We start from the raw sequence: 57,671 nt of genomic DNA, 5'->3' as shown, positions 1-57,671 counted from the left end.
CAATCGCAGAAATCAACCCATTAGTGGTAACGGGCGACGGCGATGTAATGGCGCTTGATGCTAAATTGAATTTCGATGATAATGCGATTTACCGCCATAAGGACATCGCGGAGTACCGTGATTTGGATGAAGAGGATGCGAAAGAAATTGAAGCATCAAAACATGGCCTAAGTTACATATCGCTTGACGGAAATATCGGATGCATGGTTAATGGTGCCGGGCTTGCTATGGCGACGATGGACATCATTAAACATTATATGGGAGATCCGGCTAACTTCCTTGATGTTGGTGGCGGCGCCACTGAGGAAAAAGTAAAAGAGGCTTTCAAAATCATCCTTTCCGATCAAAATGTTAAAGGCATCTTCGTTAATATCTTCGGAGGAATCATGAAATGTGACATCATCGCTACAGGCGTCGTGGCTGCTGCCAAAGAGCTTGGACTGGATGTCCCTCTTGTTGTTCGTCTTGAAGGAACGAATGTGGACCTTGGCAAAAAGATTCTAAAAGAGTCAGGTTTAAATATTACGGCTGCTGAATCAATGGCAGATGGAGCACAAAAAATAGTATCACTTGTAGGATAATAGGCAGGGGGGAACATAATGAGCGTTTATATTAATAAAGATACGAAAGTGATCGTTCAGGGAATCACTGGTTCAACAGCATTATTTCATACAAAACAAATGTTGGAATACGGCACGAAAATCGTAGGGGGAGTCACTCCGGGTAAAGGTGGAACAGAAGTGGAAGGGGTACCTGTATACAATACAGTTTCCGAAGCTGTCACTGAAACCGGCGCGAGTGCATCTGTTATCTATGTACCGGCACCATTTGCTGCCGATGCAATTCTTGAAGCCGTAGACGCGGAACTTGATCTTGCCATTTGTATCACGGAACATATTCCTGTACTGGATATGGTCAAGGTGAAGCGCTACATGGAAGGCAAAAAAACTCGCTTGATCGGACCGAACTGCCCGGGTGTCATTACTCCTGAAGAGTGTAAGATTGGTATCATGCCAGGGTATATCCACAAAAAAGGCCATGTAGGCGTAGTTTCCCGTTCTGGAACTTTGACATATGAAGCTGTTCACCAATTATCGCAAGCAGGCATCGGGCAATCTTCGGCTGTCGGTATCGGTGGAGATCCCGTTAACGGAACGGATTTCATTGATGTTTTAAAAGCGTTCAATGAAGATCCGGAAACACATGCGGTGATCATGATCGGGGAAATCGGCGGAACGGCAGAAGAAGAAGCGGCAATCTGGGTGAAGGAAAACATGACTAAGCCAGTTGTTGGTTTTATTGGTGGCCGTACGGCTCCTGCCGGTAAACGCATGGGACATGCTGGTGCCATTATCTCGGGAGGAAAAGGGACGGCTGACGAGAAAATCCGCGTCATGAACGAATGTGGAATTAAAGTTGCCGAAACTCCATCCGTAATGGGAGAAACATTGATTTCCGTTTTAAAAGAAAAAGATATTTACGAACCTTGTAAAACACATTGATTTAAGCTGGGCCGACCTTTTTGTGGGTCGGTCTTTATTTCCTCGAATTTCCTCGGGAGAGACCAAGTACATCACTATCAACCTACCTTTAAAAATATCCGATTAGGGGCGTTTCCGATTGAATAAAAAAGAAAAGTTAATCCATCTCCATCATTGCCGCGGAGCAGGATGGAAAACAATCCAAGCAATCATGTCCAAAGACCCATCATTATCTTCCCTGTTCACGACGAATTACGTTGAATGGGCAAAAATGCTCCCTATCCCTTCAAATAAGCTTAACCTCTTTCTCAAAGATTTACATTCACTCCATTCCATTGAAAAACTTAAAAAATACGAAGATAGCCAAATCCATTGTTTGACGATCTTCGATGATGAGTATCCTTTTTTGCTAAAGCAAATATTCGATCCTCCGTGGGTTCTTTATTTTAAAGGTGATAAGAAGCTTTTAACAAAGAAGAATACCCTAGGTGTTGTTGGAACACGCAAGCCAACCTCGTATGGGCTGGAGGCCTTAAAAACGATTCTATTACCGCTTGTACAGAAAAAGTTCGTGATCATAAGCGGAATGGCTGCTGGAATCGATGCAGAGTCACATAAGATCACATTAAGGGAAGGCGGAGATACGATCGGGGTTTTAGGCGGAGGGCTTAAGCAAATATATCCGAAATCCAATTTTACCCTTGCTGAAGAAATCATGAATAAAGGCCTGCTTATATCTGAGACTCCGCCGGAAGTGAAGGCGGAACCATGGATGTTTCCACTTAGGAATCGAATCATCAGCGGATTATCACAGGGCGTATTCGTGGTGGAAGCAAAAGAAAGAAGCGGTTCCCTTATTACGGCACAAGCTGCTTTGGAACACGGCAGGGAAGTATTTGCGCTTCCTGGTAATGTTACGAGCCCTGAATCACTGGGTACCAATCAATTAATTTATGATGGTGCCAAACTTGTTTTTAGCTCCAGGCAGATCGAGGAAGAGTTTTGAACAATATAATATAGAAGATAGACGGAGAATCAAACGGGAAAATTGAAAAAATAGGTGCTTTTTTTGAAGGGTGGGTTGAATTATTAGACAAAAAGGTTGAAAATATTGTAAAACTGTTATAAGTTTTGCAAATGGCACCTCTTGTCAAAAAACTAGAAATAAATGAATCAGCATGCTTTGAAAAATAAAGAGGTGTTGACAAATGATTTTTGAATGATTAATAATAGTGAAGATTTATATTACCTCTTTGAGGAGGATTTATTGGATGTCAGAATACTTAGTGATTGTGGAATCGCCCGCAAAGGCGAAAACAATAGAACGTTACTTGGGAAAAAAATATAAAGTAAAGGCTTCCATGGGGCATGTACGCGATTTGCCTAAAAGTCAAATGGGTGTCGATGTTGAACATGAATATGAACCTAAATATATAACTATCCGCGGCAAAGGCCCGGTTTTAAAAGAATTGAAAACCGCTGCAAAAAAAGCGAAAAAAATCTATCTCGCGGCTGACCCCGACAGGGAAGGGGAAGCGATTGCCTGGCATTTGGCTCACAGTCTTGATGTTGACGTTAACTCGGATTGCCGCGTGGTATTCAACGAGATCACGAAAGAGGCTATCAAGGAATCATTTAAATCGCCTAGGCCAATAAATATGAAATTGGTTGATGCTCAGCAGGCAAGAAGGGTCTTGGACCGTTTGGTCGGATACAATATAAGCCCGTTATTGTGGAAAAAGGTGAAAAAAGGCTTAAGCGCGGGACGGGTCCAATCGGTTGCTGTACGGATGATCATTGACCGGGAGAAGGAGATCAAAGATTTTATTCCGGAAGAATATTGGACAATCAAGGCTGATTTTGTAAAAGGGAAAGAACAGTTTGAAGGTTCTTTCTTCAGCCTTGGCGGCGAGAAGAAGGAATTAAATACCGAAGAGGACGTCAAAAAAGTGCTCGCTTCTTTAAATGGCGGCGATTTTACGATAGGAGCCGTGGCTAAAAAGGAAAGAAGGCGCAATCCAGCAGCACCTTTTACAACTTCTTCCCTGCAACAGGAAGCGGCACGTAAATTGAATTTCCGTGCGAAGAAAACCATGATGCTTGCTCAGCAGCTTTATGAAGGAATCGAGCTTGGCAAGGAAGGTACAGTCGGGTTAATCACTTATATGAGAACCGATTCGACCCGTATTTCAGATAGTGCCAAAGAGGAAGTCCATACGTTCATTCAAAATAATTATGGTAAAGAATATGTTCAGGTCGAGCAGCGCAAGGAGAAAAAACAAACTAATGCCCAGGACGCGCATGAAGCGGTCAGGCCAACAAGCACATTACGTGAACCGGGTGTAGTCAAGGAGTTCTTATCCAGAGATCAATTCCGTCTTTATAAATTGATTTGGGAACGATTCGTTTCCAGTCAAATGTCTTCGGCGGTCATGGATACGATGAGCATCGACCTGCATAACGGGGATGTCATCTTCAGGGCAAATGGTTCAAAAATTAAATTTCCGGGTTTCATGAAGGTATATGTTGAAGGATCCGATGACTCGGTGGAAGAAAAGGAAAATGCACTTCCGGATGTGAAAAAAGGAGATCAATTCTTTTCAAAAGATATCGAGCCGAAGCAGCATTTTACACAGCCTCCGCCCCGATATACTGAAGCCCGTCTGGTCAAGACCCTAGAGGAACTGGGAATAGGCCGTCCTTCTACATATGCGCCTACCTTGGATACGATCCAAAAACGGGGCTATGTTACCTTGGATAATAAACGGTTCATCCCGACAGAGCTTGGTGAGATCGTTCTCGAATTGATACGCGAATTCTTCCCGGATATTCTCGATGCAGAGTTCACTGCCAAGATGGAACAGGAATTTGACAGCGTTGAGGAAGGCAATATTGAATGGATTAAGGTCATCGATGAATTTTATAAAGAATTTGCCATTCATTTGGCCAAGGCCGAAGTCGAGATGGAGAAAATTGAAATCAAAGATGAACCTGCAGGTGAAGATTGCGTGGAGTGCGGACATGGGATGGTCTTTAAGATGGGACGTTATGGAAAGTTCATGGCATGCAGTAATTTCCCGGATTGCCGTAACACCAAACCAATCGTCAAGGAAATCGGGGTCAAATGCCCAAAATGTAAAGAAGGAAATATCATTGAAAGGAAGAGTAAAAAACGACGCATATTTTACGGGTGTGATACCTACCCTGGATGTGACTTCATATCTTGGGATAAACCGCTGCCGCGGAGTTGTCCAAAATGTGAAGGTACACTTGTTGAGAAAAAACTCAAAAAAGGAGTCCAGGTCCAGTGCATGGATTGTGATTTTAAAGAAATGCCCCAAGCATAGAAAAGGCCGTGAAATCGTTTACTTTCCTTGTGAACTATCGATAAACCCTAAATATAAATGGACTCGGCATTTGCCGGGTTTCTTTATGTTCAGGGAAGTATGATATCATGGTGATATGTGGATTTACTTCCAAGAAGAAAATGGATAACACTTGAAACTTTTTTATTTAGGCCATGTGATGTAAAATTCAGTGGACAAGTACATTCTTTTAAAGATATAATTCCTATTTGCGTCCGTTACCCTTTTAGTGAATAAGGATGGCATATCTTTAAAATAATCGTTAGCAGGAATGAGTATTTCGGGTATAAATACATAGATATCGTTAAAAATGAAACTTCTGGAAAGCAGTTTTAATGATAAATGATCCTGTCTTATCATATCTATACATGGAGGTTCGAAAAATGAAAGAAACAAAAGTAAGTGTAATCGGTGCTGGGCTTGCTGGAAGTGAAGCGGCGTGGCAGTTAGCTAAAAGAGGAATTAAAGTCGATCTATACGAAATGCGCCCTGTAAAACAAACGCCAGCCCATCATACCGATAAATTCGCTGAACTTGTTTGTTCCAATTCACTTCGGGCAAATACGTTAACAAATGCAGTTGGTGTATTAAAAGAAGAAATGCGTATACTGGATTCGGTCATCATGTCCGCAGCGGATGCTTGTGCTGTACCGGCTGGCGGTGCATTAGCTGTTGATCGTCATGAATTTGCCGGTCTTGTTACGGAAAGGGTCAAAAATCATCCAAATGTGACGGTCATTAATGAAGAAGTGACGGAAATTCCGGAAGGTCCTACCGTCATTGCAACCGGTCCGCTTACAAGTCAGTCACTATCTGATAGCTTAAAGCAAATCATGGATGAAGAATACTTGTACTTTTATGATGCTGCCGCACCAATTCTTGAAAAAGACAGCATCAATATGGATAAAGTATATTTGAAATCCCGTTATGATAAAGGGGAAGCGGCTTATTTGAACTGTCCGATGACGGAAGAAGAGTTTGACCGCTTTTATGATGCATTGATTGCTGCTGAAACAGTCCCGCTTAAAGAATTCGAAAAAGAAATCTTTTTTGAAGGCTGCATGCCGATTGAAGTGATGGCATCACGTGGGAAGAAAACGATGTTATTTGGTCCATTGAAGCCTGTTGGCCTAGAAGATCCAAAAACGGGAAAACGCCCTTTTGCTGTAGTTCAATTGCGTCAGGATGATGCGGCAGGAACACTTTACAATATTGTTGGTTTTCAGACACATTTGAAATGGGGGCCGCAAAAAGAAGTATTGCAGCTCATACCTGGATTGGAAAATGCGGAAATTGTACGTTATGGGGTCATGCATAGAAACACTTTCATAAACTCACCTAATGTTTTGAAGCCAACGTACCAATTCAAGAATCGCGATGATTTATTCTTTGCCGGTCAGATGACTGGAGTTGAAGGGTATGTTGAATCGGCTGCGTCGGGACTTGTAGCGGGTATCAATGCTGCAAGGATCGTCGAAGGTTTGGAGCCTATCATTTTCCCTGCGGAGACGACGATGGGCAGCATGGCAAGGTACATAACGTCGACTAATGGTAAGAGCTTCCAGCCGATGAATGCCAACTTTGGATTGCTTCCAGACCTTGAAGTGAGAATCAAATCCAAAAAAGAGCGGAACGAAACACATGCTAAACGCGCTTTGGACACAATTCAGAACTTTGTGAAAAATTTGTAAAATATTTGCCTGCTGTTTTAAAGTATGATACTATTTATTAGCCTTTGCGAGGTGTTTCCATGATTAATCAAAAAAAGGCATTATCATCCTTCATCGAATATTTACAAATTGAAAAGAACAGTTCACATTACACCATTGAAAATTACAAACGTGATATTCACGAATTTTTTCTGTTCCTTAATGAACAGGGGATTGAGGACATCACGTCCGTTGAATATCTTGATGTCCGGTTATATTTAACGAATTTATATGAGAAAAAACTTTCTAAGCGTACTGTTGCAAGAAAAACTTCTTGCTTGCGGAGCCTTTATAAATTTTTACTGCGTGAAGGTGATGTGAAAGATAACCCTTTTTCCCTTGCTTCTTTACCTAAAAAGGATCAAAGACTGCCACGGTTTCTTTATGAGAAGGAAATGGATCAGTTGTTTTCTTCTTTAAAGAAAGATTCACCGATAGGAATAAGGAACAATGCCTTACTGGAATTATTGTATGCTACAGGCATTCGCGTAAGTGAATGTTGTGATATTAAACTGCAGGATATCGATCTTTCCTTGGGGACGGTACTGATCCATGGAAAAGGAAAAAAGGATCGCTACGTTCCGGTTGGTAGATATGCACAGGAAGCGATAGATTTATACATACGTACAGCCAGGATGGAATTGACTTCGTCTGACGCCAAGGCGCATGTTTATTTATTTGTTAATTTTCGTGGAGACCCTCTGACACCTAGGGGAGTTCGCTATATATTGAATGAATTGATTAAAAAGTCAGCCGCAGAAGGAAGTCTTCATCCCCACATGCTAAGGCATTCGTTTGCTACACACCTATTGAATAATGGGGCGGACATTCGCACGGTTCAGGAATTGCTTGGTCATTCTAAAATTTCATCAACGCAAGTGTATACGCATGTTACAAAAGACCAATTGAAAAAAGTCTACAATGCATCACATCCGCGGCCTTAAATGTTGAAAGGGGACACTTTATGACAACGATATTTGCAGTGCATCATAAAGGTGAATGTGCCATGTCCGGTGATGGGCAGGTTACTTTAGGAAATTCAGTAGTGATGAAGCATACAGCGAGGAAAGTGAGAAAAATCTTTAATGGTAATGTTCTTGCAGGTTTTGCTGGTTCCGTTGCAGATGCATTCACTTTATTTGAGATGTTCGAAGCCAAACTTGAAGAGTATAATGGCAATCTTCAGCGTGCTGCCGTCGAAATGGCAAAGCAATGGAGAAGTGACAATGTTTTGAGAAAGCTGGAAGCAATGCTAGTCGTGATGGATAAGAACCATTTGCTGCTCGTTTCTGGTACCGGGGAAGTAATTGAACCGGATGACGGGATTCTCGCCATAGGATCGGGAGGGAATTATGCACTGGCTGCCGGCAGGGCGTTGATGCGGTTTTCCAGCGACCAATTATCGGCAAAGGAAATCGCTCAATCATCTTTACAAATTGCAGCGGAAATTTGTGTATTTACGAATACGAATATAATCGTGGAAGAGTTGTAAGGAGGAGCGCAAATGTCAAAAAAAGCTAATTTAACACCGAGGCAAATCGTTGAAAAACTGGATCAGTATATCGTTGGGCAGCGTGAGGCAAAACGGGCAGTGGCAGTGGCTCTTCGGAATCGCTACCGACGTTCCCTTCTCTCGGATCAACTTCGTGATGAAGTCGTTCCGAAGAATATATTAATGATTGGACCGACAGGTGTTGGGAAAACAGAAATAGCTCGGAGAATGGCTAAATTGGTAGGTGCTCCTTTTGTAAAAGTTGAAGCAACAAAATTTACGGAAGTCGGGTATGTCGGCCGTGATGTAGAGTCCATGGTTCGTGATTTGGTTGAGACTTCCGTCCGCCTCGTGAAGGAAGAAAAGATGGCCAGCGTAAAGGAACGGGCAGAAGAAAATGCAAATCGCCGCCTAATAGAGTTATTAGTGCCATCAACAAAAAAACAGAGTAATTTCAAGAATCCTCTTGAAGTCTTTTTTGGAGGCAATAACAATCAAGACGAACAGGACCCGGAAGAAAATTCCGAAGATTTAAGTTTGCAGGAAAAAAGAAAAATCGTCGCTGAAAAGCTGGCTAATGGTGAGCTGGAAAGTGAAATGATAACGGTCGAAGTGGAAGAACAGGCTGCTTCGATGTTTGATATGCTCCAAGGTTCGGGAATGGAACAAATGGGGATGAACATGCAGGACGCTTTAGGAAGCTTGATGCCGAAAAAAAGCAAGAAGCGCAAATTGAAAGTAAGTGAAGCGAGAACCGTATTAACAAATGAAGAAGCGGCAAAATTGATTGATATGGATGAAGTCACTTCAGATGCAGTATACGGGGCTGAGCAAAATGGGATCATCTTCATAGATGAAATAGACAAAATTGCGAGTAAGCAATCTGGAAGTTCATCAGCGGATGTATCAAGAGAGGGTGTCCAAAGGGATATCCTGCCAATAGTTGAAGGTTCAACAGTAGTGACTAAATATGGTTCCGTTAAAACGGATCATGTCCTATTCATTGCTGCAGGGGCCTTTCATATGGCTAAGCCATCCGACCTAATCCCGGAATTACAAGGTAGATTCCCAATTCGTGTAGAATTGAACAAACTGACTGTAGACGACTTTGTACGGATTCTGCATGAACCGGATAATGCCTTGTTAAAACAATATGTTGCTTTATTGGAAACTGAAGGTATAGAAATTGAATTTTCTGACGATGCTGTTCGTAAGATAGCAGAAGTGGCCTTCGAAGTAAATCAAAACACAGACAATATTGGTGCAAGAAGACTTCATACCATTTTGGAACGGTTGCTTGAAGACTTATCGTTTGAAGCTCCGGAAATAACGATGGAGAAGATTACAATTACACCCCAATATGTCGAAGGTAAGCTTGGTTCTATCGCCCGGAACAAAGATTTAAGCCAGTTTATCCTTTAATTAGAAACAATTTTGGCAATGATTTGCCTACGCAATGAACATAAAATTACGGAAATACAACTTCATAGTTATTGTGAACCATGGTATTTTTAGGAGGAACAAATCAAATGAATTTATTAGCAAAAACAAGAAAAATCAATGCAATGCTCCAAAAAGCAGCAGGTAAAGCAGTTAACTTCAAGGAAATGGCTGAGAGTTTAAGTGAAGTTATCGAAGCAAATGTATTCGTCGTCAGCCGCCGCGGGAAATTACTTGGCATCGCGGTAAGTCAGCAAATTGAAAACGAACGCATGTACAAAATGTTGGAAGATAAACAATTCCCTGAAGAGTACACAAAAAACCTGTTCAATATTCCTGAAACCTCTTCGAACCTTGATATCGAAAGCGAATATACTGCTTTCCCAGTCGAAAACAAGGAACTTTTCGCAACTGGATTAACAACGATCGTACCGATTATGGGTGGTGGAGAACGTTTAGGAACATTGGTTCTTGCCCGTTTACAAGAAAAATTTCACGATGATGATTTAATTTTAGCTGAATATGGTGCGACTGTAGTCGGCATGGAAATCCTTCGTGAAAAATCAGAAGAGATAGAAGAGGAAGCTCGTAGTAAAGCTGTCGTTCAAATGGCGATTTCCTCGTTATCTTACAGTGAATTGGAAGCAATAGAGCACATCTTTGAGGAACTTAAAGGTAATGAAGGTCTGCTTGTAGCATCAAAAATTGCGGACCGTGTCGGCATCACCCGTTCCGTTATCGTAAATGCCCTAAGGAAACTGGAAAGTGCAGGGGTCATTGAATCACGCTCTCTTGGAATGAAAGGTACTTATATCAAGGTATTGAACGATAAATTCCTTCTTGAATTAGAGAAGCTTAAAAATAATTAACATATAGAAAGGCAGTCCTTGAAAAAGGGCTGCCTTTTTTTTGATGGCTGTTTTCGTATAGATTGTTGCTTTCTTGAAAACGAGTGGAGCAAATGCTTATTCTTATTTCAGCTGTCAAAATATTTAACGACGTTGAAATGACAAAATGAACAAAAAAAGACCTCAAATAAAAGAGGTCATTTCATATTTTGTCTTATATTTTCAGGAATCATAACTACTTCCGTTTTTAAATCAATAGGTTTGAATGTTTCATCCATGCACTCTTTCCAATACTCTAAATGCTTTTTATCTATCCAGTGGTCTGATTCCTGTACCTCTTGTCCGCCTTGACCTTGAACAGAGTACCAATATAGATACTCATCACCATTTAGATGTTCTCTAAATATAGTTTCAACATACATTTTTTCGCCTTCAAGGGTTATCAGCACATCATTCATATTTTCGTTTAGAAACTTTAACCATTCGTCTACTCGTTCCGATTTACCTTCCTTAACCCTGAATCTTGTTAGTTCTACATTCATATTTCTCCCCCCAATTAATTAGTTATTCTTTTTATATTACATATTTTAGCAGATTTTTGTAAACAGGAAAAAGTATGATAAATAACAACAAACCTTACGAAAACAGCCTTTTTGATATTTGGATGTGTTACTTGTCCCGGACAAGCAGGCAAATGCGGTGAAGGGCAGTGGGAGAAAGGGAAAAGAGGTAATTCAGGTAAAATGGAAATGTGAATATGGGCATGTTTTCTATTAAAAGCAAAATATAGTTAAGTATTTCTTATAAAGGGTAATTATATTATTATAACTGTCGAAATGGTGTAAATGAACGATAGGATAACTTTTTGATTCTTAAAAGACTATCGATAACGGTTTTCAGTCATTAGGGAAATTTGTCGAATGGTTCAACACTTTGATAAAAAGAATTTTTTTCAAAAAAGAAAAAATGCTGTAATCTGTTTCTTTCTTATAAATCATTTATTTAAAAGGGTGAAATCAACTAAAATAAAATAATTATTTGCAAGTAAATATGAAAATTAGTTCTAAAGTATCAGGTATATGGGTTGGTTTTTCGATATGATATAAAAGTTAACAGAAGTAAAATTTGGTTAAAATGTAGAATATCATATTATAATGTAAGATTACGTAATATAATCCTATAATAATACTAAGAAAAAAAGACAAATTAGAGCAATTTGTGACAATTTTCGACGATAATAGGTCTAAAGTCTATGCATTGTTTATGGACATAGTTATAATGTTTCTTTAAAATTAAAACGTAAATCCGCTGGGTTAATTTATTGGTAAAGTGATTATCTGTTAATTATAGAAAGAGGTGATCGATGTGGAATTATTTTCGAATACTTTTCAATCACTAGAAAATGCCCTTGATTATTCTAATGCAAAACAAAAAGTCATTTCACAGAACATAGCCAATTCCGACACGCCTAATTATAAAGCTAAAGATGTCGACAAAACAAAGTCCTTTAAGGCAGAGCTGGAATCCTCCCTCGAGTCATATCGTACCGATGAAAGACATTTTACCTTCAAATCAGAGGGGAGTCATGTTTCTAACATCGTGGTGCAGAAAAATGTCCGATATAACAACAATGGAAATAGCGTGGACATTGATAAGGAAATGACGGATCTTGCTGCCAATCAAATTTACTATAATGCAGTAACCGACAGGCTTTCGGGTAAGTTTCAATCATTGCAGAATGTAATTAGAGGAGGTAAGTGATGGGGATCTTCCAAAGTATAAACATGACCGGATCTAGCCTGACGAGTCAAAGGGTTAGGATGGATGTAATCTCTGCTAATATGGCTAATGCCGATACGACCAGGGCGGAATATGACGCTGAATCGAAAACATGGAAGCCATACACAAGAAAATCGGTTGTGTTGCAAAGTAAGGAAAACGGTTTTTCGAGTTTCTTAAACGCAGCATCCGGAAAAGCGAGCGAAGTAGGGAATGGAGTGAAGGTGACTGGAATAGTAGAGGATAAAACACCTTTTGAACTGGATTACAATCCCGACCATCCTGATGCCAATGAAGATGGTTATGTCGAAATGCCAAATGTCGACCCGCTAAGGGAAATGGTTGATTTAATGAGTGTCACACGTTCATACGAAGCGAATGTGACAGTTCTAAATGCATCAAAGGGAATGATGATGAAAGCTTTGGAAATCGGAAAATAAAATTTTGAAAGGAGAAGTTGTCATGGAGAGGATTTCTCTTTCGGCAGTGAACCATGCAAATCATGTACTGAAAAAAGAGCAAAGCAATACTAATACACCATACGAAGCACAGAGGGATTTTGCGTCGGTATTAAAAGAATCAATGAATAAAGTCAACGAAACACAAGTGACATCTGATGACCTTACAACCAAATTGGTTAATGGAGAGGATGTTGAGCTTCATTCGGTGATGATAGCTTCACAAAAAGCAAGTGTTACCATGCAGGCTACATTAGAGGTTCGGAATAAGGTTGTGGAAGCCTACCAGGAAATGATGAGAATGAGTATATAGCATTCATTTTTTAACCTCATAATATAGAGAAAAATGACCAGGGGGAAAAGAAATCCCCCAATCATAAATTCATAGACTGACCGGGGGATTTAAATGAATGAAGTACTAGTGAATTTTAAAAACAAAATAACTGCTTACTGGACGAGCCGCAGTAAGAACCAAAAAATCATGATGGTTGGTTCAGCGACATTAATTATCATCATCATCACGGCGGTTTCAATTTTAACCACGCGTACGACGCTGGTGCCCTTATACTCCAACTTAACTCCATCGGAAACGGGGAGCATTAAAGAAAATCTAGACAGTCAAGGGATTATGAATGAAGTTTCTGAAAATGGAACGACCATAAAAGTTCCTGAAGAAAGACTGGATTCACTTAAAGTGGAACTGGCAGCAGAAGGAATTCCGGAATCGGGCAGCATCGACTATTCCTTTTTTAGTCAGAGTGCCGGTATCGGCATGACTGAAAATGAATTCAATGTCATTAAATTGGACTCGATGCAAACGGAATTGGCCAATTTAATAAAAAAGATTGATGGAGTGGAAGATGCCAGTGTCATGATCACTCTTCCTGATGAAGGAGTTTTTGTCAGTGATTCAGCTGGGGAAGCGTCAGCATCCATTGTATTGAATACGAAACCCGGTTATAAATTTGAGGAAAGTCAAATCAATTCCCTTTACCATCTTGTCTCAAAAAGTGTTCCGAAACTCCCTACAGATAATATCGTCATTATGAACCAAGAGTTTGAGTACTTCGATCTTGAAAAACAAAACCCTTCTTTTGCGTCCGCATTTGCTTCCCAAAACGAAATAAAAAAAGAGATAGAACGCGATATTCAAAGACAGGTACAAAATATGCTTGGAACGATAATGGGAAGAGACAAAGTCGTAGTTTCAGTCACGACAGACATCGATTTCACCCAAGAGAATCGGGAAGAGAATTTAGTTGAACCGGTCGATGATGAAAATATGGCCGGGATTGAGATTTCTGCGCAAAGAATCAATGAATCGTATAGTGGGGACGCGGCAAGTGCAGGAGGCGTTCCGCAAAGTGAGGATTCCTCAGATTCATTGGGAACCCAATATACTGAAGGCACAAAAGGTTCCGGTGATTATGAAAAAGTGGATGAAACGATAAATAGTGAAGTGAACCGAATCAAGAAAGAAATAGTCGAAAGCCCATATAAAGTTAAAGATTTAGGTATTCAAGTTATGGTCGAACCGCCTACAGCTGACGATCCGAATTCTTTATCTCAACAGAGTGTGGATGATATTACACAAATCCTAGGTACGATAATACGCACGACAATCGAGAAAAAGGCTGAAGGGGAAGAACTGACGGACGAGGAGCTTAATAATAAAATTGCGATTTCCGTTCAGCCGTTTAACGGAAAAATGAAGGTGCAAAAAGATGAAACGAATCCTTCGTTACCAATATGGGCGTACATCGTCGGCGGAGTGCTAATACTTGCCATTATCATTCTATTAATCTTATTCCTCCGTTCCCGAAAACAAGCTGAAATGGAAGAGGAGTACGTAGTTGATGAGGAAGAGGTCGTATTCGAAGTTCCGGATTTGAACAAAGAGAAGGAAACGGAAGCATCCTTAAAAAGAAAACAATTGGAGAAACTTGCAAAAGAAAAGCCGGATGAATTTGCAAAATTATTAAGAAGCTGGATAGCGGAAGACTAGGAGGCTTGGAAAGTGACAGAAAGAAAAAAAAAGGCCGGATTGACTGGCAAACAGAAAGCTGCCATCCTCCTTATTTCTTTAGGACCGGATGTTTCTGCATCCGTATATAAGCATCTTACTGAAGAGGAAATTGAGAGATTGACCCTTGAAATCTCTGGAGTGAGGAAAGTGGACTCCCGTGATAAAGAAGAAATCCTGGAAGAATTCCATAATATTGCTTTGGCACAGGATTACATCTCACAGGGCGGGATAGGATATGCGAAGCAGGTACTGGAAAAGGCATTAGGCACTGATCAGGCGACCGCCATCATTAACCGTTTAACATCATCCTTACAGGTTCGTCCATTCGACTTTGCACGAAAGGCAGATCCTGGACAAATCTTGAATTTCATCCAGAACGAGCATCCGCAGACCATTGCATTAATCCTTTCTTACCTTGATCCCACACAGGCTGGACAAATATTGTCTGAACTTCCGCAAGAGGTGCAGGCCGATATTGCAAGAAGGATTGCATTAATGGATAGCACTTCTCCGGAAATCATCAATGAAGTGGAGCAAATACTCGAAAGGAAACTTTCTGCGACCGTTACCCAAGATTATACACAGACTGGTGGAGTTGAAGCTGTTGTAGATGTGTTGAATGGTGTTGACCGCTCAACGGAAAGAACGATCTTGGATGCACTTGAAATCCAAGATCCGGAGCTTGCTGAGGAAATCAAGAAACGAATGTTTGTTTTTGAAGATATCGTGACCCTTGATGGCAGGGCGATTCAGCGAGTAGTCAGGGAATCTGATAACGAAGACCTTAAACTTTCTCTTAAAGTGGCTAGTGATGAAGTGAAGGAAATCGTCTTCCGTAACATGTCAAAACGCATGGTTGAAACGTTCCAGGAAGAGATGGAATTTATGGGACCGGTACGTTTGCGTGATGTGGAAGAAGCACAATCAAGAATTGTTTCCGTCATTCGGAAACTGGAAGAAACTGGTGATATTGTGATAGCCCGCGGCGGAGGGGATGATATCATTGTCTAGGATTATCAAATACCAGCAGGCTAATCAGGATAAAAACAAAAAGATTGCAATAAAAGTTCGACCTTTCGATTTTCTTCAAAATGATGATGCAGATGAGCGGAAAAACTTTCATTATCTTCAATCTGATGAATTTCTCAATGATGCTAAACAGGAAGCGGAAACTTTATTGCTCGAAGCTAAACAAAAAGCCCAAGCGATTGCTGCTGAAATCCAGCAAGACCGAGAACAATGGGAGAATCAAGAGAAAGCAATGTTTATCGAACAAGCTCAAAAAGAAGGGTATCGGCAGGGAGTAGAAGATGGTATTCAAAACGGGTATAACGAGATTGCAGCGGAAATTGCCTTCGCTAAGGAAGTGGTAGAGTCTTCTAAAAAAGATTATCGGCACCACATTGAATCATCTGAAACGGTTATTTTGAATCTTGCCCTGAAAGTGGCAGAGAAAATTATCGGGCAACAGCTTGAAAAAGATGAAGTGTCTTTTTTATCGATAGTCAAAAGAGCCATCAAAGAGGTGAGGGATAACCGTGAAGTGCAATTGCATATCCATCCGATCCAATATCAATCGATTCTTTCTCATAAAGATGAATTGATGGCAATCTTTCCGAAAGATACCGAGTTGTACATCTTTCCGGATGATGAGCTTGAAGAAAGCAGCTGTATCATCGAATCCGAAAACGGAAGGATGGATGCCAGTGTCGACAGTCAGCTGCAGGAAATTAAAGTGAAACTAACTGAATTGCTGGAAGGGGAGTAGTGATGAAAACTAGAGACCTATTGGCCTTAGTTGATGAGGTTGATCCTTTCAAACATTATGGACGGGTCAAACGTGTCGTGGGGTTAATGATAGAATCTCAAGGCCCTGAAAGCACTGTAGGCGATGTTTGTTATATCTATACAGGTATACAAAAAAAGAAAAATCGAATCTTGGCCGAAGTTGTCGGCTTCCGTGATGAAATGGTTATTTTAATGCCGTTTACAGGAGTTAATGATATTGCACCGGGTTGTATAGTGGAAGGGAGCGGACGGAGCCTTGAGATAAAGGTGGGAAGTGGGCTAATTGGCAAAGTAGTCGACCCATTGGGACATCCTATAGATGACTCCAAGCTTCCAAAAGGTCTCGCGACAATTTCTGTGGATCAAGATCCGCCGAATCCGATGAAACGACCTCCCATTAATGAGCCGATAGATGTAGGAGTTCGAGTGATTGATAGTTTATTAACAGTTGGAAAAGGACAGCGAGTTGGTATCTTTGCAGGGAGCGGTGTCGGGAAAAGCACGTTGCTTGGAATGGTGGCAAGGAATACGACGGCGGACTTAAATATAATCGGTCTTATTGGAGAACGAGGCCGTGAAGTTCGGGAGTTCATTGAGAAAGATCTTGGACCAGAAGGGCTGGCACGATCAATCGTTGTAGTGGCGACATCTGACCAGCCGGCGTTGATGAGGATAAAGGGTGCTTTGACGGCAACTGCCATCGCTGAATATTTTCGTGATAAGGGATTGAATGTGATGCTGATGATGGATTCGGTCACAAGGGTTGCGATGGCCCAAAGGGAAATTGGGCTTGCCATTGGTGAACCGCCGACGACCAAGGGGTATACGCCATCCGTTTTTGCCATCCTTCCAAGGTTACTCGAAAGAACGGGAACAAATCAGCTGGGTACCATTACAGCTTTTTATACAGTTCTCGTCGACGGTGATGATATGAATGAACCGATTGCTGATGCTGTCAGGGGGATTTTGGATGGTCACTTCATACTGGACCGTAACTTGGCCAATAAAGGACAGTTTCCAGCGCTTAATGTATTAAAGAGCATTAGTCGTGTCATGAACAATATTGTTGGTGAAAAGCATAAAAACGCTGCAGAAAAATTGCGGACAAGTTTATCAACCTATATGGAGTCGGAAGATTTGATAAATATAGGAGCTTATAAGAAGGGTTCTTCCAAACAAATTGATCATTCTATTTCACGCTATCCGGACATCATTTCATTTTTAAAGCAAGGAACCCATGAAAAAGCTTCTAAAGATAATAGTATCAACGCCCTTGTCGAATTGATGGAGAAAGGTGATTAATGATGATTTATCAATATAAATTCGAGAAGATCCTGTCCATCAAAGAAAAAGAAAAAACCGATGCACTAGCTAAATATAATGCTGCTTTAAAAAAATTTGAAGAAGTGGCAGAAAAATTATATACGCTTTTAAAGAAAAAAGAAGAGTTGCTTGAGTTTCAACAGGAGAAGCTGCGAAATGGATTATCCGTTCAGGATATTCGTCATCATCAGTTATTTATGGGCAATTTGGAAAAACTCTTAAGCCTCTGTCAACAGGAAGTCATTGAAGCGCGATACAAGATGAATACTCAACGGGATATATTAATGGAAAGAAATATCGAGGTTAAAAAGTACGAGAAAATGAAAGAGCATGATTTTCTTGAATTTCTCGATGTCATGAAGGAAGCTGAGAACAAAGAAATGGATGAAATATCTATCCGGCAATACTTAAGCAAAGGCGTAAGGTGATGGAATGCGTAAAAAAAGTGAATCTAATGAATTGGAAGAAAACAAGATAAGCAAGTTTCAATGGTTTCTTGTCATCTTCATTCCATTAATCTTTACGGTAACTGTAGCGTTGATCGTTTATACAGTTGCAGGGGGAAATGTAGTGGAAAAGGCAAAGGAAATGTCGGCGCAAATACCCTTCATTGAATCGGATCAAAAGGCTGAAGAGAATGATAAACGAGCGAAGAATGATGAGAAAGTTTCCATGAAGCTCGAAAAATTAGTAACCGAGATTGAAAATAAGGAAAAAGAGATAGAAAAGCTTGAGGGCATCATTGATACACGTGACAAGGCCATTGCGAAGGCAGAAGCGGAAAAACAGCAGCTTCAAACAGAAATGAATCAACTTAAGGATAGTCAGAATAATAGTAAACAAGCGTTCAAAGATATAATCCGTACTTATGGATGGCTCCCAAGAGAGCTGCACCTATCATTACAGAAATGAATGATGAAGATGCAGTGGAAATTCTCTCAAGTATGAAAGCAGCCACTTTAGCTAAGGTTTTGGAGCAAATGACAACAGCTGATGCTGCAAGATTAACGAAGAAACTAACGGAACAAAGTTCTTAAGGGGAAAGAGTGAGGAGGTGAATAGATGAATTCAGCTATTAATTCTTTACTTCCTTTGGCATCATTGAATCAAAAGGTACCAATTAAGGCAAATCAGCAAACTAATTCGGGGTTTGGTTCCGTCCTTCAATCAGCCATGGGGACAGAACCCCCCATTCCATCGGATATGGCAGGCATCACTGAAGGACGAATATCTGTAATAAAGGAATTGCTTGTTTTTTTGAAACTTGAAAGGTTGAGTGATACAGGGGAAGAGAGTGCAGCGGTTGCCCCTGCAGTAAACCAACTAGACAACAACCATATTTTCCAGCTCCTAACAAATGTAGCGGGAAATGATGAGGATGCCCTTGCTGATTTCTTAGCGAGCATCGAGGAACTGGATATAGAACAAGAAGTGGATGACTTCAGCCTGAATTCACAAAGTTTGTTATCTGCCAATGGCATGGACCTGTATACAATCCTGAATAAAGTTACTGCATTGAGCGAAGAAGAATGGCAAGAACTTCCCTTATCTGGTGTAGTGAATCTTTTGAAACTGGTGAAAATTCAAGCACTTCTCTCGGAGAATAAGGATATGACACAAGATGAAGCAGCCATCCAGAAACAAATGAAACGCCTGCTTGAAGGGATAACGGGAAAGCATGAGAAATGGCTGTCCAATCAGTCTAAATCAGAAATTCACCGATCTTTTAACACGTTGGAGAAAGGGCAAACTAAAGCCATAGAAACATTGAAAAGCGCATTCTCGCAATTATCCGGGAGTGACAAGGTAAATAAGGACGGGACAATGGGCAGCGGTGTGACTTTGCAAAGTACGGATAGCGGTAAACATCAAGGGCCTGGTATGCCTTTTCTCATGACAAAGCTGGAACAATTCGTCTTGGCAGCTCCAAAAGGTGAGCAAACCGTCAGTCAAGAAGAGTTTGTTAAGCAATTTGAAAATATTTTAAGTAAGGCTAACTTTAGCGGAACTAACGGTGTAAATAAACTGTTGATCAGATTGAATCCTGAACATTTAGGGTCCCTAAGAATCGAGTTGATTCAAAAGGATGGTATGCTGTCAGCCAAGATTCTGGCTACTACTGCCCAGGTCAAAGATATGCTGGAGAATCAGATTCATGGTTTAAAACAAGCCTTTAGCGGACAAAACATTCAAATTGAAATATCACAGGCCTTCAATGCTTTTAACTCTGAGAAATTCAGCCAGAAAGATGCGGAAGAACATAATGAACAACAGGAGAGTAAGGAAGAAAACAATGATGAGACGGAAAGCGAGTTTATGGGATCCCTTGCCGATGCTCTGTTGAATCTGGAAGTGTAGGTGAAAAAATGACGACCATCGATACGTCGCTATTATTACCAAAATCTCAAACTGAAAACAGAAAAGCCGGGGATGCATTGGGAAAAGATGATTTCTTGAAATTGTTGCTTACCCAGCTTCAAAACCAAGATCCTTCAAGTCCGATGGATAATACGGAATTCATTGCCCAAATGGCAACTTTTTCTTCTCTGGAACAGATGATGAATATGGGAGCCCAATTGGAAGAAATAATTGGGATCAATCAACAAAATAGTTTAATGAACTATAACTCTTTTGTAGGAAAGGAAGTAACTTGGCACAAATTGGATGAAGGCGATGAAGACCTTGCGATAGAAGAAGGGACAGGCATCGTTAAATCCATCCAATATAAGGGGGATGGTGTTTATTTTCTTTTAGAAGATGGCACAAAGCTTGAACCCGCAAATATTTCGGCAATGAAACAAACAAGTTCCACGGCAAATAGCCTGACGGCGGCAAGTGAATTAATAGGCAAGCGCGTTTCCTGGATGGACGAAAAAAGTGGAGAGTCGTCCGCTGTCGTAATCTCGGTATCCATGAGTAATGGCAAGCTGCAAATTGAAGTGGATGATGAAAACAAAACCAAGTTATCATCAGAGCAATTGATAAAAATCGCTGAAGCTTAAGGGGCAGGGATATGAATAAACTTGGTTTTCAAGCAGATTCCGCTCAAGCGATGTCACAAACCAAATTACAGTTTAGGCAAAGGGCAAATGATCCCACAAGGCTTTCGACAGCATTTTCAAGCTGCTGTCTCCACAAATGAAAATTAGACCGTTAGTAAACATGCTCAATTACGGATGAGTCAAAGGAATATAAATATAGCACCGCAAACTTGGGACAAAATAGCCCATAAAGCCAATTGGGCCAAAAAGATGGGTGTAACCGAAGCTCTTTTCATTACAGCTAATGCGGCACTCATAGTAAGCACGGAAAACAACAAGGCCTTCACGGTCATGGACAGAGATGAAGCAACATCACAAATTTTCACGAAAATCAATGGAACCATAATTATAGATAAATAGGCTGGACCTGGAAAAGGAAGCCTGGACTGCGGAATGACGGAAGCAGTCGTTATATGAAAGGGGAGCTTTTACATGCTTCGTTCAATGTATTCGGGAATAAGCGGATTGAAAAACTTACAGACAAAATTGGATGTTATCGGTAATAACGTTGCAAATGTCAATACATATGGCTTCAAAAAAAGCCGTGTGACATTCAGTGATGCGATGAACCAAACGGTATCTGGTGCAAGCGCAGCAACAGCCAATAAAGGCGGAACCAATTCCAAACAAATTGGATTGGGCTCCACGATTGCTACAATCGATACGATCCATACACAGTCAAGCCTGCAAACCACCGGCCGCGATCTTGATTTAGGGATATCCGGTGATGGCTATTTTGTCGTCAAGCAAGGTGATTCTCTTTCATATACACGTGCAGGTAACTTTTATCTGGATGATAATGGTACGCTTGTAAACGCGAATGGTTTGAAAGTACAGGCATACAAGATTGATGAAAACGGGAAACGATCAAAAACGATTGGCGACGTTGCTGTTAACGTCAATGCGATTTTACCTGCCATCACCACTACTAAAATATCAGTAAGTGGAAATCTAGCTTCTGAGGCAATTGATGGTACCGTATTTAGCCAGCAGATGAAAGTTGTGGATGAAAAGGGAAAAGAACAAACGGCAACTATCTATTTCCAAAAAAACGGTGATGATAAATGGGAGCTTTTTGATGAAGAACCTGCTGCTTTGGGGGATACCTCAGCAACTAAACCAAAGCCGTTCACTTCAGTGAATTTCGATGCTAATGGTCAGATTGTGACAGCGGATAAAACCCAGGCAGGTCAAACCATTAACATTTCAAGCGGCAATGAGGATGACTCGGATACAGCAGTTGATGAAAGCGTTCAAAAAGTTAATTTGGATTTTGATTTCTCGAACCTCACTCAAGTTAAAGGTTCCACTACTGCTCTTGTCAATCCGGATGGTAATAAAGAAGGTAAACTGGAAAGTTTTAATATTGGTTCATCAGGGGAAATAAATGGCGTTTATTCCAATGGACTTATCACAACCTTAGGCCAACTGGCCGTTGCCAAGTTTTCCAATGCATCAGGCTTGACGAAAACGGGTGGTAATACTTTTCAGGAATCAATCAATTCAGGTACTGCAAACATCAATATCGCAGGTGAGGGGCGCGGTGTGATTGCATCAGGTTCATTGGAAATGTCCAATGTGGATTTATCTGAAGAATTTACTGAAATGATCGTTGCTCAACGTGGTTTCCAGTCGAATTCCAGGATCATTACGACGTCGGATGAAATTTTACAGGAATTAGTTAATTTAAAACGATAGGTTAAGGGAGGGAGGAGCCAGGTCTTTTGCTCTGGCTCCTAAATATCATTATCAAAGTCAGAAGGCTCAATGGAAAATGCGTTCATATAAATGCATTGTACATAGATACAGTAGAGTCATTGCCAGATACGACGATTACTTTTACAAATGGTAAGAAAATCGTTGTGCTAGAGAAGGAAGAGGAACTGGTTGAAGCTATCATACAATTTTATCGGACCGTTAATGTTCTCGGTTTTCGTAAGGATGTGGAGGTAAGTTCATGAAAAAAAACTTATTGACTATTATGTTGATTATACTCGTGGCTATAACGCTTGTTGGTGTCATAGCGGTCGTGGTCGTTACAAAGTTATCTGATCCCACATCTGCCAAAGATAAACCTAGCATTGACGAAATTGTGCAATCATCAGTGGAGGTTCCTGAAATTACTACGAATCTTGCCGGCAATGATTATATTAAAATCTCATTTATGGTCCAAACAGAAAATAAAAAAGCAAAAGAAGAGTTGGAAAAAAGAAATTTTCAAGTGAAGAATATCATCATTACCGAACTATCCGAAATGAAAGCGGAAGATTTAACCGGTAAAAAAGGCAAGGAAGAGCTTCAGGAAGCTTTAAAGACTAGAATGAATGAATTAATGGAAGAAGGAAAGGTTGAAAAGGTTTATATAACTTCCTCGATTCTGCAATGAGAACATCCTTGCTTCATTAAATAAGAAGGGGAAGCTTTGGAGGTGAGTGTTAATGTCCGGGGAAATATTATCGCAAAATGAAATCGATGCTTTGTTATCGGCCATTTCCACAGGGGAAATGGATGCAGATGATTTAAAAAAAGAAGAAGTAGAAAAAAGAGTGAAAGTATACGACTTTAAAAGGGCGCTTCGGTTTTCAAAGGATCAAATCCGGAGTTTGACTAGGATACACGAGAACTTTGCCAGGCTGCTGACCACATACTTTTCTGCTCAGCTCAGAACATATGTCCAAATATCCGTTGCTTCTGCAGATCAAATACCATACGAAGAATTTATCCGATCGATTCCGAAAATGACCATCATGAATGTTTTTGAGGTACCGCCCTTGGATGGCCGAATCATTCTTGAGGTCAACCCGAATATCGCCTATTCCATGATGGATCGCGTTTTGGGCGGGCGGGGCATAAGCGTGAATAAGGTGGATAGTTTAACGGAAATAGAAACGAAAATCATGTCGAATTTATTCGAGAAGGCTTTTGGAAATTTACAGGAGGCTTGGGGAACGATTGTTGAAATCGAACCGGTGATGACTGAGTTCGAGGTGAATCCACAATTCCTGCAACTGGTTTCGCCTAACGATACAGTTGTGGTCATTTCCTTGAATACACAAATCGGCGAAACGAGCGGAATGATTAATGTTTGCATTCCTCACGTCGTATTGGAACCAATCATACCAAAGTTGTCCGCTCATTATTGGATGGAAAATTCCCAAAAGGAAAAAATCCCGGAGGAAATCATGATTTTGGAAAAGCGTATCCGAAACGCAGATCTTCCCATTATATCTGAACTTGGTTCCACTGACATCACCATCGAGGACTTTTTGCTGCTTGATGTTGGCGATGTCATCGATTTAAATAAGTCGATCAATGAACCTTTGACGATTACCATTGGAGGAATCCCAAAATACAGCGGGCAGCCAGGAAAAGTAGGAAAAAAACATGCTATCCAGATTCTTGATATTTTGAAAGGGGGAGACGAAGATGGTAAGTGATGGAATGCTTTCACAAGACGAGATAGATGCCCTTTTAAAAGGTACAGGTGATATAGAGGATGAGGTGTTCCCTCTTTCGATTGACGATTATTTATCAATGATGGAACTCGACACCCTCGGTGAAATTGGTAATATCTCCTTCGGAAGTTCGGCCACTGCCCTATCCACGTTGTTGAATCAGAAAGTGGATATCACCACCCCGATGGTTACTTTAATTGAAAGGGGACAGATTGCGGAAGAATTCCCGCATCCATACGTAGCGATTCAAGTGCAATATACAGAAGGTTTTTCAGGTATAAATATGCTGGTAATCAAGCAGAGCGATGCAGCTATCATTGCAGATTTGATGCTTGGCGGAGATGGGGGGAATCCTTCTGACCTGCTTGGGGAAATTCAATTGAGTGCTGTCCAGGAAGCCATGAACCAAATGATGGGTTCTGCTGCGACATCCATGTCGACCATTTTCAGTAAAAAAGTGGATATTTCACCACCTAGCGTAGATTTACTTAACTTTTTAAATGGTGTTGGTGAAAATGCGATACCTGACGAGGATTTATTTGCAAAAATCTCGTTCCGCCTCCGTGTCGGTAACTTAATTGACTCCAGCATTATGCAATTGTTGCCGTTAGAGTTTGCTAAAGGGTTGGTTTCTGAATTATTAAATGGGACGGGCGAAAGCCAACCTGCCGATATGAATACGCAAAAAGCACAGAGTGATCCAGAAATGAACATTCCGACTCAGGAGCCTGCACCATTCCAGGATAACCGGACTGATCGATCGGTAAATGAAACTTATGGACAAGGCGGTCATCAAACTCAACCCATGAACCAAATACCGAATGTACCACAACATTTTGGAGTTTCATCCGTACCAACAGGACAGCCGGTGAATGTTCAGCCTGCCAGTTTCACTAGTTTCCAGCCTTATCAGCTTCAGGAGCCAGAAACGAAAAATCTCAGCATGCTGATGGATATCCCCTTGCAAGTGACTGTGGAACTTGGAAGAACGAAACGCTCCGTAAAGGATATTTTGGAGCTTTCCTCCGGATCGATCATCGAATTGGATAAATTAGCAGGAGAGCCAGTGGATATCCTGGTAAACAGCCGCTTGATAGCAAAGGGTGAGGTAGTGGTGATCGATGAAAACTTTGGAGTGCGTGTTACCGATATCATGAGCCAAAGTGAACGATTAAATAAAATAAAATAATTTGGGGGACGAAAATAATGGCTAATAAAATTTTAATTGTGGACGATGCAGCATTTATGAGAATGATGATAAAGGATATCCTTTCTAAAAATGGTTTTGAAATAGTCGGGGAAGCAGCAGATGGCGCCCAAGCAGTGGATAAATATAAAGAAACCGATCCGGATCTTGTAACGATGGATATTACCATGCCCGAAATGGATGGTATTACAGCGTTAAAGGAAATTAAAAAGATAAATCCTCAAGCTAAGGTCATCATGTGTTCAGCGATGGGGCAGCAAGCCATGGTCATCGATGCGATCCAGGCGGGTGCAAAAGACTTTATCGTGAAGCCATTCCAGGCAGACCGTGTTTTGGAAGCCATAAATAAAGCATTAAGTTAAGAAGGTGTCTACATATTGGTATTAATTAAAAAATGGCTTCGGTTCTCACTGATGATAGCAGTAGTCTTCTCTGGGGCCATACAGGCCCATGCGGAAGATCTTGAAAAAACAGTGAAGGATGTTTATGAACAGCCAGGTGATTTAAAGGTGGATAAAGGTGAATCAATAGACTCGAAATCTACCAAACAGGCAACGAATCCTGAGAAAGTGGGGATAACCGTTTGGGAGTTTCTGAGGATGATATTTGCTACTATTTTTGTAGTGGCCCTTCTATATAGCCTATTAAAGTTCATTAATAAAAAAAGTAAATCGTATCAAAAGGCAAATTCAGTGGAGAATTTAGGCGGTACGGGTCTTGGTGCAAACCGTTCTGTTCAGCTTGTTAAGGTCGGCGGTCGAATATTGGTGATCGGGGTCGGCGAAAATATTCAGCTTTTGAAAGAAATAGATGATCCCGAGGAATATGAACAGCTTTTGAAAGATCACAACGATAAGATCGATCAAATGATCCAACCTGGGGAACTTGCAATGAAGTTGAAAAATAAGTGGTTGAAGAAAAGCGGTTCCGAAACCGCTAGTTTCTCTGCAGAGTTCAAAAATCAACTTGATCAAATGTCTGATAGCAGGAAAAAGCTAATAAAGGAGCTTGATAGGAAAGGAAGAGACAATGAATGAATGAGTTCATGGAGTTTTTTAATAACAGTGATCCCACTAATGTCTCTACTTCCGTCAAACTTGTTCTTCTGATGACTGTCTTATCGCTGACTCCAAGCATATTGATCTTGATGACCTGTTTTACAAGAATCATCATTGTCCTGAGCTTTGTGAGAACATCGCTAGCTACACAGCAGATGCCGCCGAATCAGGTGTTGGTCGGCTTGGCACTTTTCATGACATTTTTCATAATGGCACCGACTTTTCAGGAAGTGAATGAAAAGGCATTAACCCCATTATTTAATGAAGAGATAGATTTAGAAGAGGCATATGTACATGCCTCGATACCATTCAAGGAATTCATGAGTGCCCATACAAGGCAAAAGGATCTGGCGTTATTTTTGGATTATGCCAAGGTGGATAAGCCTGAAACGATACAGGACATTCCCTTGACTGCCTTTGTACCTGCTTTTGCAATCAGTGAAATCAAAACAGCTTTTCAAATTGGCTTCATGATTTTCATTCCCTTTTTGGTTATTGATATGGTCGTTGCAAGTGTTCTGATGTCGATGGGGATGATGATGTTGCCGCCAGTCATGATTTCCCTGCCATTTAAAATCCTCCTTTTCATTCTTGTTGATGGATGGTATTTAGTGGTGAAGTCTTTATTACAGAGTTTTTAAGCAGGTGAGAAAAAATGAGTGCAGATTTTGTTATTAATATAGCAGAAAAAGGAATTTATATGGTATTGATAATTGCTGGCCCATTGATGGTAATCGCTCTTATTGTAGGACTAGTAGTAAGCATCTTTCAGGCGACTACACAGATTCAGGAACAAACCTTGGCATTTGTTCCGAAAATCGTCGCAGTCTTATTGGGACTCATTTTATTGGCTCCATGGATGCTGAGCCACCTATTATCATATGCAAATGAAATTTTCGGCAATCTGAATCGATTTGTAGGGTAGGGCATGGAGGAATTATTTCCGCACTTTCCCGCCTTTTTATTAATTGTAGTCCGGGTCACTACGTTTTTCGTGGCCATGCCGATTTTTTCGTACCGTTCAATACCGGTGCAACATCGGGTCGGGCTTGGAATCTTCCTTGCCTGGATCATGTATTACACCATCGATGCTCCGGTTCTGGAATTGGATGTGACGTTTTATTTATTGATCATGAAGGAAGCGCTTGTTGGCCTTTTCATTGGGTTTGCAGCGTATTTGATTTTGTCGGCCGTTCAAGTCGCTGGCGGATTGATTGATTTCCAAATGGGTTTTTCAATAGCGAATGTCATCGACCCCCAAACGGGGGTACAAAGCCCGTTGATGGGACAATACCTTTATACGGTCGCTTTATTATTCCTATTGAGCACTAACGGTCATCATTTGCTTTTGGATGGAATTTTTTATAGTTATCAGTTCATCCCGATTGACCAATTATTTGTACCATTCGGAGATCATGCACTGATAGAATATTTGGCCAAAGCTTTCAGCAAAGCTTTCATGATTGCTTTTCAAATGTCCATACCTGTAGTGGGAAGTATTTTCCTAGTGGATGTCACGCTGGGGATCCTTGCCAGGACAGTCCCTCAATTAAATGTGTTCGTTGTCGGAATTCCAGTGAAAATCATTGCCGGCTTAGCGGTTATCATACTGGTAATGGGGATGATGCTGACAGTTGTCACCCGACTCTTCAATTTCTTGCTTTTGGCCATGCGTCATCTAATGCAGTTGATTGGAGGCGTTTGATGTGGGGATGTTTCAGTTGGATTTGCAGTTTTTCGCAGGTGAGAAGACCGAAAAGGCGACTCCCAAAAAACGTCAGGATTCGAAGAAAAAAGGTCAGGTGGCAAAGAGTCAGGATGTAAATACCTCTGTGAATTTACTTGCAGTGTTTTCAGTATTATTGCTTATGGGACCGTACATGTATAATCATCTGCTCGGTCTCATGAAAGAATATCTGCAACATTTTACCTTGAATGGATTCAACGAGGAAAATATGCAAATTATCATGATCGAGGTTTTAAAGGAGATGGGCCTTATCCTGGGACCCGTTTTCGCAGCAGCGTTAGTGGCTGGGATATTGGCTAATGTCATGCAAGTCGGATTTTTGTTTTCGACTGAATCCATTCAGTTCAAACTTGAAAAATTGGATCCCATTAAAGGATTCAAGCGTATTTTTTCAATGAGGGCCATTGTTGAATTATTGAAATCCATTCTTAAAATAGCATTTGTTGGTTTTGTTGCCTTTTATGTACTATGGCAGCGCATGGATGAGATTATGATCTTATCACAGATTTCTGTGGAAGAAGCAATGGCAACATTGGCGGATATTACGATAAAGGTAGGATTTTATGCCGCCGTGGCTTTATTGTTCATTGCTCTATTAGACTATTTGTATCAAAAATATGACTTTGAAAAAAACATCCGGATGTCCAAACAGGATATTAAGGATGAGTATAAAAATTCCGAAGGGGACCCGCTCATCAAATCCAAGATAAAGCAAAAGCAGAGGCAGATGGCCGCTCAAAGAATGATGCAGGAAATTCCCAATGCGGATGTCGTCATCACCAACCCGACGCATTTTGCCATTGCTTTAAAATATGATGAAGAAAAAGCTGAGGCTCCGTATGTAGTGGCAAAGGGCGTTGATTTTGTTGCGCAGAAAATTAAATTCATTGCTAAAGAAAATGATGTGATCATGGTGGAAAATCGGCCTTTGGCCAGGTCTTTATATGATCAAGCTGAATTAGGTCAGGCGATACCCGAAGAGTTCTTTAAGGCGGTCGCTGAAATACTGGCCTTTGTATATAAAACCAAAGGTAAACTGTAAAGAAGTAATAGGGTAACCCGCTAGTTAGGAGAGAAAAAAACATGCGAGCAAGAGATTTAGTTGTTATATCGAGCGTCATCATGATCGTTGCCATGTTGGTCATTCCATTGCCAACGTGGTTGTTAAGTATTTTACTCCTATTAAATATCTCTCTTGCGTTGCTGGTTCTATTGACTACGATGAATATGAAAGAACCTCTCGAATTTTCAATCTTTCCTTCCCTGCTCCTTTTACTGACGTTGTTCAGGCTAGGGTTGAATGTTTCCACGACTCGTGCCATTTTGACCTATGGTGATGCTGGGGGAGTTGTAGAAACCTTTGGGTCATTTGTAGTCGGCGGTAACGTGCTTGTAGGATTAGTTGTATTCATCATTTTGGTCATCATCAATTTCATCGTCATCACAAAAGGTTCCGAACGGGTCTCGGAGGTGGCGGCAAGGTTTACGCTGGATGCGATGCCAGGGAAACAGATGGCCATCGATGCAGATTTAAATGCGGGGATGATTTCCGAAAACGAAGCACGTGCCAGAAGGGAAAAAATCAGTAACGAAGCGGACTTTTATGGATCCATGGATGGAGCGAGTAAGTTTGTAAAAGGGGACGCCATAGCGGGCATCATCATTGTCATCATTAACTTGATTTTCGGTATGATCATTGGCGTCATGCAATTGGACATGAGCTTTGGAGAGGCAGCCGTCCATTTTTCCATGTTATCGGTTGGTGACGGTATCGTGAGTCAGGTCCCTGCTTTATTGATTTCTACAGCTACGGGAATAGTTGTAACCCGGGCTGCCTCGAATGGAAACCTCGGAGCGGATATTGTTGAACAGTTATTTCAATTTCCCAAAATGCTTTACCTAACAGCAGCAACCATATTCCTTTTAGGGTTATTCACTCCCATTTCTGACTTATTCACCATTCCGATTGCTGCTTTATTAGTCGTTGGAGGGTATACGATTTCAAGGATTCCAAAGCAGGACGAAAGTGAAATACTAGAAATGGAAGAAGTGTTGGAAACCGATGAAATGAAAAGTCCAGAAAGCGTCGTTAACCTTTTAAGTGTAGACCCGATCGAATTTGAGTTTGGATATGGATTGATTCCGCTTGCGGATGCCAATCAAGGGGGAGACCTGCTGGAACGGGTCGTCATGATCCGCAGGCAGCTTGCGATTGAATTGGGGCTCGTGATCCCAGTTGTCAGAATACGTGATAACATTCAGTTGAATCCCAATGAGTATCGGCTGAAGATTAAAGGAAGCGTCATGGCAAAGGGGGAATTGCTCCTTAATCATTTCTTGGCCATGAGTCCAGGGATGGAGGATGATTCAATAGAAGGAATCGATACGATAGAACCGTCTTTCGGTTTACCGGCCAAGTGGATCACGGATGACATGAAAGAACACGCCGAGTTATTGGGTTATACAGTTGTGGACCCGCCAAGCGTTGTATCCACTCATTTGACGGAAGTCATAAAGGCCAATGCGCAGGAATTATTGGGCAGGCAGGAAACGAAACAATTGATCGATCATCTTCACGAATCGGCACCTATACTGGTGGGGGAAGTCACTCCGAATCCTTTGTCTATAGGAGATGTACAAAAGGTATTGGCAAAATTATTGAAGGAAAAAGTTTCAATAAGGAACTTACCGATCATTTTCGAAACACTTGCTGATTATGGCAAGTTATCGACTGACACAGATTTGCTTACTGAGTATGTAAGGCAGAATTTAGCCAGACAAATAACGAATTCTTTTATTACGGAAGAAAATAGAATTAAAGTCATAACATTATCGGGGAAAGTGGAGAAGACCATCGCGGATGCTGTACAGCAAACCGAACATGGTAATTTTTTATCATTGGATCCAACTCTATCGCAATCCATATTGGAGGCCATTGCAGCCAAATTGGACGAGCTGACCCTAATGGATCATCAACCGATCTTACTCTGCTCTCCGGCAGTAAGGATGTATGCCCGGCAATTAACTGAACGTTATTTTCCTAATGTACCGATTCTTTCATACAATGAACTCGAATCGAATGTAGAAGTACAAAGTGTAGGGGTGGTGAATTTCGATTGAAGGTAAAGAAATATTTGGCACCTACAATGAACGAGGCAATGAAGCGAATAAGGGAGGAACTAGGCAGTGATGCGGTAATCTTAAGTTCAAAGGCTGTATATACTGGTGGCTTCTTAGGGTTATTCAAGAAGAGGAATATTGAAGTCATTGCAGCCGTGGACCCCATGCCCCAGTCTATCCAAACCATAACCAAACAAAAATCGAAGAAGTTGCCATCAAAGCTGGAAATGGCAAGTCATGATCTTGAACCTAATGAAGGCAATAGGGAAAGTGCTGACTTATTAAAAGAAATCGAAGGTTTGAAAGATATGATAAAGAGCTTGCAAGTCCATTCACCTGATCGAAAATATCCGGGGAAACTGCAGAAAATGCATGAATACCTAACCGAGCAGGAAGTGGATCGTTCACTTCGGTCCAAAATCATGGATGAACTTCTTGAAAAATGGTTCGTTTTTAAACAGCTATCCACTGATGAAGAGGTTCAAGTTTGGTTGGAAGAAGCCATGTTCGGGATTTTGGAAAAGGTCGATAATGGAAAAACCGGCCTGCAAAAAAAGTATATTAATTTTGTTGGCCCGACAGGTGTGGGAAAGACGACGACCCTGGCAAAAGTGGCTGCAGAAACCATGTTGAAGCATGATAAAAAGGTGGCTTTCATTACGATGGATACGTACAGGATTGCTGCAATAGATCAACTTAAGACATATGCCAAGATCTTAAACGTTCCCATAGAAGTGGCTTATAATCTGGAAGACTTCAAAAGGGCGGCTGAACGCTTCTCCCATTATGATTTTGTTTTTATTGATACGGCCGGAAGGAATTTCCGTAACGCGCAATATGTTAAGGATCTTAATGAAATCATCCATTTTACAGATGAGATGGAAACCTATTTAGTGCTGTCATTGACTTCTAAACAGAAGGATATGGAAGATATTTATCGACAGTTTGCTTCCATACCGCTTAAACAGGTCATTTTTACAAAAGCGGACGAAACTTCCACTTTCGGGCCTGTATTCAATTTTATACACACTCATAAATTAGGTGCTGCCTATATAACAGATGGACAGAATGTACCGGACGATATTGAAATAGCTACATCATCACAGCTAATGAAAATGGTTTTTGGGGCTAAAAAATATGAAAGATCAAGCTGAGAATTTACGAAGAAGATTGGAAGCCCGCCAAAATCAATCAATGGCCAAAACAATCGCCGTTTTAAGCGGTAAAGGTGGAGTGGGAAAATCAAACTTTTCTTTGAATTTTTCGATTGCTTTATCCCAAAGAGGGAAAAAGGTACTGTTGTTCGACATGGATATCGGTATGGGGAATATTGATATTTTGATCGGGGAACACTCGCCCTGCAGTATTATTGATTTTTTTGAAAAAGAATGTAGGTTGAAGGATATCATCATGTCAGGACCGGGAAATATTTCAATCATTACAGGCGGAACAGGGATGACGAATCTCTTTTCACTTGATGAAGATAAGTATACCCGCTTTAATGCAGAATTCAGTTTATTGCTGGCAAATTACGATTTTATCTTATTTGATATGGGTGCAGGCATCACCGAGGATTCCGTGAAATTCCTGTTATGTGTGGATGAAATGGTCGTTATCACGACGCCTGAACCTACTTCCATCATGGATGCATATTCCGCAATGAAATATATTCATTCAGTAAACAAAGAAATTCCATTCTTACTAGTTTGCAATCGTGTTTTCTCGAGTAAGGACGGCAAAGAAACGATTAACCGGCTACAAAATGCGCTAGTGAAATTTTTAGGTTCTGAAGCTGTAGCACTAGGTTACTTGCCAGATGATAGAATCGTACCCAAATCTGTTGCCAAACAAATGCCCTTTCTCCTTTTCGATTCTGAAGCTGATGTATCCAAAGCGATCATGGACATTGCTTCGAGATATGCAAATCATTCATTTGGGGAAGAATTGACTTTGCAAAAAAGCCGTTTCCTCCAAAATATGAAGAGATATTTTTTGGGAAAGTAGGTCTCCTTCTATGGATAGAGTAAAAGTGCTGATAGTGGACGATTCTGCATTTATGAGAAAGTTAATCTCAGAGTTTTTGGCAGAAGATAGCAGGATGGAAATCATCGGGACTGCCAGGAATGGAATAGATGCCATAGAAAAAATAAAGACTTTAAAACCCGATGTCGTTACTTTGGATGTGGAAATGCCGATTATGGACGGGTTGGAAGCATTAAACCGGATCATGAATGAATGTCCAACCGCTGTAGTCATGTTATCAAGCACAACAAAAAAAGGAACGGAAAATACATTTGCCGCCATGAACAGCGGAGCCTTTGATTTTGTGGCTAAACCTTCGGGAGCCATTTCATTGGACTTACATAAAATCAAGAAAGAACTCCATGAAAAAGTTATGGCTGCCAGCCGGGCAAATGTTCACAAACTAGAAAAAAATGCGAGAAATATTGAAAGATGCCTTTCCGTTTGGGGAGAATATAGTAATATAGATTCAATAGTTTCGTCAATAAACGAAAAAAACCGAAGAAAATGGTTCTATGGATATAAAAAAATAATAGTCATCGGTACATCAACAGGAGGCCCGAGAGCTCTGCAGACTGTCTTGACAGGACTCCCAGAAGACATTGATGCTCCTATACTCATTGTCCAGCATATGCCCCCCGGTTTCACAAAATCCTTGGCAACACGCCTGAATTCGTTATGCAAGATTAAAGTGAAGGAAGCTGAAGAGGGAGAACTGATTCAAAAAGGTGTCGCCTACATCGCACCTGGAGGTTATCACTTGAAAGTGAGGAAAGTCGGAATGAGCTGGGCAATCCTTTTGGATCAATCCGAATTGCGTAATGGACATCGCCCGTCGGTTGATGTGCTAATGGAATCGGTGAGTGAAATGAATGGTTATGCGAAAATAGCCGTTATCATGACCGGGATGGGGATGGATGGGTCAAAGGGGCTTACCAAGCTTAAACATAAGGGTCCTTTAAAAGCGATAGCCGAATCACAGGAGACTTCAATCGTTTTTGGTATGCCTAAGGCGGCAATCAATACCAAGTTAATAGATAGCATAGAGGATGTAGAAAAAATAGCTAGAGCGGTAATAAGCTATTGTTAACACGTGGAGGTGTGAGATTGTATGGATATGAATCAGTATTTAGAGGTATTTATTGAAGAAAGTAAAGAACATCTTCAAACATGCAGCGAACAGTTGCTGGTACTCGAAAAGCACCCGGAAGACCTCTCGGTAGTAAACGAAATCTTTCGTTCCGCCCATACCTTAAAAGGGATGTCGGCAACTATGGGTTATGAGGACCTAGCCAATTTAACTCATAAAATGGAGAATGTTTTGGATGCGATCCGAAACAGTCAAATCGTTCTTTCGCCTGAATTGTTTGACGTGATATTTTTAGCGGTAGATGATTTAGAAGCGATGGTCATGTCCATTGCTGAAGGTGGAGATGGGAAACGAAATGTGATGGGGGTTGTCCATCAGCTGGAAATGATTGAAAAAGGGGAGTCGCCCGTTTCTTCAGCCATTGCAGAAGTGGCAGCGGCTTCTGCCGTCCTTGACAAGGAGGAAATGACTGTTGGAGAGTACGATGAATTTGAATGGACAGTACTACAGCAGTCAAAGGATCAGGGATTCAACAGCTTCGAAATTTCGATAGGGTTGCGTGAGGAATGTCTTTTAAAAGCTGCCAGGGTGTTTATGGTTTTTGAGGTGCTAGAAAAGTCCGGTGAAGTAATCAAGTCACATCCACCCGTCGAACTTTTGGAAGAAGAGCAATTCGATCAGCGATTTACAATCACGATGGTAACAACGGAATCGAGTGATGAGATAAAGAATAAAATCATGAAGGTTTCCGAAGTGGATCAAGTTGTTGTAACTGCACTTGATCTTGAACATTTAAGGTATGCTGCCCATTCTAAAGAGGATAAAGTTACTGAAATCCCAAAACAAGAGACAAATAATGCCGAGCTTCCAACGGAATATGATGATAAGAAAAAACAGGCACCCGTTATGACGGCATCAAGCAAGACCATTCGGGTGAATATTGAGCGGCTTGATATATTAATGAACTTATTCGAGGAACTAGTAATCGATAGAGGCAGGCTTGACCAGATTTCAAGTAATTTGGATAATCAGGAATTGCATGAAACAGTAGAAAGAATGTCCCGTATAACCAGTGATTTACAAACAATCGTATTGAATATGCGGATGGTGCCCGTGGAAACTGTATTCAATCGTTTTCCTAAAATGGTCCGTCAATTGGCAAGGGACTTAAACAAGAAAGTCAGTTTGGAAATCAATGGTGCCGAAACGGAACTTGATCGTACAGTCATTGATGAAATCGGTGATCCTCTCGTCCATTTAATAAGGAACGCCATGGATCATGGAATTGAAACACCTGAAGAACGTTTGGCGAAAGGAAAGAATGAAGAAGGTAAAATCCTGTTAAAAGCCTATCACAGCGGTAATCATGTTTTCATTGAAATCGAGGATGACGGCGCAGGAATCAATAAAGATCGAGTCTTGAACAAGGCGCTATCCAACGGGATATTAACTAAGGAAACTGCCGCCACCCTAACGGATAAGCAAATCTATGAATTGATATTCGCTTCTGGTTTCTCAACAGCGGAAACCATTTCAGATGTATCGGGACGCGGTGTGGGGCTGGATGTAGTTAAAAATACCATTGAGTCCCTCGGTGGATCCGTGACGATCGATTCCAAGGAAAATGAAGGATCCATCTTCCTTATTCAGCTTCCGCTTACATTGTCCATAATTTCTGTCATGCTGGTTGCTATCCAAAACGAAAAATATGCCATACCGCTTTCTTCCATTATAGAAACAGCAATCATAAAAAAAGCAGATATCATGAATGCCCATAATCAACAAGTCATTGACTTCAGGGGTAAGCTTCTGCCGCTTCTGTTCTTGAAAGATATATTTGAAGTGCCTATCAGTCAGGAAGAAGAAGAGTCCCTCTCTGTGGTCATTGTAAGAAAAGGTGATAAATTAGCGGGATTAGTCGTAGATTCATTCATCGGGCAACTGGAAATCGTTCTTAAATCATTGGGCAACTATTTAACCAGTGCATTTGCCATATCCGGGGCTACGATACTTGGTGATGGTCAAGTAGCATTAATCATAGATTGCAATACATTGATTCATTGAAAGATAGATAAACGGTGCAGGTATCGATGCAGATTTCGTCAAGACGATCATCATTAGTTTTTTAAAGGAGGGGAATGGATGTCTGAGGATATGAAAGTAATCGTATTTCAAATAAAGGATAAGGAATATGCAATTCCAGTGGATAAGGTGAGCGGCATTGAAAAGCTACTGCATATTACCAGGGTTCCAAAGGCTTTAAAATTCGTTAAGGGAGTCATAAATTTAAGGGGGGTAATCACTCCAATTATTGATTTACGGGTTCGTTTTGATTTTGAAGAGGTGGAATATGATGAATCAACAAGGATTATCATCGTCATTCTGGATGATATGGAGGTGGGGTTAATAGTGGACTCTGCCAATGACGTTTTGGATATTCCATTGGAGAGTATCGAACCTCAGCCTGAAGTTGTAGGACATTTGGCTTCAGAATACATTAGCGGAGTGGCTAAAATTGAAAAGCGACTGCTCGTCCTAATTAATTTGGAGAAGGCCTTAAGTCTTGAAATGACTGAAAATATGTTAAGAGAAGGATAATCATATGTCGTTCATTGAGAAAATCAACACTCTTCAGCTCGATATTTTGAAGGAAATCGGTAATATAGGTGCAGGAAACGCTGCAACTGCACTTTCTGCCATCCTTAATAGGAAAATTGATATGAATGTTCCTAATGTCCGAATCGTTTCCTTTGATGAAATGATGGAAATGGCTGGCGGGGCCGATCACGTCGTGGCCAGCGTTTTTCTTAGAATAGAAGGTGATGCTTCAGGGAGTATGTTTTTTATCCTTTCACTACCTGCAGCCCAATACTTGATTCGTAGGATGACTGGTGATGAAACCTTTTTGATGGAATCCGCATCCTATACTGAACTGGCACTCTCTTGCCTTCAGGAATTAGGGAATATTTTATCGGGATCCTATCTCTCTTCCCTTTCTGATTTTACCCGATTGAATATCTATCCATCCGTTCCATCCTTGAGCATCGATATGGTAGGGGCAACGATCAGTTATGGGTTATTGGAATTATCTCAAGTAAGTGACGCAGCCATCGTCATCGATACTGTACTTGAAAAGGAAAAGCTTTTTGCTGACTCGGTTAGTGGACATTTCTTTTTATTACCTGATCCCGAATTTTTTGATATCATTTTTTCCGCCTTAGGAGTTTCACCTAATGACTGAATCCGTAAAGGTCCAGGTTGTTAAGGTTGGAATAGCGGATATGAATATAATAAAACCTCCCTATACGATTCGTACTTCAGGTTTGGGATCGTGTGTCGGTGTTGTGATTTATGATGAAAAAAAAGAAATCGCAGGTTTGGCCCATATTATGCTTCCAGACTCTTCACTCGCAAAATCGGGACAGATCAATGTTGCCAAATTTGCAGATACGGCGATAAAGGAATTAGTGCAGGTATTAGTCAAAGAAGGCGCAAGAATGCCATACCTCAAAGCGAAGCTGGCTGGAGGAGCACAAATGTTTCAATTTGCCTCCGGAGGGGATTTAATGAGAATCGGACCCCGGAATGTGGAAGCTGTCCGGAAAGAGTTATCTGACCTGCGGATTAGAATCGTTGCCGAAGATGTTGGCGGGAATAGCGGAAGAACGATTGAATTCAATTTAAATGATTGTCTGCTAAATATACGGACCGTTACAAAAGGGACTAAAAACATATAGGCTCGGATTTGGCTTTTGAAAAGCCAAAAATATGACAGGTACATTTGCAACCGAATCATTATTGCATGTATGGCTTTAAGGGCCGTATTGATCACAAATCGTATAACAATGTTAGGAGGATGTCCAATGTCTCATCTGACCATCGAAGAAGAGCAGTTATGTTGGAAAAATTGGGTGGATTGCAGAGATCCGCTAGCCGGGGACATTTTGGTAAAGAAATACATACCTCTCGTATCGTACCATGTTCAACGTATTTCAGTAAGTCTTCCTAAAAATGTGAGCCGGGATGATATAAGGAGTTTAGGGATGATGGGGTTATTCGATGCCCTGGAACGTTTTGATACGAAGCGTGACCTCAAGTTTGACACATATGCATCATTTAGAATTCGTGGTGCCATTTTAGATGGATTAAGAAAAGAGGATTGGCTTCCACGGAGTGCAAGAGATAAAGCCAAGAAAATTGAATCTGCAATAGAGAAGCTGGAGCAGCAATACATGAGGAACCTTTCGCCAACTGAGATTGCCGCTGAATTGAATATTCCGGAAGATGAAGTTTATGCTGCATTAAATGAGAATTTCTTTGCCAATGTACTATCTATGGATGAAAATCCCCAAGAGGACGATAAAGAAAGCGCGAATTTTCATATTAAAGATGAAAAGGCGGATTTACCTGAGGAACATGTGTTAAGGGACGAACTGTATGAGGAATTAGCCAAAGTCATTGAAACCCTAAATGTAAAAGAACAGTTGGTTTTACAGCTTTTTTATAAAGAAGAACTGACGTTAACCGAAATCGGACAAGTGATGGGTCTATCTACGTCACGGATATCCCAAATTCACTCGAAAGCGATTTATAAATTAAGAAACACGATGCAAGATCAAAAGATTTAATGAAGATACTTCCATTGAAGAGGGCTATGGAGTCTGGAAGGCATTAGGGATTCCTATTGAACGAAGAAAGCCCTGTAAATCAACTTGATAGAATTTTTACGGATACTTGCATCAATAAATGATTCGAAATCACAGAATGTTCGAACTGTACTTTGTCAAGAAGAGAATAGGGAAAGTACTCAAGAAAAAACTACAGTGAAAAAAGATCCCCATCCGTTTAAAGGTAACAGGATTGACTATTCCGGTTAATTAGGAGGCAGTATGTCAGCATTTTTTATATTTCTGTTGTTTGTATTGAACATATTCACCATTTTTGCCATCATCGTTTTATATCTTCGTCAAAATCGTTTAAGCATGTTGGAAAAAGACCAAAAGGCCGTCATTGGAGAAATGGAACAACTTTTGTCTGGTTATTTAATGGAGATGAAAGAGGATAACGAGACACTGGTAAAGGCAATCAACAATTCGGTGGCAATGAATCCTGAGCATGGACAAAAAGGACAAGAACATAGTTCAATCAAAGAAACAAAGAAAGAAAAACAAGAACAAAACATTCTGCTAGAGTATAAAGCGGGAAGTCGTGCCGCCGCTAAAAAGCAGGCAATTAACGCTTATAAAATAATGCCTGAAGAAAATGAGGCCAATGCTTTACCCGTAAAAGTCGAGGACAAATTGGAACTTGCATCGGCTGCCACTTCCCCTCTAAATCAAGGAAAGCCGGCTGCCAAGGAATTTTCGGACATGCTGCAGGCTTCGTTAAATGAACGGTCATTAAATGAAAAAGTGGATATGTTAGCGGATCAAGGACATTCAATAGAGGAGATCGCCAAAAAGTTAGGTTGCGGTCGAACGGAGATAGAGCTATTACTAAAGTTTCGCATGAATAGATAAACTTATCTCTTGATTGTGCAGAGTCATTATGATATATTATGAAATGGTGTTAATACACACGCCCCGTGATTCTTGCAGATGGTGCTGTTACGACAGTTTCTGTATGAAAATGATCGGTGCGGAGGAAAAACAAAACCATTTAGGAGGAACTAAAATGTCAGTCATTTCTATGAAACAATTGCTTGAAGCTGGTGTGCATTTCGGACACCAAACACGTCGCTGGAACCCAAAAATGAAGAAATATATCTTCACTGAGCGTAACGGCATCTACATCATCGACCTTCAAAAAACAGTTAAAAAGGTTGAAGAAGCTTATAACTTCGTGAAAGAACTAGCTGCTAACGGTGGTACTGTTCTTTTCGTCGGAACTAAAAAACAAGCTCAAGAATCTGTTAAAGAAGAAGCTATCCGTTCTGGTATGTACTATGTAAACCAACGTTGGTTAGGCGGAACTTTAACAAACTTTGAAACAATCCAAAAACGTATCACTCGTCTTAAAGATATCGAAAAAATGGAAGAAAACGGAACTTTCGAAGTCCTTCCTAAAAAAGAAGTTATCCAACTTAAAAAAGAATGGGATCGCTTAGAAAAATTCTTAGGCGGTATTAAAGATATGAAGACTCTTCCAGATGCGATCTTCGTTATCGACCCTCGCAAAGAGCGTATTGCTGTTGCGGAAGCACACAAATTACACATTCCACTTGTTGGTATCGTTGATACAAACTGTGATCCGGATGAAATCGATGTAGTTATTCCTGCGAATGACGATGCAATCCGTGCTGTTAAATTATTAACAGGTAAAATGGCAGATGCTATCTTAGAAGCTAAACAAGGCGAAGAAACAGCAACTGAAACAACTACTGCTTAATAAGTAAAAAAGGTTGCTTATTCAGTAAGAAAAAAGGTGATAAGAGGATAATGCCTTTTATCCCTTTTTTTTGCACTAAATAAACATACATAAAATCACTGTACGGAATGTCTTTTTTTTAAAGGTATGGGCGATTTTTAAGGGATGAAAATCATCAGCTGGTTTAGTTCCGTCATATTGACTGAAAAAGTGGATGTTTTTCGGAAATATTGTCAAAGCTCGTTATTTTCTTTGATGATAACAAGTATTTTTTGGCAATAATGGGTAAAGATTGAATAAACTGCATTTAATTTGAGGAGGATATATATTATGGCAATCACTGCACAATTAGTTAAAGAATTGCGTGAAAAAACTGGTGCCGGTATGATGGACTGTAAAAAGGCACTTGTACAAACAGAAGGCGATATGGAAAAGGCAATCGATTTCCTACGTGAAAAAGGAATTGCAAAAGCTGCTAATAAAGGCGACCGTATCGCTGCTGAAGGTTTAACTTCAATCGTTGTTGAAGGAAACCAAGCGGTTATTCTTGAAGTGAACTCTGAAACTGATTTCGTTGCTAAAAACGAAGGCTTCCAAATTCTTGTTAAGGAATTGGCTGGGTTCCTTCTTGCGAACAAACCTGAAAGCGTTGAAGCTGCTCTTGAGCAAACAATGGAAAATGGAGCAAAAGTTGCAGATCATATCAATGCTGCTGTTGCTAAAATTGGGGAAAAATTAACTCTTCGCCGTTTCCAAGTCGTTTCTAAAACAGATAACGACGCATTTGGTGCATACCTTCACATGGGTGGACGCATCAGCGTACTATCAGTTCTTGAAGGTACAACTGACGAAGAAGCAGCTAAAAGCGTTTCAATGCATATTGCTGCAATTAACCCTAAATATATCTCTCGCGACCAAGTGGATGCTAGCGAATTAGAACGCGAACGCGAAGTTCTTACACAGCAAGCTCTTAATGAAGGAAAACCTGAAAAAATCGTTGCGAAAATGGTTGAAGGACGTATCAATAAATTCTACGAAGAAATCTGTGTTAACGAACAAGCTTTCGTTAAGAACCCTGATCAAAAAGTGGGACAATTCGTTGAATCAAAAGGCGGAAAAATCCAATCATTCGTTCGTTATGAAGTAGGGGAAGGTCTTGAAAAACGTCAAGAAAACTTTGCTGAAGAAGTAATGAACCAAGTTAAAAAAGACTAATTGTCAGATAATTAATAATGGGGAACACTCTTGTGTTCCCTATTTTTTGAAATGTCATGATTTTTTGGCAGTATTGCAAGAAAGCATGATGAACGAATGAAAAGATTACATAGTTGGAGGTTCTCATGAGTAACGCTAAATATAAACGTGTCGTTCTAAAACTAAGTGGTGAAGCATTAGCCGGTGAAGAAGGATTTGGAATTAACCCTGCAGTAATTAAATCCATAGCTGAACAAGTCAAGGAAGTGGCTGAGCTTGATGTGGAAGTAGCTGTTGTTGTCGGTGGCGGAAACATCTGGCGCGGGAAAATAGGCAGTGAAATGGGCATGGATCGTGCTAATGCCGATTATATGGGGATGTTGGCTACAGTCATGAACTCATTGGCATTACAAGACAGCCTTGATCAGCTTGGAATTGAAACACGCGTGCAAACTTCCATTGAGATGAGACAAGTAGCAGAACCATACATTAGACGCCGTGCAATCAGGCATCTAGAGAAAAAGAGAGTGGTGATTTTTGCAGCTGGTACAGGTAATCCATACTTCTCAACGGATACCACTGCCGCCCTGCGTGCTGCAGAAATTGAAGCTGATGTCATCTTGATGGCGAAGAATAATGTGGATGGCGTATACAATGCAGATCCGGTTAAAGACAAAAATGCAGTGAAGTATGATAAACTTTCCTATCTTGATGTGATTAAAGAAGGGTTAGAAGTAATGGATTCAACTGCGTCCTCACTATGCATGGACAATGATATTCCATTGATCGTCTTCTCGATCATGGAAAAAGGCAATATTAAACGGGCCGTTTTAGGCGAAACGCTTGGAACTATTGTAAGGGGGAAATAAAAGATGCCGAAACAAGTTATTTCGAATGCGAAAACGAAAATGGAAAAAGCCATTGGAGCGTACACACGTGAATTAGCAAGCATCCGTGCCGGAAGGGCAAATGCCTCATTGCTTGATAGAATCTCGATTGATTATTATGGTTCGCCGACACCAGTTAATCAGGTGGCTGGTATTTCTGTCCCGGAAGCTAGACTATTAGTCATTCAACCATATGATAAAACGGTATTGGGTGAAATCGAAAAGGCGATTTTGAAATCAGACTTAGGCTTAAATCCTTCTAATGACGGATCGATCATCAGGATAGCCATCCCGGCGTTAACTGAAGAGCGCAGAAAAGAGCTTGTGAAAGTTGTGAAAAAAGAAGCGGAAGAGGCAAAAATAGCTGTCCGTAATGTGCGTCGCGATGCTAATGATGATTTGAAAAAGCTTGAAAAAAGTGGTGAAATCACTGAAGATGATTTGCGTGGCTATGCTGATGACATCCAAAAGATGACAGATGGCAATATCACGAAAATCGATGAAATTACAAAAGATAAAGAAAAAGAAATTTTGGAAGTATAATTTCCATTGAAGAATTGATTAAATAAAGAGGGCCGAATCCATACTGGGTCATGTCTTGGTGCTAACATATAGGTGTGCTTAAAGGAGAAAACTGTTATAATAAGGTTTCTCCGATAATGATTACTCCTTGAGTTAGTATGTTGCATGCAAACGTTGGAGGTGGCCTTTTTTTTGCATTTTTCATGTCAGTCATAATCGGTTTTAGAAAAAAAGAAGGAATGATTTCTCCCTTTCAAGCTTCTAATGAAGAAATAATTTTCATAATAATAATATGAGAACCAGTTTTTTTTTGATATTATAATATAGATTCTTTTTAAGCGGCAGAAAGCTTGATATACATAGTGCACGAAAAACTTTGCCTTTGTAGAGAGATAAGTACAACCTGATGGGGGACTAACATATGTATTCACTTTGGAAGCGTTTCGTTAAAAAAGATGCTTCTTCCGATGTAACAAATAGGATTCAGCATATTAAACAGTTTGATGTTCCTCAGCATATCGCCATCATTATGGATGGGAACGGCCGTTGGGCCAAAAAGCGTGCATTGCCACGTGTGGCGGGTCATCATGAAGGAATGAAAACCGTTCGTAGAATTACGAAAGTTGCCAATAAATTAGGGGTCAAAACTTTGACGGTCTATGCGTTTTCCACTGAAAATTGGAAACGCCCGAAAAGTGAAGTCGACTTTTTGATGAAGCTGCCCCAGGAATTTCTTGGGACTTTTTTGCCCGAGCTCATTTCCGAAAATGTTAGAGTTGAAACGATTGGGGACTTGTCACTCATTCCGTCACATACTCAAAGTGCCGTTAAACGGGCAATGGAAGACACGAAAGACAATGATGGGATGATTCTGAATTTTGCCCTGAACTATGGAAGCCGTGGGGAGATTGTATCTGCAGTGAATAGCATCATTCAAGATGCTAAGAATGGTATAATAAAGGAAAATGTAACGGAGGAAATGGTATCCAGTTACCTGATGACCAAACATTTGTCGGATCCCGATTTACTGATCCGTACTAGCGGTGAAATCCGTTTAAGTAATTTCATGCTTTGGCAGTCTGCTTATACGGAGCTTTGGTTTACTGAAGTGCTGTGGCCGGATTTTAGTGAAGAGCATTTATTGCAGGCAGTTGAGGAGTATCAAAAGCGTTCACGAAGATTCGGTGGCGTTTAATGTAGAAGGCGAGGAAAATGGAATAATGAAACAACGAATTATTACGGCGGTCGTAGTTGCCGCTATCTTCATTCCACTAGTTATTTTAGGGGGCACTCCCTTTTTACTGACGGTTTATCTGTTAGGTTCGATTGGTTTGTACGAACTGATGAAAATGAAAAAGTTACGTGTACTTTCTTTTGAAGCATTTCTTTCTCACATATTATTGTGGGTGCTTTTATTGCCTAATGAGCATACCGCTTTTTTGGCAGAAATTAATTATGATAAAGTTCAAGTATTCTTGATCGGGGTTTTGCTGCTGTTACTTTATACAGTCGTTTCAAAAAACCGTTTTACCTTTGATGACGCAGGCTTTCTAGTGATTTCAATTCTATACTTGGGGATAGGTTTCTACTTCCTATTTGAAACACGTGACTCTTTGGGGTTGGGGCTGATCTATATCCTGCTTACCCTATTTACGATCTGGGCAACTGATTCCGGAGCCTACTTCATTGGTAAATCGCTTGGTAAAAGAAAGCTATGGCCAGAAATAAGTCCAAACAAGACGGTGGAAGGATTTATCGGCGGGTTAATATCCGCGATGGTGGTGGGTGTTTTATTTTACTCCTTCTCCAGCCTTGATTACACGTTATTACAATTATTATTGATTTCATTAATCATTGGGGTATTCGGCCAATTGGGTGATCTCGTCCAATCCGCGTATAAACGTCATTATGGCGTTAAGGATTCAGGGAATCTCCTCCCGGGACATGGTGGAATTTTGGACAGGCTAGATAGTGTGATCTTCATTTTACCGATTTTGCATTTATTGCATGTTTTATAATATAAATATAGGCAAGCGTTATATGAATTAGGAGATGAACAATTTGAAAAATATCAGCCTTTTGGGCGCGACAGGATCGATTGGTCAACAAACGGCGGATGTAGTCAGGTCCCATCCAGATCAATTCAAGATCGTGGCGCTTTCTGCTGGAAAGAATATAGAATTGGTCAGGACTTATATACAAGAGTTTGAACCGAAACTGGTTTCAGTCCAGACGGAAGAAGATTATCATGTTTTGAAAAGTGAATTCTCCAACCGCAAAGATATCGAGTTCATGTATGGGGATGAGGGATTGACTGCTGTTGCTGTTTATGATCAGGCGACGATATTGGTCAATGCCGTCATCGGAAGCGTGGGTCTTTATCCGACACTTCAAGCAATAAAGGCAAAAAAGGATATTGCTATCGCCAACAAGGAGACGTTGGTGACGGCGGGTCATTTGGTCATGAGTGAAGCAAAAAAAGCGGGGGTCAGATTGCTGCCGGTGGACAGTGAGCATTCAGCTATTTTTCAGGCACTGCAAGGTGAAAAGGAAAAAAATATAGAACGTCTTGTCATTACTGCTTCAGGAGGCAGTTTTCGAGATCGGACCAGGGAAGAATTGAAGGATGTAACGGTGGAAGAGGCACTGAACCATCCGAATTGGTCAATGGGAGCTAAAATTACGATCGATTCAGCATCAATGATGAATAAAGGATTGGAAGTGATCGAGGCCCATTGGCTATTCGATCTTCCCTACGATAAAATTGATGTATTGCTACATAAGGAGAGCATCATCCATTCCATGGTTGAGTTTCATGACTCCAGCGTGATAGCACAACTGGGGACACCGGATATGCGGGTGCCGATACAATATGCACTTACTTATCCAGACCGTATTCCGCTGGCAGGCCGCAAACGATTGAACCTTGCTGAAGCAGGCAAACTGCATTTCAGGGATATGGATTTCACCAGATATCCTTGTTTGCAATTCGCTTATAAAGCAGGTAAAATGGGCGGAACGATGACTACTGTGTTGAATGCCGCCAATGAAGCCGCAGTCTCTGCATTCTTATCTGGAAAGGTAACCTTCCTTGAAATTGAGACGTTAATTGAAAAAGCGCTGAATCAGCATTCCGTCATAGCCCTTCCAGATTTAGAAACGATTCAGGAAGTCGATAATATGACAAGGCAGTATATAGAATCTTTAGTGAAAGATAGGTGACCGGAACATGCAGACTTTAGAAACGATTATAGCGTTCATCATCATTTTTGGAGCTCTAGTTTTTTTCCATGAGCTTGGGCACTTAGTGTTTGCAAAGCGAGCAGGAATCTTATGCCGTGAGTTCGCAATCGGTTTCGGGCCAAAAGTATTCACATATAAAAAGAAGGAAACCGTTTATACCATCCGATTGCTTCCTCTTGGCGGTTACGTGCGTATGGCCGGTGAGGACGCAGAAAATATAGAATTGAAACCCGGCTATCGGGTTGGGTTAATGTTCGATAATGATGAGAATGTTACAAAGATCATTTTGAACAATAAAGATAAATATCCTGATATTCGACTTGTGGAAGTTGAAGTGATCGACCTTGATCATAAACTGATCCTTACTGGTTATGAAGAGGGAGAGGAAGATACACTAAAAACGTTTGCCATCCATAAAGAGGCTGTGATCGTTGAAAATGGTGTAGAGAACCAGATTGCTCCTTTTGACCGGCAATTTGCCTCAAAGTCGCTTGGGCATCGTTTTCTGACGATTGTAGCTGGTCCGGCAATGAATTTCGTTTTGGCTTTTGTCATTTTTGTGCTGATCGGCCTGTTTCAAGGTGTTGTGGTGGATGAAGCGAAACTAGGTGAGTTGACTCCGGATGGTTCGGCTGTAAATGCCGGTTTAAAATCGGGAGATGTCATTCAATCCATAGAAGGTACGGAAGTCTCCACTTGGGGAGATGTTCAGGAAAGCATTCAAAAGAACCCTGGGCAAGAGATCGAGTTTGTCGTTGACAGGGACGGGAAAACACTAGAAGTACCGGTTGTTCCACAAGAAGTGGAAAGGGAAGGGAAGAAAATCGGGATTATCGGTGTTTACCCTCCGGTTGAAAAAGCACCGATTAAAGCTATACAATATGGTTTTACAGAAACGTATTTTTGGACAAAACAAATCTTCATCATCCTTGGTGATCTTGTAACGGGAGGATTTACGATCGACAGTTTATCTGGTCCTGTAGGCATATATAAATCAACTGAGGAAGTGGCGAAACAAGGTTTATTCACGTTAATGAAATGGGCAGGGCTGCTCAGCATTAACCTGGGAATCATGAACCTGCTTCCGCTGCCGGCATTGGATGGAGGAAGGCTGTTGTTCTTTGTGGTCGAATTCTTAAGAGGGAAACCAATTGACCGTCAAAAAGAAGGGATGGTCCACTTCATCGGCTTTGCTTTGCTGATGTTATTGATGATTGTCGTTACCTGGAATGACATCCAGCGATTCTTCCTGTAAGACATGTTTGGATAATGCAAAAACTGGCCAGCAGAATTATCTGTTGGCCGTTTTCTTATCTGAAGGGATTTCCTAGTTTTTTAATCGTTTTGGGGAAATTGTTTGTTTTCTAGGGAAATCGTAAGTATAATCGAGAATGAGTATATTAAATTAGCTTTTCTGAATGACCGGAAAGTCTTTTTTGTATGAAATGACCGTATTAAAATGTTGCGGTATCAAATTTACCGAAGCTGCAAGTAATTTAAAGGAAATATTGAAGAGGTGCAAATATGAAACAAAGTATGACGTTGATCCCTACATTGAGGGAAGTGCCTGCAGATGCTGAAATCAAAAGTCATCAGCTGCTATTGCGTGCAGGATTTATGAGACAAAATTCCAGCGGGGTTTATAGTTTTATGCCGCTTGGAAAAAAGGTGCTTCAAAAGGTTGAGGCGATCGTTAGGGAAGAACTGGAAAATGCAGGTGCAGTGGAACTGTTGATGCCGGCTTTACAACAAGCTGAATTCTGGCAGGAATCTGGACGCTGGTATACTTATGGTCCAGAGTTGATGCGGCTTAAGGATCGCAACAACCGTGAATTTGCGCTTGGTGCCACGCATGAAGAAGTGATAACCAGTTTAGTTCGCGATGAGGTGAAATCCTATAAGCGTCTTCCATTGACGGTTTACCAAATCCAAACCAAATTCCGTGATGAAAAAAGACCGCGTTTCGGATTGTTGCGTGGACGTGAGTTCATCATGAAGGATGCTTATTCTTTCCATGCTAATCAAGAAAGCCTGGATGCTGTATATAAAAATTTATTTGCGGCATATTCGAATATATTTAGCCGTTGTGGGTTGAACTTCCGTGCGGTCATTGCCGATTCTGGGGCAATGGGTGGTAAGGATACACATGAATTCATGGTCCTGTCTGAAATAGGGGAGGATACCATCGCATATTCGGATACTTCCGATTATGCAGCCAATATTGAAATGGCACCTGTGAATGTAAAATATGAAAAAAGCAGCGAAGAACAAATTGCACTTGAAAAAATTCATACACCGGGTCAAAAATCGATAGAAGAAGTTGCTGCATTCCTGAATACCGATGCAGCGAAACTAATAAAATCATTATTGTTTAAAGTGGATGAAAAGTATGTGCTAGTTTTGGTACGAGGAGATCATGAAGTCAATGATATCAAGCTGAAGAACTTCTATAACGCTTCAATCGTTGATTTGGTCGATCCAAATGAGACGAAGGAAGTCTTGGGATGTGCAATTGGATCTCTTGGACCTATAAATGTCACTTCTGATGTGGAAGTGGTTGCGGATCTTGCCGTCGAAGCCATGGTTAATGGAGTTTGTGGTGCAAATGAGGAAGACCACCATTATGTGAACGTCAATCCCGCTCGTGATTTTAACGTGGCCAATTATATAGATCTTCGTTTCATCCAAGAGGGCGACCCATCGCCCGACGGAAACGGAAAAATTAAATTTGCCAAAGGAATTGAGGTGGGCCACGTATTCAAGCTGGGAACAAAATATTCCGAAGCTATGAATGCGACATTCCTGGATGAGAATGGACGGTCGCAGCCAATGATCATGGGATGTTATGGTATTGGGGTTTCCCGTACACTTGCAGCTGTCGCTGAACAATTCAACGATGAAAAAGGATTGGTCTGGCCAAAGAATTTGGCGCCATACCAAGTCCATTTGATTCCAATCAATATGAAGGATGAGGCTCAGTCTGCCCTGGCAGAAGATTTATATAAAGATTTAAAGGTACAAGGCATGGAAGTTCTAATGGATGATCGTCAAGAACGTGCCGGCGTAAAATTCGCAGACTCCGACTTGATCGGTCTTCCTGTCAGGGTGACTGTTGGTAAAAAGGCATCCGACGGAATTGTCGAAGTGAAAATTCGCAAAACGGGTGAGGTTCTTGAACTTGAAAGAGCTGAACTAACTCAAAAGCTTCACGAAATACTGGGATAATTTAAAAATGGGGGAACTAGGCATCATTCAATTGGATGATGCCTTTCCTTTTCATGGATTTGGATACTAGTGAAACATTCATGATATGTTATAATAGCCTCTGATATCAAAACGAAAATGCTAGTGAATAATATCTAAAGAGATAGTAGATAGGGGAGAGAGGGAATGGATCAAAATCCAAATAGCGGTAGAGAGAGATTTCAACTCTTGCTCCAGCAAATGGACTTGACCGAGGATGCCTTTGTGAATTATTTCATAGGTGCCGAAATTGATAAACTCTCAATCGAGAGGGAGTCCAAAACATGGCATTTTGCCTTTAATATACCTGCATTGATTCCTTGCAGTGTTCATACAAGACTTGCTACACATCTGGCAAGTACGTTTTCCCATATTGCAAAGGTCACATTCAACTTGAATGTGGCCAATCCGCAAGTGACCGAACAATTGGTAAAAGAGTATTGGAAAAACTGCATTGGGGAGCTTGAAGGCATGTCTCCAGCACTGTTATCGCTCCTGAATGAACAAGTGCCAACGGTAAATGGATATAAGCTTATCGTAAGCGCCCGAAATGATACGGAAGCTGGTCAGCTGAAACGAAAATACTCCGGCATCATTTCGAATATCTACCAAACATTCGGTTTTCCTCCGTTGACACTTGAAGCGGAAGTGAAGGAAACGGTGTCGAATCCTGATTACCAAAAGTTTTTGGAAGAGAAACAAAAGGAAGACGCGGAAAAGGGACTTGCTGCGCTAGTGGAAATGCAGAAGAAAGAATCGGAAAAAGGCGGCGACGATGGCGTCTACGAAGGACCGGTTAAAATTGGCTACACGATTAAAGAAGATGCGGATTTCCGCAGAATCGAACAAATTATCGATGAAGAGCGCAGGATTGCTATCGAAGGCTTCGTATTTGATGCAGAAGTGCGTGAGTTGCGAAGCGGACGAAGCCTGTTGACATTTAAAGTCACGGATTATACGAGCTCGATATTGGTCAAAATGTTTTCGCGTGATAAAGAAGATGCTGCCATACTTGCCCGAGTGAAAAAAGGGATGTGGGTACGTGCCCAAGGCAGCATTCAAAATGATACATTCGTACGTGACCTTGTAATGATCGCAAATGATATAAATGAAATTTCTAAACAAGGACGGCAGGATAAGGCCCCGGAAGGAGAAAAGCGTGTAGAACTGCATATGCATACCCCAATGAGCTCGATGGATGCAGTGACACCTACTTCAGCGCTTGTTGCCCAAGCTGCAAAGTGGGGGCATAAGGCTGTTGCCATTACAGATCATGCGGGAGCACAATCATTCCCTGAAGCTTATAGTGCCGGGAAAAAGAATGGTATCAAAATCCTTTATGGCGTCGAAGTGAATCTTGTAAATGATGGTGTACCCATCGTTTATAATGAGGCGCATATCCCTTTGGCAGATGCAACCTATGTTGTGTTTGACGTAGAGACGACGGGTCTGTCAGCCGTTTATGATACGATCATTGAATTTGCTGCAGTCAAAATCCGTGACGGGGACATCATTGATCGATTCGAGTCATTTGCTAATCCGCATCACCCACTATCCAATACGACGATAGAATTGACTGGAATCACTGATGATCTTGTAGAAAATGCTCCAGAAGTCTCGGAAGTGCTGGAAAAGTTCAAGGAATGGGCGGGCGATGCAATCCTGGTTGCCCACAACGCAGCCTTCGATATGGGGTTTTTGAATATAGGTTATAAAAACTTGGGTTATCCTAAAGCTTCCAATCCTGTGCTTGATACATTGGAACTTGCCCGTTTCTTATATCCGGAGTTTAAAAATCACCGGTTAAATACACTATGTAAAAAGTTCGATATTGATTTGACCCAGCATCATAGGGCCATTTATGACGCCGAAGCTACAGGTTACCTTATGCTGAAGATGCTGAAGGATGCAATGGAAAAGGAGATTACCCATCATGATCAACTTAATGACAATATGGGTAAAGGAAATGCTTACCAGCGTTCCCGGCCGTCCCATTGTACGTTGATCGCGCAAACACAGGCGGGGTTAAAAAACCTTTTTAAATTAATTTCAATATCACACATCGATTATTTCTATCGTGTGCCCCGATTACCGCGCTCACAACTTAAAAAGTATCGTGAAGGAATCCTGGTCGGATCGGGATGTGATAAAGGGGAAGTTTTTGAAGGGATGATGCAGAAGGGTTTTGAGGAAGTCGTCGATATCGCCGAATTCTACGATTATCTTGAAATCCATCCGAAGGAAGTGTATCAGCATTTGATTGAGCTTGAATATGTAAGGGATGATAAATCATTAGAAACGATCATCTCCAATATCGTCAAGCTTGGTGAAAAGCTGGACAAGCCAGTCGTAGCCACGGGAAATGTGCATTATTTGGATCCGAATGATAAAATTTACCGTAAAATCCTTGTGAATTCACAAGGCGGCGCGAACCCGCTGAATCGTCATAAGCTTCCTGACGTACATTTTCGGACAACAGATGAAATGCTGCGGGAATTCTCCTTCCTCGGTTCCGAGAAAGCCAAAGAGGTCGTGGTAACCAACACGAATAAAATCGCTGATATGATTGAAGAAATCAAGCCAATCAAGGATGAGTTATACACACCTAAAATTGAAGGTGCAGATGAAGAGATGCGTGAAATGAGTTATGGCATGGCAAGGAAGATTTATGGGGAAAACCTGCCGGAAATCGTGGAAGCCCGTCTTGAGAAAGAATTGAAAAGCATCATCGGCCACGGTTTTGCCGTTATTTATTTAATTTCCCACAAGCTTGTTAAAAAATCATTGAATGATGGTTATCTAGTTGGCTCAAGGGGATCGGTTGGATCATCTTTCGTTGCCACCATGACTGAAATTACAGAGGTGAACCCTCTTCCGCCGCATTATGTATGTCCTGAGTGCAAGAAATCCGAATTCTTCAATGACGGTTCCGTAGGTTCCGGGTTTGACCTGCCCGATAAAGACTGTCCGGATTGTGGCATCGCTTATACAAAAGACGGGCATGATATCCCGTTTGAAACTTTCCTTGGATTTAAAGGGGATAAGGTTCCGGATATCGACTTGAACTTCTCCGGTGAATATCAGCCGAAGGCCCATAACTATACGAAGGTCTTATTCGGTGAAGAATATGTATATCGTGCCGGAACGATTGGTACGGTCGCTGAAAAAACGGCTTATGGATATGTAAAAGGGTATTCCTCTGATAATAATATCCATATGCGCGGAGCCGAGACCGATCGCCTTGTTGCCGGTTGTACTGGTGTGAAAAGGACGACTGGACAGCACCCGGGCGGAATCATCGTCGTTCCGGATTATATGGATATCTATGATTTCACACCAATTCAGTTCCCTGCGGATGACCGGAATTCAGAGTGGAAAACAACTCACTTTGATTTCCATTCCATTCACGATAATATTTTGAAACTTGATATACTTGGACACGATGATCCGACAGTAATCCGGATGCTTCAAGATTTAAGTGGCATCGATCCAAAGACCGTTCCTACCGATGATCCGGAAGTAATGAAAATATTCAGCAGTACTGAATCTTTAGGAGTTACCGAAGAACAGATCATGTGTAAAACGGGTACGCTTGGCATCCCGGAATTTGGTACGCGTTTTGTCCGGCAGATGCTTGAAGATACGAAACCTACGACTTTTTCCGAGCTTGTTCAGATTTCAGGCCTTTCCCACGGTACGGATGTATGGCTGAGCAATGCACAGGAACTGATCCACAATCGGATCTGCACACTAAGTGAGGTTATAGGCTGCCGGGATGATATTATGGTCTATCTGATCTATCAAGGTCTCGATCCTTCCCTGGCGTTTAAAATCATGGAATCTGTACGTAAAGGGAAAGGGCTCTCAGAGGAATTCGAAGAGGAAATGAGGAAAAATGAGGTGCCGGAATGGTATATCGATTCATGTAAGAAGATTAAATACATGTTCCCGAAAGCCCATGCTGCAGCTTACGTCTTAATGGCTGTCCGGATTGCCTATTTTAAAGTGCATCTGCCCTTATTATACTATGCGGCCTATTTCACAGTACGTGCCGATGATTTTGAAATCGACGCCATGACACGGGGATCGCAAGCGATCAAAGCAAAAATGGAAGAAATCATGGTAAAGGGATTGGATGCATCCACTAAGGAAAAGAATACATTGACGGTTCTTGAACTAGCTTTGGAAATGTGTGAACGAGGATATTCATTCGCTAAAGTGGACTTGTACAAATCCAGTGCAGATCAATTCCTAATTGAAGGAAATACTTTGATTCCGCCTTTCAATTCGATACCTGGTCTTGGAACGAATGCGGCGATCAATATTGTCAACGCACGGGGAAATGGTGAATTCCTCTCTAAAGAAGACCTTCAACAGCGGGGTAAGGTTTCGAAGACCATCCTTGAATACCTTGATAAACAAGGCTGTCTGGAGTCATTGCCTGAACAAAATCAGTTATCTTTATTTTAAAAGAGGAAACGGATTTCAAAAAGGAAGAAACAGACATGATATTTGCATAAATATCTTGATTATGGTATATTTTTATTGGAAATACTAAGAGGAACCAATGGCAAGAGTGGGGAAACCCACTCTTTCGTGTTGTAATGACCATTTATTTTGAATCCGAAACCAAGCGCATACAACGCACGTATGGAGGAAACAAATGAGTAAAAAGGTAACGGAAGTCGTAGAGGAATTAGCATTACCAATTCTTGAAGAATTGCAGCTTGAATTAGTCGAAGTGGAGTATGTGAAGGAAGGTAAAAGCTGGTTCCTTCGAGTGTACATTGATAAAGAAACAGGCGTAGATATTGATGATTGCGGAAATGTGAGTGAAAAACTCAGTGAAAAGCTTGATGAGGTTGATCCGATTCCACAAAATTATTTTCTCGAAGTTTCATCACCCGGAGCTGAAAGGCCTCTGAAAAAAGAGAAGGATTTCCTTAATGCTATCGGTAAAAATGTTTACATAAAAACATACGAGCCCATTTTAGATGAAAAAGAATTCGAAGGAATCTTAACCAGTTTCGATGGTGAAGAAGTGACAATCGAAGTCAGAATCAAGACAAGAAAGAAAACGATCGTCATACCATTCGAAAAGGTAGCCAAAGCAAGATTGGCGATTACCTTCGCTTAAGTCAAGCAAATCATTAATTTAAATATCCGTAAGGGGGATCACCATGGGCAATGAGTTATTGGATGCTCTCTATATTTTAGAAAACGAAAAAGGAATTTCCAGGGAGGTTTTGATCGACGCGATTGAATCTGCCCTAATATCGGCATATCGCCGTAACTTTAACCAAGCACAAAATGTACGTATCGACTTGAATCTTGGTAAAGGAACAATGCGTGTATTTGCCAGAAAAGACGTTGTTGACGAAGTGTTCGATTCGCGTCTGGAAATTTCTGTTGAAGAAGCAAGAGCAATTGATCCCAACTATCAGTTAGATGATGTTGTCGAAATGGAAGTAACACCTAAGGATTTCGGCCGTATTGCTGCACAAACAGCAAAACAAGTCGTCACTCAAAGGGTGCGTGAAGCGGAACGGGGCATCATTTATGCCGAATTCATCGATCGTGAAGAGGATATCATGACTGGTATCGTTCAACGCCAGGATTCCCGATTCATTTATGTGAGCTTAGGTAAAATCGAGGCTTTGCTCCCGGTGAATGAGCAAATGCCGAATGAACAATATAAACCGCATGACCGCATTAAAGTTTTCATCACTAAAGTTGAAAAGACTTCCAAGGGTCCGCAAATTTTTGTATCCCGTTCACATCCTGGCCTTTTAAAACGTTTATTCGAAATCGAAGTGCCTGAAATTTTCGATGGAACAGTCGAGATCAAGTCAGTTGCCCGCGAAGCAGGCGACCGTTCAAAAATCTCCGTGCACTCCGATAACGAAGAAGTCGATCCTGTCGGTTCCTGTGTAGGCCAAAAAGGCCAGCGTGTTCAGGCCATCGTCAACGAATTGAAAGGTGAAAAGATCGATATCGTCAAATGGTCGGAGAATCCGGTCATTTTCGTTGCGAATGCTTTAAGCCCTTCAAAAGTACTTGAGGTCATTGTTAAAGAAGAGGAAAAGGCGACGACTGTAATCGTACCGGATTATCAACTCTCCCTGGCAATTGGTAAGCGTGGACAAAATGCCCGTTTAGCTGCAAAGCTTACAGGCTGGAAAATTGATATCAAGAGTGAAACGGAAGCCCGCGAAGCTGGTATATATCCTGTGGAAGAACAGGAATTCCTTTTGAGCAGAGATAGTTATGTTACTGAAGAGGAAACAGATTTCGAAGAGGATAACGAGTAATTCGAGGTGAAAAAAGATGAATAACCGAAAAAAAATCCCGATGCGTAAATGTGTGGCGACAGGCGAAATGAAGCCGAAGAAAGAACTCATTCGCATCGTTCGATCTAAAGAAGGGGAAGTCAGCCTGGATCCGACCGGTAAGAAATCTGGAAGGGGAGCTTATTTGACTCTTGATCGGGATGTTATCGAGCTGGCCAAAAAGAAAAATGTGCTGGCTAATCACCTTAGTACCCAAATCGATTCTTCCCTTTATGAACAATTGCTCGAATTAGTGAATAAGGAGAAAAACTAACACCATGACCCAACAACAACAATGGATGTCTCTATTAGGTTTGGCCAATCGAGCACGCAAGCTAATTTCGGGTGAAGAATTAGTGGTTAAAGAGATTAGAAGCGGTAATGCCAAAGTTGTTATTTTATCCGCGGACGCTTCAAAAAACACTGAAAAAAAAATATCTGATAAGTGCGCATTTTATCAGGTTCCTTTAAAAAGAGTCGAAAGCAGGTCATTGCTCGGCCATGCGATAGGTAAGGATGCTAGAGTTGCCGTCGCAGTTCTGGATGAAGGTTTTGCACAAAAACTCCGAACGCTGCTCGATTAAATTTTACGGGGGTGAACGTATGACAAAATTGCGTGTATATGAATATGCAAAACAAAAGAACGTTTCAAGCAAGGATGTAATAAATAAACTTAAAGAAATGAATATAGAGGTAACAAACCATATGACAGCATTAGACGATTCAACTGTAAATAAATTAAACGATTCAATCAAACCTAAAAACGAAGATAAAAGCCAAGAGCCAAAAGCTAACGCTACGGTTGCGAAGTACGAAGCCGAAGCGGATGAAAAGAGCACTGTCAATAAAGAAAAACTGAAGAAGAAACCACCAGTTAAACCTGTAGGGACGAAAAAACCAACTGGCGGCCAGTTCAACAAAGGTCGCAATAACAAGAATAAAAATAATAAACAAAGACAACAAGCGCCACAGGCACCTGTTACAAAACGTAAAGAAAGAGAACTTCCAGAGAAAATTACGTTTTATGAGTCTTTGACGGTTATGGAACTTGGAAAAAAACTTCACCGTGAACCTTCTGAAATCATTAAAAAGCTCTTTATGCTTGGTGTTATGGCAACAATCAACCAAACTTTGGATAAAGATGCAATTGAATTGATTTGTGCGGAATACGGTGTAGTGGCCGAAGAAGAGATTCGTGTCGATCTAACAGACCTTGAATCACTTGTCACTGAGGATGCTTCTGAAGATTTGATTGAACGTCCGGCTGTCGTGACGATCATGGGTCACGTTGACCATGGTAAAACGACATTGCTTGATTCTATACGCCATACAAAAGTCACTGAAGGCGAAGCGGGCGGAATCACTCAGCATATCGGTGCTTATCAAGTTAAAGTTAACGATAAGAAAATAACATTCCTTGATACACCAGGTCATGCTG

General features: G+C 41.0%; 58 protein-coding genes and 1 pseudogene (2 of these 59 cut by a window edge). 58 read left to right on the top strand and 1 reads right to left on the bottom strand.

The window, feature by feature from the left end; all coding sequences use genetic code 11:
• From sucC to codY, 9 genes are all read left to right on the top strand, one after another.
• Positions 1-581 carry the 3' portion of an ADP-forming succinate--CoA ligase subunit beta gene (gene sucC, locus AC3WLU_RS10480; RefSeq protein ID WP_034313681.1) on the top strand. Its footprint begins 580 nt before the window's first position, so 581 of the gene's 1,161 nt are visible here — the last part of the coding sequence; its start codon lies beyond the left edge, outside the window; its stop codon occupies positions 579-581.
• Between the two features lie 18 nt (positions 582-599).
• Positions 600-1,502, top strand: coding sequence for a succinate--CoA ligase subunit alpha (gene sucD / locus AC3WLU_RS10475; RefSeq protein WP_057278412.1), 903 nt, complete (start codon positions 600-602; stop codon positions 1,500-1,502).
• A gap of 118 nt (positions 1,503-1,620) precedes the next feature.
• On the top strand, positions 1,621-2,487 hold the full coding sequence (gene dprA, locus AC3WLU_RS10470; protein ID WP_063576890.1) for a DNA-processing protein DprA: 867 nt from the start codon (positions 1,621-1,623) through the stop codon (positions 2,485-2,487).
• A 265-nt stretch (positions 2,488-2,752) separates the two neighbouring features.
• On the top strand, positions 2,753-4,828 hold the full coding sequence (topA, locus tag AC3WLU_RS10465) for a type I DNA topoisomerase (protein WP_492597242.1): 2,076 nt from the start codon (positions 2,753-2,755) through the stop codon (positions 4,826-4,828).
• Positions 4,829-5,229: 401 nt separating this feature from the next.
• Entirely contained in the window at positions 5,230-6,537 is a 1,308-nt protein-coding gene (gene trmFO / locus AC3WLU_RS10460) for an FADH(2)-oxidizing methylenetetrahydrofolate--tRNA-(uracil(54)-C(5))-methyltransferase TrmFO (RefSeq protein ID WP_048684880.1), read from the top strand.
• A gap of 59 nt (positions 6,538-6,596) precedes the next feature.
• Positions 6,597-7,499, top strand: coding sequence for a tyrosine recombinase XerC (xerC, locus tag AC3WLU_RS10455; RefSeq protein WP_413000499.1), 903 nt, complete (start codon positions 6,597-6,599; stop codon positions 7,497-7,499).
• Between the two features lie 20 nt (positions 7,500-7,519).
• On the top strand, positions 7,520-8,047 hold the full coding sequence (gene hslV, locus AC3WLU_RS10450) for an HslVU peptidase proteolytic subunit (protein ID WP_057278409.1): 528 nt from the start codon (positions 7,520-7,522) through the stop codon (positions 8,045-8,047).
• A gap of 12 nt (positions 8,048-8,059) precedes the next feature.
• The gene (gene hslU, locus AC3WLU_RS10445; protein WP_048684871.1) at positions 8,060-9,469 is read left to right on the top strand and encodes an ATP-dependent protease ATPase subunit HslU; all 1,410 of its coding nucleotides are present in this window, start codon (positions 8,060-8,062) and stop codon (positions 9,467-9,469) included.
• A gap of 107 nt (positions 9,470-9,576) precedes the next feature.
• A complete protein-coding gene (codY, locus tag AC3WLU_RS10440; RefSeq protein WP_057278408.1) occupies positions 9,577-10,356 on the top strand; it encodes a GTP-sensing pleiotropic transcriptional regulator CodY in 780 nt (259 codons plus the stop codon).
• A 176-nt stretch (positions 10,357-10,532) separates the two neighbouring features.
• On the opposite strand, the gene AC3WLU_RS10435 is transcribed toward codY, so the two are convergent.
• Positions 10,533-10,877 (bottom strand): DUF6176 family protein, encoded by a 345-nt coding sequence (locus AC3WLU_RS10435; RefSeq protein WP_098865178.1) that lies wholly within the window; start codon positions 10,875-10,877, stop codon positions 10,533-10,535.
• 823 nt (positions 10,878-11,700) lie between these two features.
• Between AC3WLU_RS10435 and flgB the strand changes: the two genes are divergently transcribed.
• The 49 genes and pseudogenes from flgB to infB form a co-directional block, all read left to right on the top strand.
• Entirely contained in the window at positions 11,701-12,096 is a 396-nt protein-coding gene (flgB, locus tag AC3WLU_RS10430) for a flagellar basal body rod protein FlgB (RefSeq protein ID WP_413000497.1), read from the top strand.
• The gene (flgC, locus tag AC3WLU_RS10425) at positions 12,096-12,554 is read left to right on the top strand and encodes a flagellar basal body rod protein FlgC (protein WP_413008783.1); all 459 of its coding nucleotides are present in this window, start codon (positions 12,096-12,098) and stop codon (positions 12,552-12,554) included. The genes flgB and flgC overlap by 1 nt, the downstream gene beginning before the upstream one ends.
• A gap of 22 nt (positions 12,555-12,576) precedes the next feature.
• A complete protein-coding gene (fliE, locus tag AC3WLU_RS10420; RefSeq protein ID WP_413000493.1) occupies positions 12,577-12,885 on the top strand; it encodes a flagellar hook-basal body complex protein FliE in 309 nt (102 codons plus the stop codon).
• A 93-nt stretch (positions 12,886-12,978) separates the two neighbouring features.
• On the top strand, positions 12,979-14,577 hold the full coding sequence (gene fliF / locus AC3WLU_RS10415) for a flagellar basal-body MS-ring/collar protein FliF (RefSeq protein ID WP_492597241.1): 1,599 nt from the start codon (positions 12,979-12,981) through the stop codon (positions 14,575-14,577).
• A 12-nt stretch (positions 14,578-14,589) separates the two neighbouring features.
• Positions 14,590-15,609, top strand: a complete 1,020-nt coding sequence (gene fliG / locus AC3WLU_RS10410; protein WP_262869229.1) for a flagellar motor switch protein FliG — start codon at positions 14,590-14,592, stop codon at positions 15,607-15,609.
• Positions 15,602-16,366, top strand: a complete 765-nt coding sequence (fliH, locus tag AC3WLU_RS10405) for a flagellar assembly protein FliH (protein WP_413021471.1) — start codon at positions 15,602-15,604, stop codon at positions 16,364-16,366. The genes fliG and fliH overlap by 8 nt, the downstream gene beginning before the upstream one ends.
• Positions 16,367-16,368: 2 nt before the next feature.
• Complete coding sequence (gene fliI / locus AC3WLU_RS10400) at positions 16,369-17,688, top strand: flagellar protein export ATPase FliI (protein ID WP_492597240.1); 1,320 nt, start codon at positions 16,369-16,371, stop codon at positions 17,686-17,688.
• Complete coding sequence (gene fliJ, locus AC3WLU_RS10395) at positions 17,688-18,137, top strand: flagellar export protein FliJ (RefSeq protein WP_413000485.1); 450 nt, start codon at positions 17,688-17,690, stop codon at positions 18,135-18,137. Before fliI ends, fliJ begins: the two co-directional genes overlap by 1 nt.
• Before the next feature lie 4 nt (positions 18,138-18,141).
• On the top strand, positions 18,142-18,621 hold the full coding sequence (locus AC3WLU_RS10390; protein WP_492597239.1) for a MotE family protein: 480 nt from the start codon (positions 18,142-18,144) through the stop codon (positions 18,619-18,621).
• Positions 18,582-18,746 (top strand): magnesium transporter MgtE N-terminal domain-containing protein, encoded by a 165-nt coding sequence (locus AC3WLU_RS10385; RefSeq protein WP_492597238.1) that lies wholly within the window; start codon positions 18,582-18,584, stop codon positions 18,744-18,746. Before AC3WLU_RS10390 ends, AC3WLU_RS10385 begins: the two co-directional genes overlap by 40 nt.
• A gap of 25 nt (positions 18,747-18,771) precedes the next feature.
• On the top strand, positions 18,772-20,067 hold the full coding sequence (locus AC3WLU_RS10380) for a flagellar hook-length control protein FliK (RefSeq protein WP_492597237.1): 1,296 nt from the start codon (positions 18,772-18,774) through the stop codon (positions 20,065-20,067).
• 8 nt (positions 20,068-20,075) lie between these two features.
• The gene (flgD, locus tag AC3WLU_RS10375; RefSeq protein ID WP_283930302.1) at positions 20,076-20,711 is read left to right on the top strand and encodes a flagellar hook assembly protein FlgD; all 636 of its coding nucleotides are present in this window, start codon (positions 20,076-20,078) and stop codon (positions 20,709-20,711) included.
• Positions 20,712-20,873: 162 nt separating this feature from the next.
• Positions 20,874-21,110, top strand: a pseudogene (locus AC3WLU_RS10370) (TIGR02530 family flagellar biosynthesis protein); the annotation flags it as partial.
• 72 nt (positions 21,111-21,182) lie between these two features.
• Positions 21,183-22,448, top strand: a complete 1,266-nt coding sequence (locus tag AC3WLU_RS10365) for a flagellar hook protein FlgE (protein WP_492597236.1) — start codon at positions 21,183-21,185, stop codon at positions 22,446-22,448.
• A 26-nt stretch (positions 22,449-22,474) separates the two neighbouring features.
• The gene (locus AC3WLU_RS10360; RefSeq protein WP_413000473.1) at positions 22,475-22,711 is read left to right on the top strand and encodes a flagellar FlbD family protein; all 237 of its coding nucleotides are present in this window, start codon (positions 22,475-22,477) and stop codon (positions 22,709-22,711) included.
• Complete coding sequence (gene fliL, locus AC3WLU_RS10355; protein ID WP_492597235.1) at positions 22,708-23,136, top strand: flagellar basal body-associated protein FliL; 429 nt, start codon at positions 22,708-22,710, stop codon at positions 23,134-23,136. The genes AC3WLU_RS10360 and fliL overlap by 4 nt, the downstream gene beginning before the upstream one ends.
• A gap of 52 nt (positions 23,137-23,188) precedes the next feature.
• On the top strand, positions 23,189-24,187 hold the full coding sequence (gene fliM, locus AC3WLU_RS10350; RefSeq protein WP_413008803.1) for a flagellar motor switch protein FliM: 999 nt from the start codon (positions 23,189-23,191) through the stop codon (positions 24,185-24,187).
• Entirely contained in the window at positions 24,177-25,394 is a 1,218-nt protein-coding gene (fliY, locus tag AC3WLU_RS10345; RefSeq protein ID WP_492597234.1) for a flagellar motor switch phosphatase FliY, read from the top strand. The genes fliM and fliY overlap by 11 nt, the downstream gene beginning before the upstream one ends.
• Before the next feature lie 17 nt (positions 25,395-25,411).
• Positions 25,412-25,774, top strand: a complete 363-nt coding sequence (gene cheY / locus AC3WLU_RS10340) for a chemotaxis protein CheY (RefSeq protein WP_413000468.1) — start codon at positions 25,412-25,414, stop codon at positions 25,772-25,774.
• A gap of 15 nt (positions 25,775-25,789) precedes the next feature.
• Positions 25,790-26,449 carry a flagellar biosynthetic protein FliO gene (locus tag AC3WLU_RS10335; RefSeq protein ID WP_440438619.1) on the top strand — a complete coding sequence of 220 codons (660 nt, stop codon included), beginning with the start codon at positions 25,790-25,792 and terminating at the stop codon, positions 26,447-26,449.
• Positions 26,446-27,111 carry a flagellar type III secretion system pore protein FliP gene (gene fliP / locus AC3WLU_RS10330; RefSeq protein WP_492597233.1) on the top strand — a complete coding sequence of 222 codons (666 nt, stop codon included), beginning with the start codon at positions 26,446-26,448 and terminating at the stop codon, positions 27,109-27,111. The genes AC3WLU_RS10335 and fliP overlap by 4 nt, the downstream gene beginning before the upstream one ends.
• Positions 27,112-27,125: 14 nt before the next feature.
• The gene (gene fliQ, locus AC3WLU_RS10325; RefSeq protein WP_492597232.1) at positions 27,126-27,395 is read left to right on the top strand and encodes a flagellar biosynthesis protein FliQ; all 270 of its coding nucleotides are present in this window, start codon (positions 27,126-27,128) and stop codon (positions 27,393-27,395) included.
• Between the two features lie 3 nt (positions 27,396-27,398).
• Positions 27,399-28,175, top strand: coding sequence for a flagellar biosynthetic protein FliR (fliR, locus tag AC3WLU_RS10320; RefSeq protein ID WP_492597231.1), 777 nt, complete (start codon positions 27,399-27,401; stop codon positions 28,173-28,175).
• Positions 28,176-28,182: 7 nt separating this feature from the next.
• The gene (gene flhB / locus AC3WLU_RS10315) at positions 28,183-29,259 is read left to right on the top strand and encodes a flagellar biosynthesis protein FlhB (RefSeq protein WP_413009000.1); all 1,077 of its coding nucleotides are present in this window, start codon (positions 28,183-28,185) and stop codon (positions 29,257-29,259) included.
• Between the two features lie 41 nt (positions 29,260-29,300).
• A complete protein-coding gene (flhA, locus tag AC3WLU_RS10310; protein ID WP_492597230.1) occupies positions 29,301-31,337 on the top strand; it encodes a flagellar biosynthesis protein FlhA in 2,037 nt (678 codons plus the stop codon).
• On the top strand, positions 31,334-32,491 hold the full coding sequence (gene flhF, locus AC3WLU_RS10305; protein WP_492597229.1) for a flagellar biosynthesis GTPase FlhF: 1,158 nt from the start codon (positions 31,334-31,336) through the stop codon (positions 32,489-32,491). Before flhA ends, flhF begins: the two co-directional genes overlap by 4 nt.
• The gene (locus tag AC3WLU_RS10300) at positions 32,475-33,341 is read left to right on the top strand and encodes a MinD/ParA family protein (RefSeq protein WP_492597228.1); all 867 of its coding nucleotides are present in this window, start codon (positions 32,475-32,477) and stop codon (positions 33,339-33,341) included. Before flhF ends, AC3WLU_RS10300 begins: the two co-directional genes overlap by 17 nt.
• A gap of 10 nt (positions 33,342-33,351) precedes the next feature.
• Positions 33,352-34,449: a protein-glutamate methylesterase/protein-glutamine glutaminase gene (locus AC3WLU_RS10295; protein WP_492597227.1), complete on the top strand. Its 1,098-nt coding sequence runs from the start codon at positions 33,352-33,354 to the stop codon at positions 34,447-34,449.
• Between the two features lie 21 nt (positions 34,450-34,470).
• Complete coding sequence (locus AC3WLU_RS10290) at positions 34,471-36,513, top strand: chemotaxis protein CheW (protein ID WP_492597226.1); 2,043 nt, start codon at positions 34,471-34,473, stop codon at positions 36,511-36,513.
• A gap of 78 nt (positions 36,514-36,591) precedes the next feature.
• Entirely contained in the window at positions 36,592-37,047 is a 456-nt protein-coding gene (locus AC3WLU_RS10285; RefSeq protein ID WP_492597225.1) for a chemotaxis protein CheW, read from the top strand.
• Between the two features lie 4 nt (positions 37,048-37,051).
• A complete protein-coding gene (locus AC3WLU_RS10280; RefSeq protein WP_492597224.1) occupies positions 37,052-37,690 on the top strand; it encodes a chemotaxis protein CheC in 639 nt (212 codons plus the stop codon).
• The gene (locus AC3WLU_RS10275) at positions 37,683-38,186 is read left to right on the top strand and encodes a chemotaxis protein CheD (RefSeq protein ID WP_400449616.1); all 504 of its coding nucleotides are present in this window, start codon (positions 37,683-37,685) and stop codon (positions 38,184-38,186) included. Before AC3WLU_RS10280 ends, AC3WLU_RS10275 begins: the two co-directional genes overlap by 8 nt.
• A 126-nt stretch (positions 38,187-38,312) precedes the next feature.
• Positions 38,313-39,077: a FliA/WhiG family RNA polymerase sigma factor gene (locus tag AC3WLU_RS10270; protein WP_413000447.1), complete on the top strand. Its 765-nt coding sequence runs from the start codon at positions 38,313-38,315 to the stop codon at positions 39,075-39,077.
• Positions 39,078-39,338: 261 nt separating this feature from the next.
• A complete protein-coding gene (locus tag AC3WLU_RS10265) occupies positions 39,339-39,968 on the top strand; it encodes a hypothetical protein (protein WP_492597223.1) in 630 nt (209 codons plus the stop codon).
• 154 nt (positions 39,969-40,122) lie between these two features.
• Positions 40,123-40,836 carry a 30S ribosomal protein S2 gene (gene rpsB, locus AC3WLU_RS10260; RefSeq protein WP_053345349.1) on the top strand — a complete coding sequence of 238 codons (714 nt, stop codon included), beginning with the start codon at positions 40,123-40,125 and terminating at the stop codon, positions 40,834-40,836.
• A gap of 309 nt (positions 40,837-41,145) precedes the next feature.
• Positions 41,146-42,030 carry a translation elongation factor Ts gene (tsf, locus tag AC3WLU_RS10255; protein WP_034313641.1) on the top strand — a complete coding sequence of 295 codons (885 nt, stop codon included), beginning with the start codon at positions 41,146-41,148 and terminating at the stop codon, positions 42,028-42,030.
• Positions 42,031-42,155: 125 nt separating this feature from the next.
• Positions 42,156-42,878 carry a UMP kinase gene (gene pyrH, locus AC3WLU_RS10250; protein ID WP_034313639.1) on the top strand — a complete coding sequence of 241 codons (723 nt, stop codon included), beginning with the start codon at positions 42,156-42,158 and terminating at the stop codon, positions 42,876-42,878.
• A 3-nt stretch (positions 42,879-42,881) separates the two neighbouring features.
• Positions 42,882-43,439: a ribosome recycling factor gene (gene frr, locus AC3WLU_RS10245; RefSeq protein WP_034313637.1), complete on the top strand. Its 558-nt coding sequence runs from the start codon at positions 42,882-42,884 to the stop codon at positions 43,437-43,439.
• A 400-nt stretch (positions 43,440-43,839) separates the two neighbouring features.
• On the top strand, positions 43,840-44,613 hold the full coding sequence (uppS, locus tag AC3WLU_RS10240) for an undecaprenyl pyrophosphate synthase (RefSeq protein ID WP_034313634.1): 774 nt from the start codon (positions 43,840-43,842) through the stop codon (positions 44,611-44,613).
• 25 nt (positions 44,614-44,638) lie between these two features.
• The gene (locus AC3WLU_RS10235; RefSeq protein ID WP_411739763.1) at positions 44,639-45,436 is read left to right on the top strand and encodes a phosphatidate cytidylyltransferase; all 798 of its coding nucleotides are present in this window, start codon (positions 44,639-44,641) and stop codon (positions 45,434-45,436) included.
• Between the two features lie 43 nt (positions 45,437-45,479).
• Positions 45,480-46,640, top strand: a complete 1,161-nt coding sequence (dxr, locus tag AC3WLU_RS10230) for a 1-deoxy-D-xylulose-5-phosphate reductoisomerase (protein WP_283930317.1) — start codon at positions 45,480-45,482, stop codon at positions 46,638-46,640.
• Positions 46,641-46,647: 7 nt separating this feature from the next.
• The gene (gene rseP, locus AC3WLU_RS10225) at positions 46,648-47,916 is read left to right on the top strand and encodes an RIP metalloprotease RseP (RefSeq protein ID WP_034313629.1); all 1,269 of its coding nucleotides are present in this window, start codon (positions 46,648-46,650) and stop codon (positions 47,914-47,916) included.
• Between the two features lie 269 nt (positions 47,917-48,185).
• A complete protein-coding gene (locus tag AC3WLU_RS10220) occupies positions 48,186-49,886 on the top strand; it encodes a proline--tRNA ligase (protein WP_492597222.1) in 1,701 nt (566 codons plus the stop codon).
• A gap of 165 nt (positions 49,887-50,051) precedes the next feature.
• On the top strand, positions 50,052-54,374 hold the full coding sequence (locus AC3WLU_RS10215; RefSeq protein WP_413008829.1) for a PolC-type DNA polymerase III: 4,323 nt from the start codon (positions 50,052-50,054) through the stop codon (positions 54,372-54,374).
• A gap of 193 nt (positions 54,375-54,567) precedes the next feature.
• Positions 54,568-55,041 (top strand): ribosome maturation factor RimP, encoded by a 474-nt coding sequence (rimP, locus tag AC3WLU_RS10210; RefSeq protein ID WP_057278399.1) that lies wholly within the window; start codon positions 54,568-54,570, stop codon positions 55,039-55,041.
• A 43-nt stretch (positions 55,042-55,084) separates the two neighbouring features.
• Positions 55,085-56,215 (top strand): transcription termination factor NusA, encoded by a 1,131-nt coding sequence (nusA, locus tag AC3WLU_RS10205; RefSeq protein WP_057278398.1) that lies wholly within the window; start codon positions 55,085-55,087, stop codon positions 56,213-56,215.
• A 16-nt stretch (positions 56,216-56,231) separates the two neighbouring features.
• Positions 56,232-56,507, top strand: a complete 276-nt coding sequence (gene rnpM / locus AC3WLU_RS10200) for an RNase P modulator RnpM (protein ID WP_034313617.1) — start codon at positions 56,232-56,234, stop codon at positions 56,505-56,507.
• A gap of 4 nt (positions 56,508-56,511) precedes the next feature.
• Positions 56,512-56,817, top strand: coding sequence for a YlxQ family RNA-binding protein (locus AC3WLU_RS10195; RefSeq protein ID WP_034313614.1), 306 nt, complete (start codon positions 56,512-56,514; stop codon positions 56,815-56,817).
• Between the two features lie 19 nt (positions 56,818-56,836).
• A protein-coding gene (gene infB, locus AC3WLU_RS10190; RefSeq protein WP_413000437.1) for a translation initiation factor IF-2 crosses the window boundary here: on the top strand, positions 56,837-57,671 show its 5' end (the start). It continues 1,319 nt past the right edge of the window; the window shows 835 of its 2,154 coding nt (coding positions 1-835); its start codon is at positions 56,837-56,839; its stop codon lies beyond the right edge, outside the window.

The organism is Peribacillus sp. FW305-BF15 (assembly GCF_058783805.1).
Note: the sequence above shows the minus strand (reverse complement) of the source record. Positions and strands in the feature narration are given on the sequence as shown.

Bases quoted from the DNA above. Each gene is read 5' to 3' on its own strand.
- sucD (WP_057278412.1), top strand. From the start codon at position 600: ATGAGCGTTTATATTAATAAAGATACGAAAGTGATCGTTCAGGGAATC.
- topA (WP_492597242.1), top strand. From the start codon at position 2,753: ATGTCAGAATACTTAGTGATTGTGGAATCGCCCGCAAAGGCGAAAACA.
- trmFO (WP_048684880.1), top strand. From the start codon at position 5,230: ATGAAAGAAACAAAAGTAAGTGTAATCGGTGCTGGGCTTGCTGGAAGT.
- xerC (WP_413000499.1), top strand. From the start codon at position 6,597: ATGATTAATCAAAAAAAGGCATTATCATCCTTCATCGAATATTTACAA.
- hslV (WP_057278409.1), top strand. From the start codon at position 7,520: ATGACAACGATATTTGCAGTGCATCATAAAGGTGAATGTGCCATGTCC.
- hslU (WP_048684871.1), top strand. From the start codon at position 8,060: ATGTCAAAAAAAGCTAATTTAACACCGAGGCAAATCGTTGAAAAACTG.
- codY (WP_057278408.1), top strand. From the start codon at position 9,577: ATGAATTTATTAGCAAAAACAAGAAAAATCAATGCAATGCTCCAAAAA.
- AC3WLU_RS10435 (WP_098865178.1), bottom strand. From the start codon at position 10,877: ATGAATGTAGAACTAACAAGATTCAGGGTTAAGGAAGGTAAATCGGAA.
- flgC (WP_413008783.1), top strand. From the start codon at position 12,096: ATGGGGATCTTCCAAAGTATAAACATGACCGGATCTAGCCTGACGAGT.
- fliE (WP_413000493.1), top strand. From the start codon at position 12,577: ATGGAGAGGATTTCTCTTTCGGCAGTGAACCATGCAAATCATGTACTG.
- fliF (WP_492597241.1), top strand. From the start codon at position 12,979: ATGAATGAAGTACTAGTGAATTTTAAAAACAAAATAACTGCTTACTGG.
- fliI (WP_492597240.1), top strand. From the start codon at position 16,369: ATGAAAACTAGAGACCTATTGGCCTTAGTTGATGAGGTTGATCCTTTC.
- fliJ (WP_413000485.1), top strand. From the start codon at position 17,688: ATGATGATTTATCAATATAAATTCGAGAAGATCCTGTCCATCAAAGAA.
- AC3WLU_RS10390 (WP_492597239.1), top strand. From the start codon at position 18,142: ATGCGTAAAAAAAGTGAATCTAATGAATTGGAAGAAAACAAGATAAGC.
- AC3WLU_RS10385 (WP_492597238.1), top strand. From the start codon at position 18,582: ATGGCTCCCAAGAGAGCTGCACCTATCATTACAGAAATGAATGATGAA.
- AC3WLU_RS10380 (WP_492597237.1), top strand. From the start codon at position 18,772: ATGAATTCAGCTATTAATTCTTTACTTCCTTTGGCATCATTGAATCAA.
- flgD (WP_283930302.1), top strand. From the start codon at position 20,076: ATGACGACCATCGATACGTCGCTATTATTACCAAAATCTCAAACTGAA.
- AC3WLU_RS10365 (WP_492597236.1), top strand. From the start codon at position 21,183: ATGCTTCGTTCAATGTATTCGGGAATAAGCGGATTGAAAAACTTACAG.
- fliL (WP_492597235.1), top strand. From the start codon at position 22,708: ATGAAAAAAAACTTATTGACTATTATGTTGATTATACTCGTGGCTATA.
- fliM (WP_413008803.1), top strand. From the start codon at position 23,189: ATGTCCGGGGAAATATTATCGCAAAATGAAATCGATGCTTTGTTATCG.
- fliY (WP_492597234.1), top strand. From the start codon at position 24,177: ATGGTAAGTGATGGAATGCTTTCACAAGACGAGATAGATGCCCTTTTA.
- cheY (WP_413000468.1), top strand. From the start codon at position 25,412: ATGGCTAATAAAATTTTAATTGTGGACGATGCAGCATTTATGAGAATG.
- fliP (WP_492597233.1), top strand. From the start codon at position 26,446: ATGAATGAGTTCATGGAGTTTTTTAATAACAGTGATCCCACTAATGTC.
- fliQ (WP_492597232.1), top strand. From the start codon at position 27,126: ATGAGTGCAGATTTTGTTATTAATATAGCAGAAAAAGGAATTTATATG.
- fliR (WP_492597231.1), top strand. From the start codon at position 27,399: ATGGAGGAATTATTTCCGCACTTTCCCGCCTTTTTATTAATTGTAGTC.
- flhB (WP_413009000.1), top strand. From the start codon at position 28,183: ATGTTTCAGTTGGATTTGCAGTTTTTCGCAGGTGAGAAGACCGAAAAG.
- flhA (WP_492597230.1), top strand. From the start codon at position 29,301: ATGCGAGCAAGAGATTTAGTTGTTATATCGAGCGTCATCATGATCGTT.
- AC3WLU_RS10300 (WP_492597228.1), top strand. From the start codon at position 32,475: ATGAAAGATCAAGCTGAGAATTTACGAAGAAGATTGGAAGCCCGCCAA.
- AC3WLU_RS10295 (WP_492597227.1), top strand. From the start codon at position 33,352: ATGGATAGAGTAAAAGTGCTGATAGTGGACGATTCTGCATTTATGAGA.
- AC3WLU_RS10290 (WP_492597226.1), top strand. From the start codon at position 34,471: ATGGATATGAATCAGTATTTAGAGGTATTTATTGAAGAAAGTAAAGAA.
- AC3WLU_RS10285 (WP_492597225.1), top strand. From the start codon at position 36,592: ATGTCTGAGGATATGAAAGTAATCGTATTTCAAATAAAGGATAAGGAA.
- AC3WLU_RS10280 (WP_492597224.1), top strand. From the start codon at position 37,052: ATGTCGTTCATTGAGAAAATCAACACTCTTCAGCTCGATATTTTGAAG.
- AC3WLU_RS10275 (WP_400449616.1), top strand. From the start codon at position 37,683: ATGACTGAATCCGTAAAGGTCCAGGTTGTTAAGGTTGGAATAGCGGAT.
- AC3WLU_RS10270 (WP_413000447.1), top strand. From the start codon at position 38,313: ATGTCTCATCTGACCATCGAAGAAGAGCAGTTATGTTGGAAAAATTGG.
- AC3WLU_RS10265 (WP_492597223.1), top strand. From the start codon at position 39,339: ATGTCAGCATTTTTTATATTTCTGTTGTTTGTATTGAACATATTCACC.
- rpsB (WP_053345349.1), top strand. From the start codon at position 40,123: ATGTCAGTCATTTCTATGAAACAATTGCTTGAAGCTGGTGTGCATTTC.
- tsf (WP_034313641.1), top strand. From the start codon at position 41,146: ATGGCAATCACTGCACAATTAGTTAAAGAATTGCGTGAAAAAACTGGT.
- pyrH (WP_034313639.1), top strand. From the start codon at position 42,156: ATGAGTAACGCTAAATATAAACGTGTCGTTCTAAAACTAAGTGGTGAA.
- frr (WP_034313637.1), top strand. From the start codon at position 42,882: ATGCCGAAACAAGTTATTTCGAATGCGAAAACGAAAATGGAAAAAGCC.
- uppS (WP_034313634.1), top strand. From the start codon at position 43,840: ATGTATTCACTTTGGAAGCGTTTCGTTAAAAAAGATGCTTCTTCCGAT.
- AC3WLU_RS10235 (WP_411739763.1), top strand. From the start codon at position 44,639: ATGAAACAACGAATTATTACGGCGGTCGTAGTTGCCGCTATCTTCATT.
- rseP (WP_034313629.1), top strand. From the start codon at position 46,648: ATGCAGACTTTAGAAACGATTATAGCGTTCATCATCATTTTTGGAGCT.
- AC3WLU_RS10220 (WP_492597222.1), top strand. From the start codon at position 48,186: ATGAAACAAAGTATGACGTTGATCCCTACATTGAGGGAAGTGCCTGCA.
- AC3WLU_RS10215 (WP_413008829.1), top strand. From the start codon at position 50,052: ATGGATCAAAATCCAAATAGCGGTAGAGAGAGATTTCAACTCTTGCTC.
- rimP (WP_057278399.1), top strand. From the start codon at position 54,568: ATGAGTAAAAAGGTAACGGAAGTCGTAGAGGAATTAGCATTACCAATT.
- nusA (WP_057278398.1), top strand. From the start codon at position 55,085: ATGGGCAATGAGTTATTGGATGCTCTCTATATTTTAGAAAACGAAAAA.
- rnpM (WP_034313617.1), top strand. From the start codon at position 56,232: ATGAATAACCGAAAAAAAATCCCGATGCGTAAATGTGTGGCGACAGGC.
- AC3WLU_RS10195 (WP_034313614.1), top strand. From the start codon at position 56,512: ATGACCCAACAACAACAATGGATGTCTCTATTAGGTTTGGCCAATCGA.